Raw genomic sequence first — 57,671 nt, 5'->3', positions numbered from 1 at the left:
GCTGGCCAGGATGGGCATCCGCGCGATCCGCCAGAGCGCCCCGGCCCCCGCCATCCCGGCCCCCAGCACGGCAATCGCCAGCCCGGACAACCACCACACCGGGCGCAGTTGCAGACCACCGGACACCTGCGCGCCATAAAGTCCCTCCAGCGTCGCGGCCACGTCCGGCAACAACAGGGCGGCAACAAAATACCCAAGCACGACGCCGATCGCGCCGGCCAGCAGTGACAGCAACAGCAGCTCGACCGTCATCAGCACGATCAGGCGCCGCAAGGGCACGCCCAGGGTGCGCAGGGTGCGCACCATGCCCCGGCGCTGTTCAAAGACCAGGCCGATGGTGCCATGCACGATAAAGATGCCGACGGCAAAACTCAGCAGGCCGAAGGCCGTCAGGTTGAGATGGAAACTGCCGGTCAGTTGCCCCACGTCACTGCCCGATTGCGCCGCGACGCGCGTCAGTCCCGGCGCCACCTCGTCAAGCGGCGGCAGGCCCAGCGGCTGATCTGGTGCGACGATCAACCGGCTGAGCCTTCCCTGCCGGTCCAGCAGGCGTTGCGCCACACCCACATCCGTCAGGGCCGTGTCCGGCGCCACGGAAGGATCCCTGACAACCTCTTGCGGAAGGCCCGCCAGCCGATCCGCCGTCGCGGCATCCGCAAACAGCACCCCCACCGTCAGGAAGCTGTTCAGGTCGATATCTCTGGCACCACCGACGGGGCTGAGTGCGCCGGGCGTGGTCAAGGGATCCATCCCGACGATCCGGACCCGCCCGGTATCGGTGCGCAAGCTTCCTTCGACCACGGGCGACACCTGCCAGCCCGCCCGTCGCAGCGCGACATAGGTTTCTTGCGGAAAGCTGTCCCCGGCCCTAGGCACAAGCTGGTCAAAGCGCCCCTCGCCCAGTGTCGCGGCGGCGGCGTCATAGCTGGCCCGCGCCTCGGCATTGATCGCCTGCACGCCGGACCACAGCGCCGTCGCCAGGGCGAGACCGGCAAGAAAGGTAAAGAACTGCAAGGGATTGCGCCGCCAATGCGCGACCAGCGCCTGTAGTACCGCGCGCGTCATGCCAGTTTTCCGGCACGCAGGTGCAATTGCCGGTCCATGCGTGCCGCCACGGCAGGCGAATGGGTCACCACCATCAGCGCCGCGCTGGTATCGCCCACCAGCGCCAGCATCTGGTCCAACACCTCTGCCGCCGTCGTTTCGTCAAGGTTGCCAGTGGGTTCATCCGCCAGGATCAACCGGGGCCGGGCCGCAAGCGCGCGCGCAATCGCGACACGCTGCTGCTGTCCCCCGGACAGCTGTTCAGGATACTTGTGCCGGTGATCGCCCAGGCCAAGCGTTTCGATCAGGCGCGCCACCTGCGCCGCATCCTCTCGCCCTGCCAGCCGCGCCTGGAACCGGATGTTGTCCGACACGTCCAGCGAAGGGATCAGGTTGAACTGCTGAAAGATCACCGCCACGTCCGAACGCCGCAAGGCTGCCCGCCCGGCCTCGTCCAACGCGGCGACGTCGCGCCCGTCGAACAGGACCTGTCCGCCGTCGACCGTATCCAACCCGCCGACGATGTGCAGAAGCGTGCTCTTGCCGGAACCGGACTCGCCCTGCAGCGACATGGTCTGGCCAAGGTCCAGCGAAAGGTCGACGCCGGACAGGACGGGAACCGGCCCCTCTGCCCCGGCAAAGCTCTTGGTGACGCCTGAAACCTGCAGCAACATGACCTACCCTCCGAGAGGGCGACATAGCCCCCCGCCGGGCTTAGCAAACCCGTTCATCGCGCAACAGGCACAGACGAAAAAGGCGCCCCGGTTCCGGGGGCGCCCTGTGGTCGCAGGTCCGCGTCCGCCTGCGCGGAAGCGATGCCGGTCGGGGTCAGCCCAGAACCTCCTTGACCGCCTCTGCCGTCTTGCCGGCGACTTCTTCGGCCTCTTCGCGGGTCAGGCAGAAAGGCGGTGCAAAACCCAGGATGTCACCCTGCGGCATCGCGCGCCCGATCACGCCGCGCGACAGCAGCGCGGCGGCCACGCTTGGCCCGACCTTCTTCGACGGATCGAAGAACGTGCGGCTGTCACGGTCCGCGACGAATTCCACCGCCGCCATCATGCCTTCGCCGCGCACCTCGCCGACGTTCGGGTGCGCATCCAGCGCGTCGTGCAGCGCCTTCTGGAAATGCGCGCCCACCTCGCCCGCGTTCTGCACCAGGTTCAGCTCGTCCAGAAGTTTCAGGTTGGCGACACCCGCCGCCGCGCCGATGGGATGCGCCGAATAGGTCCAGCCGTGGCCGATGGGGCCGTTTTCATCCGTGCCCTGTTCCAGCACCTTCCACATCTTGTCGCCGACGATGGAGCCCGACAGCGGCGCATAGGCCGAGGTCAGGCCCTTGGCGATGGTGATCAGGTCTGGTTTCAGTCCGTAGTGATCGGACCCCATCATGGTGCCCAGACGGCCAAAGCCGGTCACGACCTCGTCGGCGATCAGCAGGATGTCATGCTTGTTCAGCACCGCCTGGATCGCCTCCCAGTAGCCCGGCGGCGGCGGCACGATACCGCCCGTGCCCAGCACCGGCTCGCCGATGAAGGCGGCGATGGTGTCGGCGCCTTCGCGTTCGATCAGCGCCTCCAGCTCTGCCGCGCAATGGGCGGTGAACTGTTCCGGCGTCAGGTCCAGGTTGTCGCGGCGGTAGTAATAGGGCGCCTCGGTGTGGATCACCTGGGTCAGCGGCAGGTCGAACTTCTTGTGGAACAGCTCGAGGCCCGTCAGCGAGCCGGTCATCAGGCCCGAGCCGTGATAGCCGCGCCAGCGCGAGATGATCTTCTTTTTCTCCGGGCGGCCTAGGATGTTGTTGTAGTACCAGACCAGCTTGATGTTGGTTTCGTTCGCGTCGCTGCCCGATAGGCCGAAATAGACCTTGGACATGCCCTTGGGCGCGCGGTCGAGGATCATCTTGGACAGCGTGATGCTGGCCTCGGTGCCATGCCCGACATAGGCGTGGTAATAGGCCAGTTCCCTGGCCTGATCGGCGATGGCATCGGCAATGTCCTGGCGGCCATAGCCCACGTTCACGCAATAGAGCCCGGCAAAGGCATCCAGCAACTTGTTGCCTTCGCGGTCCTCGATGTGGCAACCTTGACCGCCGGTCACGATGCGGTTGGGCACGTTGCCCCGGGCGAATTCGGCCAGGTGGGTCGACGGGTGGAAGAAGTTGTCGCGGTCCCACTGGTCCAGTTGATCGTTTCTAAGCATCTCGGTCCTTTCCTCGCCTCACGCCCAATCGCGGCAGACGTATTTGATGTCCATGAATTCTTCCATCCCCCGGCGGGCGCCTTCGCGGCCCAGGCCGGATTGTTTCGTGCCACCGAAGGGGATCGGCGCGCCCGTCACCTTGGTGCGGTTCACCGCCACCATGCCGAACTGCAGCGCGCGACTCAGCCGGTAAATGCGGCGCGGGTCGAGCGAGTGGACATAGGCGACCAACCCGTATTCGCCCGCATTGGCGCGCGTCACCACCTCGTCCTCGGTATCGAAGGGCGTGATGGGGGCGACCGGGCCAAAGGTTTCCTCGCTCATGATACGTGCGTCGTCCGGCACGTCGGTCAGCACCGTCGGATCGTAGAACAGCGGGCCCAGTGCATTGCGTTTGCCACCGCAGGCCAGCTTGGCGCCCTTGTCCAGCGCATCGGCGACATGCTCTTCCTGTTTCTTCACCGCCGCTTCGTTCATCAGCGGCCCGATGTCGGGATCGCTCATGCCCGCACCGATGCTCAGCGCCTTGGTGGCGGCCACGAATTTCTCGCAGAAGGCGTCATAGATGGGCCGTTCGACGTAGATGCGGTTGGCGCCAAGGCAGTCCTGGCCGGAGGTGGCAAATTTCGCCTTGATGGTCTCGGCCACCGCCTCGTCGAGGTCCGCGCCCTTGAAGACGATCACCGGCGCGTGGCCACCCAGTTCCATGACCAGTTTCTTGATCGTCTCGGCAGAGGCGCGGTACAGCAGCCGTCCCACCTCGGTCGAGCCGGTGAAGGACAGTGCGCGCACGCGCTTGTCATCGGTCCAGGGTGGCACCACAGTCGAGGCGCGGCCCGTCACCACGTTGAAGACACCCGGCGGAAAGCCCGCGCGCTCTGCCAGCTCGGCCAGGGCAAGCGCGCTGAAGGGGGTTTCATGGCTGGGATGGGCGACCACGGTGCAGCCCGCCGCCAGCGCCGCCGCCGCCTTGCGGGTCAGCATGGCCGAGGGGAAGTTCCACGGCGTGATCAGCGCTGCCACGCCAACCGGTTCCAGCCAAAGCTCCACCTCGGCATCAGGCAGGTGGCTGGTGACGCCCTCGATGTTCGGGCGCTTGGATTCCTCGGCGTAGTATTCGACGAAACTGGCGGCATAGTCGATCTCGCCGCGCGCCTCGGAGATCGGCTTGCCCTGTTCCAGCACCATGATCCGGGCCAGGTCTTCCTTGTGCTTGACCATCAGGTCGAACCAGCGCCGCAACAGGGCGGACCGCTCCTGCGGCAAGGTCACCGACCAAGCGCCAAAGGCGCGCTGCGCCGCGTCCACGGCGCTGGCGCTGTCTTCGGCGGTCAGGCTGGCGACCTCTCCGACCACGGCGCCGCTGGCCGGGTCCGTCACCTGCAGCACCGCGTTGTCCCGCGCCGCGATCCACTTGCCGCCGACATAGGAAAAGCTGCGGACCAGCGACTTGTCAGAGACTTCCTCACGCGCGGAAAGAACCGTCTGGGTCATGTCACACCTCCATTTTCTGAGGTGCAGAATGTCCTGAATCCGGCACGGTCTGGGACCAAATCCAGCCACCAGTTCAGAAGAATCCTCTCCAATCCGGCCATGAGACAGTCCAAATCGTTTGTTTCAGCCGCCCAGCAGCGCATCCAGCGGAGGCATGGCCGAAGATTTCACCGGCTTGGTAACGATATAGGTGAAATAGCGCGCCAGCCCGATCCGGGCCTCCAACATGGCGTCGATGAGGCGCTGGTAGGCGTCGATGTCCCGCGCGACGATCTGCAAGAGGTAGTCGAACCCGCCGCCCAGTGCCCAGCAGTTCACCACCTCATCATACCCCTGCATCGCGCGCTCGAACCCCTGCATGCTGGCGGCAGTGTGATCCGCCAGTTCGGCGGCGACGAAGACCGTGACATGGGGCGCGATCCGCTTGAGGTCGATCTCTGCCCGGTAGCCTGTGATCAGGCCGGCCTGCTCCAGTCGCTTCAGCCGTTCCCAGCAGGGCGTCGCAGACAGACCCACCTTGTCGGCAAGCGCCGCCTTCGTGATGCGGCCCTCTTTCGCGAGGACCGAGAGGATCTTGAGGTCGCGTGCGTCCAGACGGGTCATGTGGCAATCGTCGTCCCGGCAGTCCCACGGACCTGCATCACATGGGTGGCGATGGCCGTATCCTGCGCGCCGGTGCCGGTCAGGTCACAGAGGGTGATGTCCTCCGGCGCGCGGCGCCCGGGCGCCTTGCCCGCGATCACCTCGCCCAGTTCCACCGGGGACGGCCTCAGGCCCGCCGCCAGCGCGGCTTCCAATTCTCCGCCGGTCTCGCACTGGCTGATCCGGTCACAGACATAGCGATCCGCGCGCGCCAGCGCCGCCGGATCGATCTCGTTCTTGCCCGCCTGGTCCGAGCCCATCGCCGTGATGTGCAGCCCCGGATGCAGCCAGTCCGCCATCAGGACAGGTGCGCGCGCCGGTGTCGTGGTGATGACCAGCTGGCTTTGCGCCACCAGGTCGCGGGCATCGGTCATGACCTCGGCCTCGACGCCCAGCGCCTGCGCGATGTCCGCCGCACAGGCCGCAGCCTTGACCGGATCGCGCCCCCAGACCAGCGCCCGTTTGAAGGGCCGCACAAGATACGCCGCCTGCATCTGCAAACGCGCCTGCACGCCGGTGCCGATCACCCCGGCGGTTGTGACCCCGGTCGGGGCAAGATGGCGCGCGGCAACCGCCCCTGCCGCCGCCGTGCGCACATCGGTCAGGTAACCGTTGTCCAATAGCAGCGCCTCGACCAGCCCGGTCCGGGCGGAAAATAGGATCATCAGCCCGTTGAGACTGGGCAGGCCCAACTTTGGGTTATCAAAGAACCCCGGGCTGACCTTGATCGCAAAGCCGTCAAAGCCGGGGATATAGGCCGTCTTGACGTCGACCTCTCCGTTCACCTGCGGCAGGTCCATCGACAGGATCGGCGGCATCACCACGTCACCGTTGGCCAGCGCGGCAAAAGCGCGTTCGACCACGTCCACCGCGGTAAGGTCCAAGGCGACGGCAGCGCGCAAATCGGCCTCTGTAAGGATGGTCACATCATGGCTCATAGCGCGTCCCCTTGATGGTCAGCTCCCCCAGCGTCACGTCCTGCCCCGCCATGATCGCCGCGTGCAGGTGCATGTCCAGGTTGCGCCCGGTGATGATCGTGGCCGTGGGTCCGCGCAGGGCCACCTTGCCCGCCTGAACGGCCGCGATTCCGACGACACAGGCCCCTTCGCAGACGATGCGATCCTCGTAGTAGATCGTCTGCAACGCATGATAGATCTCGTCCTCGGTGACCAGCACCACGTCGTCCAGGTAGTCTCGGCACAGCGGGAAGGACAGGCGGTTCTGCAAACCGATCCCACCGCCAAGGCTGTCGGCAAGACTGGCGACCTCTGTCACCTCGACCGGGTGCCCGGCCTGCAACGAGGCATACATTGCCGCTCCCCGATCCATCGTGATACCGATCACCCGAACCTTCGGATTGATCGTCTTGGCGGCAAAGGCGACGCCCGCCGCCAGCCCGCCACCGGAAAGCGGCACCAGGATCGTGTCCAGGTCGGGCCGCGCCTCCATCAGTTCCAGCCCGATGGTCCCCTGCCCCGCGATCACCAGGGGGTCGTCGAAGGGCGAGATTTCCGTCAGCCCCTCTTCTCGCACAAGCCGCTCTGCCTCGGCCTGGGCCTCGTCCTGGCTTTGCCCCACGATCCGCGCCTCGGCACCCAGCGCGCGTACGCCCGCCACCTTGGCCTGGGGGGCGAGATGGGACATGCAGACCACCGCCCGCAGCCCCCGCGCCCGCGCCGCATAGGCCACGCCGCGCCCGTGATTTCCGGTGGAACAGCAGGTCACACCGGCCACATCCGCAACCAGCCCGAAAATCGCATTCACGGCCCCGCGCAGCTTGAAGGCCCCCACCGGCTGGACGATCTCCAGTTTCATCAGGAACTCTTGCCCAAAGCGCGCGTTGAGCGACGAAGGAACCAGCGGCGTCCGGTCTGCAATTCCTGCGATGCGGGCGCGTGCGGCGAAGACGCGGTCCAGCGCGAAGTCGGTCATTGTGCCCCCTGCCGGTCGTTTTCGAACTAAGTGGTGTCGGTCCCCCTTCTTGCACAATGACCAATCGCCACCTAGGACTTCAAGCTGTCCCATAAGGTTTTTCCTTGCAGTTCCTCCGTTTCGCCAAACCATGGCGGAACGGACAATGATAAGAGGTGCAATAGATGTCGGCCCCGAACCTTCCCTTCTCGCAGACCGAATATGACCGGCGCCTGCGCCTGGTCGAGGCGCGCATGGAAACCCTGGGGCTGGATGCGCTTTTCGTCGAGGACCCTTCGAACATGGCCTGGCTGACCGGTTATGATGGCTGGTCCTTCTACGTTCACCAGGGCGTTCTGGTCATCCCCGGAGAGGCGCCGCTGTGGTGGGGCCGCTCGATGGACGGCTACGGCGCGCTGCGCACCGTCTGGATGGACCCCGACCGCATCCTTGGCTATGCCGACGATTACGTGCAGGCCACGGACATTCACCCGATGCAGGATCTGGCCGCGCATATCCGTGCGCGCGGTCTGGACACGGGCCGGATCGGCGTCGAGATGGAGAACTACTATTACTCGGCCCGGGCACATGCGACGCTGGTCGAGGAACTGCCGGATGCGCAACTGATCGACGCCACCGCTCTGGTCAACTGGCAACGGGCCGTGAAATCCAACGAGGAAATCGCCTTTATCCGCCGTGCCGCCAAGATCTCGGAGAAGATGGTCGATGGCATTCTCGAGCGCGTCGAACCGGGCCTGCCCAAGAACGAACTGGTGGCCGAGATCTATGCTGATGCGATCCGCGGCGCCGACGGTCACTGGGGCGATTACGCCGCCATCGTGCCGCTGTTGCCTTCTGGGCTCGACGCCTCTGCCGCGCACCTGACATGGGACGGGCGCCCGTTTGCCGAGGGCGAGGCAACCTTTTTCGAACTGGCGGGATGCTATCGCCGCTACCACGCCCCCTTTTGTCGGACGGTTTTCCTGGGCAAGCCGCCGCAACACATGCTGGACGCGGAAAAGGCGCTGGTCGAGGGCCTGGAAATGGGGCTGGAGGCGGCGCGAGCGGGCAATACCGCCGGCGACATCGCCCGCGCCCTTTACGCGGCACTGGCCAAGGGCGGCATCCAGCGCACCGGGCGCTGCGGCTATCCCATCGGCCTCAGCTATCCCCCGGACTGGGGCGAGCGCACGATCTCGATCCGCACCAGCGACGAAACCGTGCTGCAACCTGGCATGACCTTCCACTTCATGCCCGGCCTCTGGATGGAAGACTGGGGCCTCGAAATCACCGAATCCATCCTGATCCGCGAGGACGGGCCGGCGGAATGCCTCTGCGACCGTCCGCGCCAGCTTTTCATCAAGGACTGATATGGACCTGCTCTACCGCACAGAGGAACTGCTGGGCGAGCTGATCGCCTTTCCCACCGTCTCGGCGGACGGCAACCTAGACCTGATCGCCTGGGCCGCGAACTATCTCAAGGATCTGGGCGCGATCTGCGACGTGACGCTGGACGAGACCGGGCACAAGGCCAATCTCTTTGCCACATTCGGCCCGGAGGGCGACGGCGGGCTGGTCCTGTCGGGCCATTCCGACGTGGTGCCGGTCGAGGACCAGGAATGGTCTTCGGACCCCTTTGTCATGGACGACCGCGAAGGGCGGCTCTACGGGCGCGGCGCCTGCGACATGAAGGGGTTCATCGCCTGTGTGCTGGCGGTGGCCCCGCGCATCGCCGAATGGCCGCTGACCCGCCCGGTCCACATCGCGCTGACCTATGATGAGGAAGTGGGCTGTTTCGGCGCCCGCGCGCTGGTCGACGACCTGCGTGCCCGCGAAATCCGCCCGGCGATGGCGATCCTGGGTGAACCGACGATGATGCGCGTCATCAATGGTCACAAGGGCTGTTACGAATACACCACCCATATCACCGGCTGCGCCGGGCATGGGTCGGCCCCCGATCACGGGGTCAATGCCGCCGTCTGCGCCGCGCGTTATGCCGGGCGGCTGATGGAACTGGAAGGCGAACTGCGGACCCGCGCGCCCGAGGGCAGCCCGTTTTCGCCGGCCTGGACCACCCTGAACATCGGCCGCATTCATTCGGGTCACGCGCATAACGTCATCCCCGACCATGCGGAAATCGACTGGGAAATGCGTCCGGTGCAGCGTTCCGACGCCGAACATGTGCTGGCCGAGATCGACCGCTTTGCCGAGGAGATGCTGCCCGCGATGCTGTCCGTGCATTCCGAGGTCGCGATCACCCGCGAGGTCATCGCAGAAACGCAAGGCCTGCATCCAGTCAAGGACAGCGAGGTCGCCACCATCGTTTCTGCCCTGACCGGCGCCAACGGACTGGACGTGGTGGCCTTTGGCACCGAGGCGGGGCTGTTTCAATCGCTGGGCATGGATTGCGTCGTCTGCGGCCCCGGGTCCATCGAACAGGCGCACAAGCCGGACGAATACGTCAGCCGCGACCAGCTCTCGGCCTGCCTGCACATGCTGCAAGGGCTGGAAAAGCACCTGACCTGAACGCCCCTCGACAAGCCCCGGCCCCGTCCCCATCATGGCCCGGAACAGGGGAGGAGCCAGCATGAAGACCATCGTTGCCCACGGCGCGCATGACCTCAGGATCGAGGACCGCGAGATGCCAGTTCCGGGATCGGGGCAGGTGCTTGTCCGGCTGGAAACCGGCGGCATCTGCGGCTCCGACCTGCATTATTACCACCAGGGCGGCTTTGGCACCGTAAGGCTGAAAGAGCCGATGATTCTGGGCCACGAGGTTGCGGGCCGGATCGAAGCCCTAGGCGCCGGGGTCAGCGGACTGGCAGAGGGGCTGCGGATCGCCGTTTCGCCCTCTCGCCCCTGCCATGCCTGCCGGTTTTGCCACGCGGGCCAGCCGAACCACTGCCTGAACATGCGGTTCTACGGCTCTGCTATGCCCTTCCCCCACATCCAGGGCGCGTTCCGAGAGTACCTGGTGGCGGATGTCGCACAATGTGCGCCCGCCGGAGACCTGAGCGCCGGCGAGGCTGCGATGGCAGAGCCGCTTTCGGTGGTGCTGCACGCGGCCCGGCGCGCAGGCGACCTGCTGGGAAAACGCGTGCTGGTGACCGGCTGCGGACCGATCGGAATGCTGGCGGTGCTGGTGGCCCGTGCAGCGGGCGCGGTCGAAATCGTGGCCACGGACCTCACCGATTTCACCCTGGACATGGCGGCGAAACTTGGCGCCGACCGGGTCGTGAACATGGGCAAACACCCCGACGGGTTGGCGCCCCTGGCCGCTGAGAAAGGCCAGATCGACGTGCTGTTCGAATGCTCGGGCGCGGCGCCTGCTCTGGTCTCGGCAATCCCGGCAATGCGGCCCGGGGGCGTGATCCTCCAGCTTGGGCTTGGGGGCGACATGACCCTGCCGGTGCAGGCGATCACCGCCAAGGAGCTGGAGTTGCGCGGGTCCTTCCGCTTTCACGAGGAATTCTTTGCCGCCGTGGAACTGATGCGCAAGGGCCGCATCGACGTGAAGCCCCTGATCACCCATGAAGTCGCGCTGGATGAGGCCGAGGAAGGATTCAAGCTGGCCTCGGACCGTAGCCGGGCGATGAAGGCACAGATCCGGTTTTCGTGACCGGCAACAAACCGGTCAACCGCTTGCTGCCGCGCACCCTCCAAAGGTGTCGGCAGTGAGCTTGGTCAGCCGCCGAACCGCGTGCGGTCTCCTGCCGTCTTGCCAAACCCGCCACGGGAGATCGCGGTGGCGCGGGACATGGGCTTGGCGCCGATGGTCGAGGCCGGGCGCGCAAACTGCGAGGTGCCCAGCTTGGTCGCACCCCGGTTGCCCGAAAAGACGCTGGTGCCCGCCGCATTGGTAAAGCGTCCGTCCTGCGTCTTGTAAAGCGGCTGCGCGGCGGACATGCCGGATCGTCCGCCCATCATGTTCCCGATCAGGTAGCCGGCCAGCAGCGGCATGAAGATGCTGCCGGAACCACCTTCCGTCACCGCAGCCTCGGTGCCGCAGGCGCCCGGGCCGTGCAACTCCTCGCAGACCTCGCGGCTATCATAGCGCGGCGCGGCCTCGACGTGCAGCTTCTGCGCTTCGGCAAACTGGATCTCGCAGTCCTGCGCCGAGAACATGCCGCCACGCAGCGCCTCATCCTTGCAGGTCTGGAGGTCGGGAAAGGCGGCGGCGTCCACCTGTTCTTCCTTGCAGCCCGCAAGTGTAAAGGCGGCGGCGCCGACGATCGCGATGGCAACCCGTTTCGAACGTTTGGACATGACACTCTTTCCTTCTGCCCGGAGGGCGGTCAGTTGGTTGCGCGGCTTATGCCTGAATATAGTGAGGTTTGAACCGCGACAAATCCTGCGTGATGCGAGAGCGGTCTTCGCGGATGCCGATCCCGGCGCAGGACTGCCCGACGATCCATGTGCCGACAACGGGCCGGAAACCGTCGAACTGCGGCAAGGGGGCGTAGGCCTGTACGATCCGGGGGTGTTCGGAATACTCGGTGTTCTGGGCCTCTTCGAGGATCTTGCCCGCCTTCAGGATCGACACCGATGCGCCTTCGCGCGACAGGATCGGCTTGCGCACATGGCCTGCGGCAAGGTCGGCTTCGGCCCGGGCGAAAATCTGTGCAACCCCTGCAGAGGGACTGCCCGTGCCCTCCAGTGCATCGGCGATGTCCGCCTCGAAGAAGGCGGGCAACAGGTTGGGGTGGCCTTCGAACATCTGCCAGAGAACCGGCAACAACCCCTTGTTAGACAGGAGCGCCTTCCACGCGGGTTCAAGGAATAGACAGCCCGACCCGTCGATGTGATCGGCATAGTCGTCAAGGAAGAGGTCTTCCCAGGGGTAGAGCTTAAACAGGACGGCAATGCGGCGATCCTCGTCATCGAGGAACTGGCCGTCCTCGCTCAACCCGATCTTGTCGAGGTCGCAGTAATGCGCACCCAGGCCCGCTTCGCGCGCGGCCCATCCCATCGCTTCGACCGTGCCGTAGTCTTCGGGGTTGCCCGCGACCGCCGTGAAATGCAGATCGCTGTTGGCCTCGAAAACCTCATCGAAGCGCGCGACCAGCGCCTCGTGGATACCGTTGAACTGGTCGGTGCCCTCGGGCAACACACCGGCGGCAAGCTGATCCTCCAGCCACTGCCACTGGAACGCCGCGCTTTCGTAAAGAGAGGTCGGCGTGTCGGCATTGTATTCCAACAGCTTCGCCGGCCCCTTGCCGTCATAGGCAAAATCGAACCGGCCATAGATTTCCGGATCGCCCTGCTTCCAGCTGTTGGCGACAAGGTCGCGGCGGTTTTCCGGGATCCCAAGCTGTGTCATCAGGCGCTCGGAGGTGATGATCTCCGCAACAGCCTCGCGGCACATGGAATGCAGCTCTGTCGCCGGGTCCTCAAGATCGTTTTCGATCTGGTCGAGCGTGAAGGCATAGGCCGAGCTTTCGTCCCAGTAGGGCTCGCCATGCATGTCGGCGAAGGTAAAGCCGACCTCCTTGGCATGATCACGCCAATGCGGCCGCTCGGGCAAATGGGTCTTCTGCACGTCCCTGCTCTCCTGTTGCCTTGCGGCGGGTCTTTGATGGTGATTTCGGGTGCCGGGCGCGGCCCTGCAAGGGCGGGCCTTCGCAAGCTTGCGGGGAAAATACCGTCACCGGACACAAGACCGGCGTATCTGCCGTCAGATCTTGAGTTTCTTGAAGACCGGTTCGGGGATGTTGCGGATGATCGCCATGACCAGCCACCAGATACCGCGCACATAGATCACGTTGCGCCCCTTCTGCACCGCCTTCAGCACGGCGCCGCCCACCTCCTGCGGTTCGGCGGTCAGTTTTTCGGGCAGGTCCATGCCCTCGGTCATCGCGGTGTTGACGAAACCCGGCAGCACGGTGACCACATGCACGCCCTTCTTTGCCAGCCGGTTGCGCAGGCCCGACAGGAAGGCAGTGAACCCGGCCTTGGCGGAACCGTAGACATAGTTGGTGGCCCGCCCCCGGTCGCCCGCGACAGAGCTGACGCCGACCAGCGTACCGCTCCCGCGTGCCTCGAACCGGTTGGCAAGGAGTGCCAGGATGCCTGCGGGGCCTTCAAAGTTGCTGCGCAGGACCAGCGATGCCTTGTCGAGATCCCGCTCATTCTCTGCCTGTTCCCCCATGTAGCCCACGACGCTGACCGCGACCTGCGGCAGCGCGGGCAGGCCTTCGAGGAACCGGGTAAAACCGTCGCTGTCCAGCACGTCGAAGTCGTGCAATGTCACCTCGACTCCGTGGCGCAGGGCCAGGTCGGCGCGCACCGCGTCAAGGCTGGCGGCGTTGCGCGCGGCCAGCTGGATCGGGTGGCCCTGGGCGGCAAAGGCGTGTGCGATGGCCTGCCCCATGTCGGAGCGGGCGCCAAGGATCAGGACGGGCAGATCGGTCACAGGGAAAGCCTTTCGGATTGGGCAGAGGCGAAATGCGCCTTGAGACCAAGGGTTTCGCGCATCTCCTGGAACTCGGACACGCGGTCATCGGCCTGGCGCAGGGTGTCGGCGCGCATCCGGCTGTCCTTGGCCAGGTAGAAGCGCCCGCCATGGGCGACGGCGATGGCGTCGAGCCGTTCCAGCAGGTCGAGCGTGTGCGCTTTCATCGGGAAGTCTAGCGCCAGGGTGTAGCCCTCCATCGGGAAGGAAAAAGCGCTGTCCTGCGGACCAAACCGTTTCAGCACCGCCAGGAACGACCCCGCGCCGGCATCGGCAATCGCCTTGAGCAGCTCTGTCAGGCCCTCGCGGGCCGAGGCCAGCGGGATCACGCATTGGAACTGGGCAAAGCCGCGGCGGCCATAGATGCGATTCCATTTCAGCACCGAGTCGAGCGGGTAGAAATAGCTGTCCCAGTCGACCAGCGACGTGCCCGCTTTCCATGCGCCCATGCGGTAGTAAAGCTCGTTGAAGGCGCGCACCGTCCAGCGGTTCAGGGCAAAGCCCGGAAAATCCAGCGGCACGGACAGCTTGCCCTTGTGGCCCGCGTCCAGCGGGTTGGCGGCCTTCTTCGGGTCCAGTTCGGCCCGCGTCGCATGTTCCCCCAGCATGACCAGTGAACGGCCAAGATGCCGCCCCTGCCCCATGCAGTCGATCCAGGCGACGGAATAGGTGTCATGGCCATGCGCCTCGAAGAGGTCCATCGCCGTGGCGAGGTCGGGCGCGGGGTGGATCGTCTGCCTGATCCAGGCCGTTTCCACGGGCCGCAGGCGGATGGCGGCGCGCAGGATCACGCCGGTCAGACCCATGCCGCCGATGGTCCACCAGAACAGGTCATCCTCGTCCTTGCGGGTGGCGCGGCGCACCTCTCCATCCGGGCCCATGATCTCGACCCAGTCGACGCAGGCGCCAAAGCTGCTCTCGACATGGTGGTTCTTGCCGTGCACATCCGCCGCGATGGCGCCACCCAGGGTGATGAGTTTCGTCCCCGGCGTCACCAGGGGGAACCAGCCGCGCGGCAGGAAGGCGTCGATCACATCTCCCAGCAGGACACCCGCCTCGGCCACCAGTCGCCCGGTTTCCGCGTCGAATTCCAGCATGTGGTTGAAGTGGCGCATGTCCAGCGTCAGGCCCGCGCCCACCGCGCTGTCGCCGTAGGACCGCCCGTTGCCGCGCGCGATGACCGGCCTGTCGCCGGTGACAAGCGCCCTTAGCGCCGCCTCGTCACGCGGGGCGTGCACCTCTGTTTCGACCTGCGGAAAACGGCCCCATCCGGAAAGTTTCATGACATTGCTCCCAGCCGCGCATCGGTAAAGACAAAGCGCCGGTCGAGATTGTACTTGATGACGTAGCCGATGGTGAGGCCGAGGACTGCGCCCAATTCGCGCATCACATCGGTTTTCCAGAATATCCAGAAGGCGGTTTCGGTTCCCCAGAAGACCGCCGTGGTGACGATCCCCATCACCGTATACAGCGTGAACTTGCGCCCATGTGCGCGCAGGCCGGTGGCGTCGTCGTAGAAGATCCAGCGCTTGTCGAGCAGGTACTTCACCACCAAGCCCACCAGCGTACCCGCCCCCACCGCAAGGGCAAAGGCGGTCCCACCGTCCCCCGCCAGCAGGACCAGCCGCTGGGTGGCAAGATTGGCGAGCGTGGCCAGAACCGCAAAGCCCGCGTAGCGCAGCAGGAGCATCCGGCGCGTCATCTCACAAGGCACCGATCACGGCGAACCCGAGGCACAGCAGCACGCAGAGCTGGCTGACGCGGTCACGGGCGGCAAAGACCAGCGGGTCGTCGTGCATCTGGCCCCGATGGGCGATCATGATGGTCCGCGTGATCCAGAACAGCAGAACCGCGCCGATCCCCCAAAGCATGTAGGGCGCATTGTAGAGATCGCTGACATCCGGCGAATCCACATAGAGCACAAGCACCAGCACCGAGACATAGCCCGCCGCGATGGCTATCATGGTGATGATCGGCAGGTCTCCGACGTTGTAGCCGCGCCCGCGCGCATGCAGCGTCCCACGCCGGGCGCTGTCGACCAGTTCCGCCTGCCGTTTGACCGCGGCAAGGGCGAGGAAAAAGAAGATCGCGAAGGCCAGCAGCCAGACCGACAGGGGAATGCCCGTGGCCACCGCGCCCGCCACGATGCGCATGCTGTAAAGCCCCGCCAGTGTGCAGATGTCGATCACCATCTTGCGCTTGAGGTTCAGCGAATAGGCCGTTGTCAGCACGAAATAGCCGCAAACCACCGCCAGAAAGACCGGGCTCACCGCCAATGACACTGCCGCGCCGGCCAGGAACAGCGCGGGCGCCATGATCATCCCGTGCGAAAGCGGCACCGCGCCCGAGGCGAAGGGGCGCCGTTTCTTGCGCGGATGGGCGCGGTCGGCGTTCAGGTCGGTCATGTCGTTGACGACATAGACGCTGGAGGCCACCAGGCTATAGGCGACGAAGGCCGACATGGCCAAGAACACCGTCGCCGGATCGAACTGGTGCCCGGCCAGCATCGGCAGGAAGACGAGGATGTTCTTCAGCCATTGGTGCGGACGCAGCGCCTTGACGTAGGGCCGCAGTGTCACGGGCTTGGTTGTCAGGTGCTCGACCTCGGGCGCGATGGCCTCTGCCTCGGACCGCAGCCGTTGCGAGGCGTTCACGGTCACCGCCCGGGCGGCCTGTTCCCAGACCGGCAGGTCGGCGGAGCTGTCGCCCATGTAGACATACTGCGCCGCCCCGAAACGATCCGCGAGAAAGGCAGCCTTGGCCTTTCCCTTGAGGTTTCGCGTTCCGTCAGAGCCATGCACCTCGTCGAAGACGCCCAGGTGGCCGGCAATGGCGTCGGCCAAGCTCTGGTCCGAGGCCGTCACAAGCGCGGTGCGCCCGCCCTTTTCGCGCCACGCCCGAATATAGGCCAGCACCTCTCGGTCGAAAGGCAGGGTCGCTGTTTCCAGCCGGGCGGTTTCGGCCAGCCGCTGTTTCAGCGCCGCGCGCCCCTGGGTCAGCGCCCGCATGGCCGTCAGCACCACGGTCCAGTCACGGCCGAACGCGGTCCAGAAGCTTTCGTACAGCATGTCGCTGCGCAACAGCGTCCCGTCGAGATCGACGACCAGCGTCAGCCCGGTCCGGTCACGCTGCGGATCCTCCGCTGCACCGCCGGACTGTCCATCCTGACCGCGTGCTGGCTCTGCGTACATTATCCTGTCCATTCAGGTGTTTGGATCAGCCGTTACCCTAGGCGGGCCGGCCTGTCACGTCGAGCGCGGAAAACCTGTAGCGCGGATTGTGTCCGGCGGGCCACAGGCCCGACCTTGCGAGACCGCCAATCCGTATTCACCCTGTGCCCGTCGAGCAGGCTTGACCTTGCGGCACCCTCTCCGCGGGCGGCGTTCACCTTGACGCCGCAGCCACCTGCCCGCCAAACTCCGCCCAAAGCCAGACAGCCGAGACGCGGGAGGAATGCGGCATGATCAGCCAGGAGCTCAATGATCGATTGACAAGGGTGGGCCGGGACCAGCCTGCGGGCCAGGTCCTGCGCCGGTACTGGCAGCCTGCCGCCCTCAGCGACGAGCTGAAAGGCCCCCGCCCCGTCGTGCCGGTCACACTGCTGGGCGAAAAGCTGGTTCTGTTCAGGGACAACGAAGGGGAACTGGGCCTGATCGGGCGGCATTGCCCGCACCGGGGGGCCGACCTGTGTTACGGGCGTCGCGAGGACAACGGGCTGCGCTGCCCCTTCCACGGCTGGCACTTCGACCGGACCGGGCAATGCGTCGAACAACCCGGAGAGCCCGAGGGCTCGAAGATGCATGAACAGATCCGCACGCCGGCCTACCCGGTGGTGGAACGCAACGGCATCGTCTTTGCCTACCTCGGGCCCGGAGCCCCCCCGCCCCTGCCGAATTTCGACTGTTTCCGGGCCCCGGACACCCATGTCTTTGCCTTCAAGGGGTTGTGGGAATGCAACTGGCTGCAGGCGCTGGAGGTCGGCATCGATCCGGCGCACGCCTCGTTCCTGCACCGTTTTCTGGAAGACGAGGACCCCAAGGACAGCTACGGCAAGCAGTTCCGCGACAGCGCGGCGGATACCAACATCCCCATGACCAAGCTGTTGCGCGACTACCCGCGCCCCGAGATCCGTGTCGAGGAAACCGACTTCGGGCTGAAACTGACGGCGCTGCGGCACATGGAAAACGGGCTGACCCATGTGCGTGTGACCAACCAGATCTTCCCCGAGGCGATCTGCATCCCGATGAGCCGCGAGATGACGATCACCCAGTGGCACGTCCCCATCGATGATAAGAATTGCTATTGGTATTCGATGTTTACCAGCTTCGACAAGCCGGTAAACAAGGAGCTGATGCGCGAGCAACGGCTGAAGGAACACCGCCTGCCGGATTACGCGCCGCTCAAGAACAAGCGCAACGACTACGGCTATGACCCCGAGGAACAGGCACGCGAGACCTATACCGGCATGGGGCTGGACATCAACGTGCATGACCAGTGGGCGGTCGAGAGCATGGGTCCGATCCAGGACCGCACTGACGAACACCTGGGCAAGACCGACGTCGGCATCATCCGCTATCGCCGCATGCTGCGCGCCGCGATGGATGCGCTGGAAAAAGGCGAGGAAGAGGCCCTGCCGATGCGGGGCGCGGTTGATCCGTCGACCCTCAAGGGACCGCTGTCAAACGATGCCATTGCCGACAGCGCCGATTGGGACGCGGCCAGCCTGCGGGCCGATGCCGAACGGCGCGACGCCTGTCCGTGGGACGCGGGCCTCTGATGCGGGACCACCTGGCGCAGGGCCGCCTGTGTCGCGACGGGCTGTTGCAGCCCGAAGCTGCGGCAGACCTGATGGCGCGGGTCGAGGCCGAGGGGATCGAAACCCTGCGCATGCTGTTTGCCGATGCCCACGGCATCCTGCGCGGCAAGACCGTCACGCGGCGCGGGCTGGAGGGCGCGTTGAAATCCGGCTTGCGGGTGCCCTCCACGCTCCTGCTCAAGGACCTGTCGCACCGGACGGTTTTTCCGATCTGGTCCGAAGCGGGTGATACGCCTATGGCGGGCGCCAGTGACGTGCTGCTGGTGCCCCGGGTCGAGACCTTCTGTCCCCTGCCCCATGCGCCGCATTCGGCCATGATCCTCTGCCGTGTGTTGCGCACCGACGGCAGCGCGATCCCCTTCGTGCCAGAGACGCTGTTGCAAGGGGCCATCGACAGGCTGGTGACGCGCGGCATGCGGGCTGTCATGGGACTGGAAGTGGAGTTCCAGGTCTTCGAACCGGTTGAGGCCGCGCTGGACCATGCCGACGCCACCATGCCACCGCGCCCGCCGCTGACGCGCGGCGTGAACCAGGGCTGGCAGTACCTGACAGAGACCCGCTACGACGCCGCCGAACCGCTCCTCGACATCCTGCGACGCAGCGCCGAGGCGATGGGCCTGCCGGTCCTCTCTGTCGAGGTCGAGATGGGGCCGAGCCAGTTCGAGTTCACCTTTGCCGCCGATGACCCGCTGACGATTGCCGACCGAGCGGCGCTGTTTCGCACGATGGTCAAGGAAGTCTGCGCGCGCGAGGGCTATCTGGCATCTTTCATGGCCAAGCCCCGGCTGGAAAACGCCGCGGCCAATGGTTGGCACATCCACCAGAGCGTGACCGACATGGACGGGCGCAACCTGCTGATCCCGGATGAGGGCGGTGTGCTGACGGATGTCGCCTCGGGCTGGATCGGCGGCCTGCTGGCCCATGCGCGCGCCTCCTGTATCGCGACGACGCCCACGGTGAACGGGTATAAACGCTACGCGCCCTACCAGCTTGCGCCGAACCGGATCGGCTGGGGCGCAGACAACCGGGGCGCCATGCTGCGCGCCTTGATGGCCCCCGGGGACGGGGCCAGCCGGGTCGAGAACCGCGTGGCCGACAGCGCCGCGAATCCCTATTTCGCGCTGGCCTTCCAGATCCTGTCGGGGCTCGACGGGATCGAGGCCGGAGACCCTGCCCCCGCCCCGCTTGAGAACCCCTACGACGACGCGGCAGAGCAACTGCCCGCCACCCTGGGCGAGGCGATCGCCGCCTTTGAGGCATCACCGATGTACCGCGAGGCACTGGGGGAAGAGACCGTGTCCTACCTCGCCCGGCTGAAGCGGGCCGAATGGGAGCGTTACCTGTCAGCGATCTCGGAATGGGAGCAGGCGGAGTATTTCACCGCCTTCTGACTCACATACCCAGTTCTGCGGCCAGCGCCTCCGGCGTCATGGCGCCCGCCGCCGCGCCACCACGCGCAAGTCGGGCGGCAAGCGAGGTTATGGCCGCATTGAGGGGCGCGTGCCCACCGTTGCGCCGGGCGATCAGTGCCACCTCGCCGTTGAGGTAATCCGTCTCGACCGACCCCGCCCCCCGCAGAAAGCTCTGCGTGGTGGAATTGCCGGCCCGGTCGATCCCCTCGATGGGCGCAATCTCCAACAGCGTGCCACGACGCGGGTCGCCATCCCCCATGTCCTGCCAGGACACGCCCGCAGCCCGGAATACGGTTTCAGCCTCCTGGCGCAGGGCGGATGTGATCTCGGGCGCCTTCACGCCACGTCCCAGGGCCGCCTCGACGATATTGCCGAGGTTGACGATCAGCTTGCCGAACTTGTTTTCCATCACGGCGTCCGTCACGAATGACCGGATGCCGGCCCCCGTCAGCGCCTCTGCCAACGCCTGATCCGCCGCGTCGGAACCTCCGGGATAGCGTCCGATGTCGAAAACACCGTAATTGGGGCGCCCGAAACAGATCGCCTCATCCGACGCGATGTATTCGGCGGGCAGCATCACGTTGATCCCATGCACGTTGTCGAAGAACCGAAGCGCGAGGTCCTCGTTGGCGACACCGTTCTGCATGCAGAAGACAGGTTGCGAGACATAGCCAGCGGAGCGCAGGTCGCCCAGCGCTGCCGCGCTGTCCTGGCTCTTGGTCGCAAGCAAGATCATGTCGTCGTCGCGCGGTGTCAGCTCTGCCGCCCGTTCAACCAGGTCAAGCGGGACGCGCTTTTCGCCCTGGTGGCCGCGCAGCAAAAGACCCTTGTCGCGCACCGCTGCCAGCCGCCGCCCGCGCGCGACGCCGATCACCTCGTGCCCGGCCAGGGCGAGCGCTGCCCCGACGACCCCGCCAACGGCACCAACGCCGAAAATCACCACCCTCATGTCCGTCTCTCCCATCCGCATTTTGGGCGCGAGCATGGGGGGCCGACAGGGGCGGTGCAAGCCTGGTCCTGGGTGACAGCCTCCACGCCGGTCAATTGTTTCCAATCCGGCAATGCAGAGTTTCCACCTGGAGCAATACCCGTTGCACAACCCATGCGAGAAACTGCTAACATGGACCTGTTTTTCAGTCCGATTGACGGCCCCCGGCCGAAGTATTCCAGAAATCCATAACCTCCGAACGGTGGACTTCCGTGCGGGCCAAGGGAGAAAGGCCATGCCACCTCTGGGAATTTCAGGGCCGCTTGACGACTTCGAGGATGTGACCGGCGCCTTCGAGATCGAAGTGGTCGCGCGTTTCGACGACCTCGACGCTGGCTATTGGCAGCGTGTCTTCGACTTTGGCGACGGGCCGGACAGCAACAACCTGCTGCTGACACAATACGAGAACACCAACACCCTGATGTTCGTCCTCTACCAGGATGGACAGGCCTACCGCGTCACCGCACCAGAGGCGATCGTCGAAGGCGAAACCGCCACCTGGAACGTTGGCATCGCGGCTGATGGCACCATGTGGATCAACAAGAACGGTGTCCGACTGGCCGAAGCGGCCGGCGTGGTCCCCACCGACACGGTGCGGCTCAACGAACTGCTGGGAGAGTCGAACTGGGCGGATGACACGCCGCTGGACGGTGCCGTCCTGGGATTAGACGTGACCAACATCGGCGACACCGTTGATGGTGGACGCCTGAATATGCCCGAACAGATCGGCGGCGCCTTTCAACAGGACCTTGTCGCCCGGTTCGACGATCTTGACGCCGCGCAGGACCAGACCCTCTTCGACTTTGGCGGGGACGGCCCCGAGGGCGCGATCCGGTTGCAACAAGTGGGGACCTCGGATGCCCTGCGTTTTTCCATTCAGCAGGACGGGACCACCCACGAGATCATCGCCGAAGGAGCCCTGGTCGAAGGGGAATACGCGGTCTGGTCCGTCGGCATAGACCCGGACGGGCGCATGTGGCTGGAAAAGGACGGCACCTTGCTGGCAGAGGGCGCCGGGGTGGTGCCTGCGGACGTGGACCGGGGTCCGCTGTCGGTCGGGAGCCCCGCAGGGCCCGACGGAGAACCACTTGATGGCGTCGTGCTGGACCTGACGGTGACACAGGGGCCGAGCGATCCTGTGGACCCAGTTGACCCGGTGGACCCAACGGACCCGGTTGATCCGGTAGATCCGACCGACCCGGTTGATCCCGTTGATCCGGTGGAGCCTGTCGATGGCCCGCAACAGATCGACGGGGCCTTCCGGATCGACGCGACCGTGCGTTTCGATGACATCGAGGGCGGATACTGGCAGCGGGTCATCGACTTTGGCGACGGCCCGGCCACGAACAACATCCTTTTCACCCAGATCGAGAACACCTCTGGCATCATGCTGGAACTCTGGCAGGACGGCGAGGTCTATCGCGTCGTGGCCGAGGCCGCCATCGTGGAGGGAGAGACCGCTGACTGGAGTTTCGGCATCGACGAAACCGGCCTGATGTGGATCGACAAGGATGGCGTGCGGCTGGCAGAGGAACAAGGCGTGGTTCCGGCTGACGTGGATCGTGCCAACTTGCTGATAGGCAGCTCCAACTGGGACGGGGACTCACCGCTGATCGGCGAAGTCGCGGTCCTGACCGTCACCAATGGCACAGATCCTGCAGACCCGGGCGATCCGACCGACCCCACGGACCCAACGGACCCCACCGATCCGGTGGACCCGACCGATCCCGTCGATCCCGAACCGCCCATCGCCGGCAGCGGCGACATGGTGATCGTGGCTCACCAGGACGACGACCTGCTGTTCATGAACCCGACGCTGGACACGCTGATCGACGGCGACACGCCCGTGACCACCATCTACCTGACCGCCGGTGATGCAGGGCGCGGCGAAGACTACTGGGCCGGACGCGAGGCCGGGGAAAAGGCGGCCTATGGCTACATGGCTGGGTCCGATGAGTGGGTGGATGAAACCGTCAGCGTGACGGTCGGTGACACGACCTACGAAGTGGCCAGTTCCTACCTGGCCGATGATCCCGACGTGCGCCTGTATTTCCTGCGCCTGCCGGACGGGTTCGGGGATGGCAGCGGCTCTCCCACCTACGGCTACCAGAGCCTCGAGCAACTGGCCGAGGGAGAGATCGACAGCGTGACGGCAGTGGATGGCAGCGCCACCTATACTTCCGATGAGCTGACCGGCCTGCTGACCGCGCTGATGGAACGGCACGCGCCGGACCATATCCATATCCAAGACCACACCAGCGACCTGGCCGACATCGAGCATTCCGACCACCTGACCACGGCGGCCTTTGCGACCGATGCCGTGGCCGGTTACAACGCGGATCTCACGGTCACGAGCTATGTCGGTTATGCCTCCTGGGGGCTGGAAGAAAACCTGACGCCCGAAGAACTGACCGTGGTGGAAACCACCTTTGACACCTATGCCGCCCATGATCCGCTGGTCTTTGGCAGCGATGGCGCGCTTATCGGCTCTTACGTGGACTGGGTTCAGCGGGAATACGTCGCCGACGAATACCAGCTGACCGCGACCGATCCGGCTACCCTGTACGAAGCACTGATGCAGCCGTCAGAGGCCGCCGAGCCGCCCCCGGAAGACCCCGCGCCGGAAGAAATCGACCTGGTGATCTGAACCGCGCCGCGACTCCGCAAAGGGATGACCCCGCAGGCGGAATCGGCGTAGCCTCGGGCCGAAGACCGGAGGCCCCATGTCCTACACATTGCTCTACTGGCCAATCCCCTTCCGGGGCCATGTGCCTCGGTTCATCCTGGCCCAGGCGGGTGCAGAGTGGGACGAACCGGGCTTTGACGCCGTCCTGGCCGCCAAGACCGCCCGCCCCGAAGAGCAGCCGACGCCCTTCATCGGCCCGCCCGTGCTGATCGACCATGACACCGGGCGGGCCCTGTCGCAGATGCCCGCCATCTGCATGTACCTGGGGCGCAAACACGGCCTGTCGCACGATCCGGACCTGGAATTGCGCCTGCTCTGCGATGCCTCGGACATCCTGCTCGAGATCACCTGCCATCATGGTGCCACCATGTGGACGCGGGACAGCTGGACCGCCTTCCGGGAGGATCGCCTGCCACGCTGGATGCGGGGCCACGAACGTTTGGTGATGGAGACGAGGGGCACGGCATCGGATGGGTTCGTCTCCGGCGCAGAGGCGCCGGGCCTCGCCGACCTCACGCTGGCCGCGCTGTGGCACACGATGGTCGATCGCCTGCCGCCACTTCGGCCCCTGCTGCATGAGCACGCGCCGGTGCTGACCGCATTGGTGGACCGCGTGGCCGCCTTGCCCGCCTTGGTGCGTCTGCGCAACGACTGGGCCGATCGCGCGGATGTCTATTGCGCGGGGCAGATAGAGGCCTCGCTGCTGGAGATGCTGAACGAGGATATGGGCAGATGAGCACATTCGACGAAGACCTGTTCCTGAAAGGGCTGGATCAACGCCGGGCAACGCTGGGCGCAGACTATGTTGACCGGAACCTGGCCGCGGCCGATGACTTCACCCGCCCGTTTCAGGAGGCTATGACCGCCTGGTGCTGGGGGTTCGGCTGGGGCGACGACGTGATCGACGCCAAGACACGCAGCATGATGAACCTTGCCATGATCGGCGCGCTGGGAAAGATGCAGGAATGGGAAACCCACTGCCGCGGCGCCCGGACAAACGGCGTCTCCTCGGAGGAAATCCGCGCCATCATTCACGTCGTCGGGATCTATTGCGGCGTGCCGCAAGTACTGGAATGCGTTCGCGTGGCGCGCTGAGTGAAGGAGGCCGAGTGACCCTCAGGGCTCGCAGGTCTGGGCGGTGGTGACCGTCACCCCTTCCGAAGCCAGATAGTCCGCAAGGTCCGCCGATGGCAGGGCGAAATCGGTTTTCACCTTGGGCGATGCCCCCTCGCCCGATGGGTTGGCCCAGATGATGAAGGTGTTCATGCCGATGACCTGCCCGCAGGCGTTGATCAGCGGGCCACCACTGTTGCCCTGCAGAACCTCGGCGGAATGGGCAAAGACCTCGCGCCCGTCCGCCTGTGGCAGGGCGTCGATGAATTCGCCCGCGCGAAAGATCATGCGCGGCAGGCCAGTCTGCTGGAAGGATTGGAACAGGCCCGGAAATCCGACAGAAACCACCGGGTCCAGTTCGGTCACTCTGTTCATGAACTGCAATGGTTGCACACCCTGGGCGCCCTCCACCACGACGATAGCATAGTCGCGTTCGGCCAGGCCTTCGCCCCGTTTGACGGTGCGGGCGGTGACACGACCCCGGACCGGGGTCGGGAACAGCGTTTCGGAATAGACCAGCACATCGACCTCCGCCCCCACGACATGGGCATTGGTGGCGACATGCCGTGGCGTGACGAAGAACCCCGTGCCTGATCCCTCGCCCGCCTGGATGAAGACCACGGCCCCATCCGCCACCGCACGCAGGCGCGACATGTCGGGGCGACCGGCAAAGACGGTCGGCGCAGGGCCCGTGTTCGGGCTGACCTGGTCGATGGTGCACTGGAACCCGGAGAGGCGCTGCTCCGCCTCGGCCACCCGGGATTGCAGGCGCTGGCCCACACCCTGTTCAAAGGCCAGGAGCGACGACAGCACCGAGGGGTCCGAGCTTTGCCGGGGCAGGTCGGGCGGCTGTGACAGAAAGCGGGGCGCGATCATCACGGCGATCAGCAACCCGCTGGCAAAGATCACCGCCGCACGCAGCATGGTCCACCAGGCGGGGGCTTGGGGGTTGGGTTTCGCGGTCATTGGAGGCGCCTCAACTCTGTCTTGACGCTGGCATCATCCCCGGCATCGCGGGGCGTCAGCGTACAGTCCGCGGTCCGGTCCTGGGCGATTTCACAGGTCACGGCATAGGGCACGACAAACAGCCCCTCGCCGCAATCGGCGCGTTCTCCCTCTACCATCTGCAGGCGGTTCTCAGCATCGAAAGAGGCGGTCACGGTGCCCGTGCAGACTGTCCCGTCCTCCAGCAGAACCCGGCGCGTGCCCTCGCCGGAGGCATCGATGTCATATTCGACAACGATCTTCAGGTCCGGGCGTTCGCTGTCCGAGAAGGTCAGGAAAAGCTGTTCGGCGACGGAGCGCCAGGTGCCTTCGAGGAAGGACAGGTCGTCGACATCCTCGGCCCCGTCCGGCACCACAAGCGGATCGCCCTCGGGGTCAGGGTCCGCAGGTGGGTCGTCAGCGGGCGGATCATCTGCCGGAGGCTCGTCGGCCGGAGGTTCGTCCACGGGCGGGTCATCAACCGGCGGCTCATCGGCCGGAGGCTCGTCAGCCGGGGGAGCATCGGCCGGAGGCTCGTCCAGCGGCGGATCACCGGCGGGCGGCTCGTCAGCAGGCGGATCGCCTGGGGCCGGGTCCACGATCGGCGGCTCATCCGCCGGTGGATCATCGACGGGCGGTTCGTCTGCCGGGGGTAACGCGGGCGGATCAACCGGCGTACCCTGAGGCGGGCTTTCCGGGTTCGGGCCGGGGGGCGGTGTCGGGTCCACCGGCACAGACGGCGCGGTGCATTGCCCAAGACAGGCCAGGGCACGATCCAGCAGATCCTCCTGCAGCCCGTCCACGTCCCGGCGCAACGCCTCGTTCGCGGCCTGCAGGCGCCGCAATTCGGCCAGATCGGCGGGATCGCTTCCGTCAGGCTCTGCCGCGGCAACCAGAGGCGCATCGAAAAGCCCCGCCGACTTTCCGAAAAGGGTCAATGCCGCAAGACAAAGCGCCCCAATCATACACAGCGTCAGGACGCTGACCCCCAGCAGGCGACGCTCTGTCCCGGCTGTTTCCGGGTCCTTGGGCGGTTCCGACTGCGGTGGCGCGCGGCGCTCTGTCCCGGGATAGGTCAGCGGCACGAAATCGCGCGGCGGCTCGAACCCCCAGTTCACCACCACCGGTCTGCCGCCCGTGACAAAGACGTCATCCTCGGATGGGTCGGTCAGAGCCAGCGACAGGATCTTGTGGATCTGTCCCGCGTTTTCCGCCGGGGCCGCTTCGGCGAAGGCGCGCATTTCGCGGCGCCACTCGGCCAGCTGAGCCAGGGCCTCGCGCCGTTCCGGCCCGCGCAGGGCAGACAGCGGTTGCGGGTCGCCCGCCGCATCGGTGAACCAATCGGTAAAGCCGCTTTCGGCCTCACGGACGGGTTCGGCGAAATAGCTGGCCGTTTCCCCGCCCAGGTACTCGGCGACATAGGCGCGCAGCTGCGGGAAATAGGCGGTTATGGGGCGGCCAAAGGCCCCCTGCGGCGCCTGCTGACTTTCATCCGTCCGGATCAGGAAGCTGGAGGCCATCAGGGCGTTCCGCACTCTTCGCGCACCACCATGCGGGCCGCTTGCAGGATCTCGGAGGGCAACCGCGATTGAGCTGGGGCATCCAGCAACTCTCGGTAGTTGCGGGTTTCATCCGGAGGCCAGACCATGCGCTGATACAGGTCCGCCCACTGCGGCTTGGGCTCTGTCAGGGTGATCAGCGTGTGTTCGATCGGCACGCGGGACGTCTGGAAGGCTGCCTCGAACTGAGCAAGGAAATCCTCGGGGTTGTCCTGGGCATCGGTGATCGTGACCACGGTGATCAACGAGAAATCGGTTCCCGCCTTCTGGATCTCCTGGCGCAGCCACTCGATGTAGGCGGCAAACCGGGGCGTCGGGCGCCCGTTGGCCGTGGGATCGGACAAAAAGGCCGCGCCGTCAGTGCGCAGGTCGACCGGGAACTCCCCCCGCATGAGCTCGAGCGTGGCGAAGGTTTCTGCCGGGAGGCGTGTACGCAGCTCTTCCAGCGCGTCCAGCATACGGCTGAAGTTGTGCGGCGGCTGCTGGCGGTTCTGGTCCATGCTGGACGACCAGTCGGCCCCGATCAGCAGGCGGACCGGCAGGTTGGTGGTGAAGGGCGTGCAACGGTTGGCCTCGCGCGCGACCTCGACGGGCACGGTCAGGGTCAACCCGTCATCGCTCTGGACGCGGCAGTCGAATGTCTCGCTCTGGACGGTGTCATCGGGGTTGCGCGGATAGGTGACACGGCCATTTTCCACCACGCCAGGCGCATCACAGCCGACCACCTGCCAGACCCGGTTGCCGCCGTTCACAACGCCCGACAGGACATCCACCGCGACGCTTGGCTCGCCGGGGGGCAGGATGGCCGACACCGTGCGCGCCGACGGCGCCGTGCCCGATACGCCCCTGCCCGTTCCGGCCCCGGCGCCGCCCTGTCCGCCAATGGCAATCACGACATCCGCCGCATCGGTCAGGCCAGACGGATCCTGCACCGTGCAGCTGAACCGCACCTCGCCCGAGGATTGCGCCGGATCGCGGGCAAAGCGCACGGTCTGGTCGTCCCGCACGATGCCCGGCGCATCGCAACTGGCGATGGTGATCGGGTCGCCATCGGGATCGCTGTCATTGGCGACGACGTTCACATCGACAAAATCCGCCCCATCCGGCAGCACGCCCCGGTCTTCCTGTGCAATCGGCGCGTTGCAGGCACGCAGGCCGAAGTCGCACAAGAGCGCAGGACCGAAAAGAAAGGCCAGAAGGCCAAGCAAGAGCAGCAACAGCGCGAGCCCCCCGAACAACAGCCGCTTGCGGTTGCGGCCCGCGTCATCCGCCGCCCCCGCGACGGGCTTGTCCTTTTTCGGGATCTTGATGCTGCGCAGATCCAGAGACGCGCCATCGGACTGGAACCCCCACAACGTGACCACAGGCGCGCCATCGACAATCCAGATCGCATCCCGGCTGGGCACGCGAAAGGCCTTTTCCAACGCCAGCGCGATGTTGCGATTGTTGCTGTCGCCACTGTCGGCAAGCCCCTGGCGAAAAGCCTCGATCTCGTTGACGATGGCTTCGATCCGGCCGTCGATCTCCTTGCGGGTGTCGGGCCGCTGGTCGGCGTATTTCACCGCCGTCTTGTAATCCTCGGTGTAGAAATCGATCCGGTCGTCGCCGACGGCCTCGGGCATGGCGAAAAAGGTCTGCGCATCCTTGGACAGGCGCATCTTGAAGGCGGTCTCGAACTGCTGGAACAGCTGCATGACATTGCGTTCGGACCACCCGATCCCTGAAACGCGCGACCTTGGCTCGGATGTCAGCAGTTTCATCGGGTCTAATCCTTACTTGTCCAAATCCGGGGTCGGCGCCGGAGGGGCACCGGAAATGCGGCCGTCTGTGGTGATCCGGGCAGTCCCACCGCCCGGCGCCCTGTCCGGTGCACTGTCGTCCAGCGCCGCGTCTCCGGGCACCAGGATCACCGAGACCGGCGCCTGCGCGGTCAGCCCGTCGCCGTCGCTGATGACACAACTGAGGCGCAGGCCAAAGGTAGACGTGCGAGGCACCTGTGCGTCGGTCAGAACGATCCGTGTGCCATCCCCGGACACCGTAACCGTCAGATCGCCGCGCTGCGCCGGTTCGCAAGAGGCGATCCGCAGCCCGGCACGTCCCGCATCGTCGAGATCGTTGCGCAAGGGCGCCAGCCCATGTTGACCGCTGGGGTCGCCACGCAGCAGGAACCGGTCGGCGCAGGCGATGGGCGGGTTGGTCCCATCCGCAAGCGGCGTCTCGGGGTAGCGCCCGGACTGGCAGGCCTCGGCGTCCGTCAGGCGTGGTCCTGAGGGTGGCGTATCGGGATCCGGGTCGGCCAACGTGCCCGGCACCTCCGGTTCCTCACGCGGCGTCAGATCTACGGGCGGCTCCTGAGCCTTCGGCGGTTGATCCACCTCGGGCGGCTCAACGGGAACTTGAGGCTCCGGCTCTTCCTTGGGCGTTTCAGGATCGGCACTGACGGTCAGCAGGCTGGTCTGGACGCCGCGCCCATCCCCCGGGTCGATCCGGCAGGTCCAGACGGTCGGGGCACCATCGGGCAGCGCGCTGCGCAGGACCGTCACCCTGCCATCCGTCGCGCCGGGCAGCGCCGACACGCCGTCGCACCCCGCAAGGCGGGCGCTGGCGGGCAGGTCGTCATTGGCGAAAAGTGCAACCTCGCCCTGAGTTTCGCCCGCCGCCAGGTGCAATCGGTCGTCGCGCAGCACGATCGGCTCTGGCCCTTCGTCACGAAAGAAAAGGAAAAAGACCAGAACGGCCAGCAAGAGGAGCAACAGCAACGCCAGCCACCAGGGCCAGCGACGGCGCGCTGGATCGGTCTCCGGGTCGCCGACGCGCTCTGTCTCCGGTCCCGGCACTCCTGCAGGCTCTGCCGGGTCCTCGTCCTCGGGTGCCTTGGCCCCGGCACCGTCCAGCCGCAGTTCGGACTCCACGACATCGGTACTGGCCGGATCCGGCGCCAGCCCGGCGGCCTCTGCCCCGCCCCACATTGCGTGGCTGGTAGAGACCGGCAGGCTGAATGAAACCTCTCCCCCCTGCGCCGTCCGCAGGTTCAGAGTGACCGGGACCCCCGGTTCCAGGTTCATCGCCATTTCCGGCGGGATCAGGACACCGACAGATCCCTTTTCCAGCTGCTCCGCCGGGCGGAACACCTCTTCGTGGCGTTCCGAGGTCCAGTCATCGTCCTTGGCATAGAGCCGGGTGTCCTGAGAGCCGGTGCGGGTGATCGACCACGCCGCCACCTCGCCCTCGGGAGCCTCGACCACCGCGAAGAGGCCCAGGCCATCATCCGTCTCTATGTCGAAAAGCCTGGTCACGCGGTCAGGCCTTGCTGTCCGTCATGGCCTGTATCAGCCCCCCCAGTTCCGCGTTGGCCGCCAGATCCACTCCGGACAGGCCATCATCGGTCCGCGCATTGCTCTCGGACAGGTTCTTGAAGGCCCAGGCCCAGTGCTGCGCCATCTTGACGGCGCGCGGTTCGGCCGTCTTGGGCAGGTCGGGAACACCGCCGTCGGGCGTGACGGGGCGGTCGAAAAGCGGGGTCCGCGCCTTGTCCTTGAGCGTCAGTTCGCCCGCCTCGTAGCCCAGCTGGTTGACGAAATGGTTGACCGTCAGCGAGGCCATGCGCGCCTTGTGCGGGATCAACCGTTCGGAGGAGCGCGGGAACTGCGAGGCATCGCGCGAGGTCTGGGCCACCTTGTCGGCCAGCCCGGCACGCTGCGCGCCCTCGCGCATCTCGTTGAACATGGTTTCCAGGTTCTCGGGCGAGATGTTCAGGTAGCGCGACACGCGCGGGTTCTCCAGCACGGCCTGCAACTGATCGGACCATGTGCTGAGGACGCGATCGGCAAAGACATCGTGCCGTTCCTTGGGCATCTCGGGCGCCTCGTCCTCGGCAATGTCCTCGTCGTCGTCGTCAAAGATGGCGTCCCAACCATCGTCTTCCTTGCGCACGACGGCGGGGCCGGTATCAGGATCCTCGCGTTCCAACTGGCGCAGGATGCCTTTCAGGCTGCGCTCCGACATGTAGCACATCAGGAGGAATTCGCCGAATTTCTGTTGCAGGGCACAGGCGCGCACGTCCTGCAGTGCTGCGCGCACCGCCCTGGAGCGTTCCTTGAACACCCGTTCCGCATCGCCGTCGGCATGGAACTCTCTCAACAGCCGCTCCAGCCGCTGCTGGAACTCCGCGAACTCGCGTTGGAGCTGATCGCGTTTGAAACCTTCGTGGCAGACGCTTTGGAGGTTCGAGATCAGGTAGGTGCGGCCGCCGTCGTTCAGCTCCAGCATCTCGTTCCAGGCCCTGTCGGGTTCGCGGAAATGCTGGCTGACCTTGGCCGATGTCGTGACCGCCTCGCGCAGGGCCTTGAAGACCTCTGTGTGATGCGTGTCAAAGCCGGTCTCTTCGAACTCTGGCGTGTTCTTTTCGCCCCGGCTGAGGATGCCCGTGGAAGGCTGGCTGGTGTTTCGCAGCCAATACATGTTGCGGAACTGGCTGCCCGGTTGCCATTCGCGTACCCAGGACATCGACGCCGCACCGGATTCCGCCTCGTCGCCGCTGCGCGCGCCGCCGAACCGTTCCAGCATGGAATGCATCCGGTCCTCGAGCATGTTGACCGCATCGCGCGAAGCGATGTTGAAGGTCAGGTCAGCCTTGGTGGCAACGAAAAACAGTGCGCAGGGCTGATCCGCGCGGGCCTTTGGGGTCTTGCCGTGGGTCACGGTGATCCAGCGTTCGATCATCCCGGCCAGCGGGCCGACCTCTTGCGGACCGTCCCCGACACAGAGCAGCATCGCCGTCAGCTCTCGGTTATCCAGGTAGCGGTCGAAGAGATAGGCCACCTTGCCCCGCACCAGCGCCTTGCCGACCACGGTTTCGTCGATGGCCTTTTCCTCGCTCCGTGTACGGGCGCCGGGGAAATCCAGCAGGTCGGTAGTGCCGAAGAAATCCGCCGGCGGTTCCTTGATGACCACCTTCAGCTCGGTCACCAGGGCCGACAGCGTGGCGTGATCCACCTTGCGGATTTCGCCGCTGTTCGTCCGGATGTTCGCCTCCAGCCCGCTGCCGTTCCAGATCTGCTGCAGAGCCGACACCAGGATCACGTTGGCCTGCGGGTCAAAAACCTCTGGCGTGGCCCAGCAACGATCCGCATGGCCCAGGTCCTCAAGCGCCGAGATCATCTTTTCGAAGACTTCGGTGAAATAGCTGTTGCGCCCCCAGAACAGGCTGTAGGCGCGCACCCGGTCCGCCACTGCCCCGTGTTCGAGGATTTCCGAGATACGGCCCCAGTGCGGTTTGAACTGCGCGAAATTCGCCCGGTAGACATCTGGGTGCAGCTGGCGTTCCAGGTAGGCCGAAAGATCATAGGCCCTGTCGCTGCGCGCCGCATCCACCGCCAGGGCGACCTCGCCCAGTGTCGCCTCGATCTCGTCGCCAGAAACCCGTTTCAGGGCATCGCTCTCGAAGTCCGAGAAATAGGAGTTGCTGAGGATCTTGGCGATGTCCATTTCCGACAGCAGCGACAGCTCGATCGGGTAGTTCGGATCTTCCAGCGTTTCGGTGCTGGTGAACCGTGTCACCACGCCCGTGGTTTCCTTGCCGCTGACTGCCGGGTTGATGTCCCCGATGAATTTCAGCGTCCGATCGCCCGCCTTGGCCAGCAGCTGTTCACCAGGTTTGCTCGCCAATGAGGAGATCAGGTAGGACTTGCCCGCCTGGCTGGCACCGAACACTCCGACGCACATGCGCCGCTGGGCCGCCCGTTCCAGGCGGCCCAGTTCGGTTTCCATCAGCACGCATTCACGTTCGACCGGGTCGTGGCGCAGGCCGACGATATCCGCATGTTTGCGCACCCAGGACTTGTACTTGCCGGCGATGGCGCGATGCGCCGAGATCGCGCCAACCAATGCCTCCTGAGCCCCCGACATCACATCATCCCCCCAAGGTTGAAGCTGCCCGACTCGGCCCAGTGCACATCCGTCGTCACCATCGTCTGAAGGTTCATCCGCACCAGGCCACGCGGCAGGTCTTCCTTGTTGCCATCGACGATAGCCTCGATCTCGAACAGTTTTTCCAACGGGTCATCCTCTGGCCGCAGCCGCGTCAGAGTCACGTCCATCACAGAGGGCGGGTCTCGTTCCAGGTTCGACTTGGACAGGGTCACGTTGTACAGCATCGTTGCCGGCCAGCGATCCAGGTCCAGCTGACGAAAGCCCAGCGCGACCGGCGGGTGACAGCGGAACACCGCGTCCTCGATCGACTGGTCGTCCTGCTCCATGTCCACGTTGCGGAACAACAGCTGCTCCTCGCGGATGCGGCCCTGGTTCATCTGGCCGATGTAACGCGCGGTCGACCGCATGGTCAGCTCGCTGGTGCGCATGTGGAAATCGTTCAGCTGCCCCTCGGACAGGGCGCAGATCATCGCGCCGACGGCGGCACAGGTCTTGGGGTCGCCGATCTCGTCGTTGAAGTTGCGGAACGGATACCAGGCGCCGACTTCGTAGTCATGCATGGTCACGATACGTTCGGGCATGACCGGCATCCGCTGGGCGATCATCGCCCGCAGGGCCGGGAACCGCGAAGGCCGCCCGGCCAGCAGCATGAAATCGCAGTCGAAATAATAGGTCGCCTCGGCCAGGCAGTCGATGAAGGGCTCCATGACCTTGTAGACCGTGTGTGTCAGTTGCGCCGAGGTGACGGAGAAGGAAAAGCCCGAAAGGTCGACCGGCTCTGCCAGCCCGTCGATCTCGCAGATGTGGTCCAGCACTTCGCGCGTGGGCTGGGTCTCGCCAAATACTCGGTCCCAGGATGCGCTCAGCTGCAGGTCCTCGCCGAACCTGTCACTGCCCTCGTGCGCCTCCAGCAGCCAGTAGGCGAAGGGCGTCAACACCTGTTGCGAGAACTGCTGGCGCCGGATCAGGCGTTTCGCGCTTTCCCCTGCCCTGACCGCGCCCAGGCGTGAGACGACAAAGTTCTTGGCCCCCGGAACATCCTGTTTCGCCAGGTATTCCGTCAGCGCCGGAATCACGTGGTTCTCGATCACCGCCTTGACGATGTCGTCCCCGGCACATTGAAAGCCTTCGCGGAATTCCTGCCTGGGTGTGAGGGAGCGTTCATCGTTCCGGTAGGAGCTGATGATCAGGTCCGAGGTCCCGCCACCGATGTCCAGACTGACGATCCGCAAGGGACGGTCGCGGGCCTCGGGGCGCGACGAGGCATACATGAACGACGCCGTGTCCCCAAAGAACCGCTCCACCACCTCGTTGTAGACAAAGACCGCCTGCGTGGCAGAGGCCTCGTCCCACTGCATCTGCAGCTTGGGTTGCGTGTCGGGCGCAAAGTTCAGCCCCTGCCAGACTTCCTTGATCGCGGTTTCGACGCGGCGACGCAGGATGGAGCGTTCCGGACGCGTCATCGCCGTCGGCATGGTCAGCACGATGCGGCGCAGGCGCCGGGCCTGCAGCTGCTGGCCCTGCTTTTCACGGCGTGACGGGCTGTTGATCTCGCGCAGGACCTGCAACAGCAGTTCCATCAGGAAGAAGGTCATGACCGAAGAGCGCGAAAAACTCGCCGTCACCGCCGGCAGCGCGTCTGGCACATCGGCCAGGTATTCGCCGTCGGCAGCGAAGTTGCGGAAATAGCCGCCGGTGTCCAGGGCGCTGTCCTCGGATTCGCGCCCGCCGGAATTGAACCGCCATTCGACGGAAACCGGCGTGCGGCTCCAGAGATAGCGTTTCGGGCTGGACATGCCGGTAACGCCGTTGACGCTGCTGTATTCATGCGACAGGCGCACGGCCTCGTCGCCGATCCGCACCGCCGAGGGCCACTGGAACGCCGACCGACGCCCGGTCAGCCGCGACAGGTTGGCAGGCCCGAAGAAGGGTTTGCAGAATTCCACCCGGCTTTCGAAGGGACGATTGTGCACCTGGTCGGGTTGCGAGATGTCGCGGAATTCCAGCGGATAGCTGCGGGTCAGGTCGACATGCGGTTCGCGCTCGTCATCCTCGATCAGCAGGCCGAAGGTCCGCGAGTTGCCGATGTCCAGCACCAGGTCCACGTCGATCGGGCGGTGGGTGGAGTCGGCTGTATTGTCGATGAAGCGGCAGCGCGGGAAATCGACCGTCTCGGATGAGCCGAAGGAATAGAGCAGCGCCAGGTAGTTGGCCAGCGCCTTGCGATTGCGGATCTCTTCCGCCTCGGGGTTGATCCGTTCGGGGCGCACCCAGCTTTTCTTGATCCAGTCCCCGACCCAGCGTTGTTCAAAGAAGGTACGGATGCCCTCGTGGTCCTTCGGCACGCCAAAGGTCGTCTCGCCCGCCACCACGTCGCTTTCGACCGGCATGAGAGAGGCGATACGGTTGAGCTCGTCCCCTTCCAGCGCGCGTCCGGATTCGTGCTCGCCCAGTGTGGTATCGAAAACCAGCACGATCTTGACGTCCGCGGACCGCTGCTTGCGCGGGAAATAGGCCCGCGCCCAGTTCAATGGTCCTGTCCTGTCATTGCGAAAGAACGGCAAGGGCAGCCATTGCCCGGCAAAGTCCCGCAGCGCGGCCTCGACGCTGCCGGACACCTGGTCATCGTCTGCGACGGGACGCCCGGACTCGTCGATGTAGCTTTCCCCGTCCTCGTGCAATTGCAGGCGGGAAAACCGCAGGGTCCGTTCCTCGCGCACGACGGAAAACCGGATGCTGCGAAAGTCTTTTACATTAAACTCAAAATCGAAAAACTGAATTCCGGAATTTGGCACAAGCCTAAACATGCAAACCGAATCTCCTGTTTTCGCAACACGCTCACGATCCTAGGTGACACCCTTGTAGGTCACAAGGGCGCTTGCCCAGGACAGCAGCCGCAGCCCCTGCCCCTGATTTGCCTCGAAAAAGGGCAGCGGGAAGAAGCCGGAGAGTGCGGCGAACGCCCCAGATACGGCCTTTGGGCGACGACGATTTCCAAGCGCGCACCAATCGCCCAACACAGGCAGGAATTGTTTACCGATCAGGGACCCGGAACCCTGGGTCCGTTAACCATGATCCACTTTCACCTTTTCCTGACTTGCTGGCGACAAATGGACCGGCTTGGCCCTCAAGAACCGCGACCCGGGCGCGACATACCCTGCGCAAGCGACTGCTCCACGGCATATTTTCTTGCCACGCCTCCAACAAGCTTCACCCCGAAGACCTGCCGCAAAGCAGCGCAAGGCGGTCAGGAATCCCGTTGCTCTTTGGATTGGCCAGACCTAATTTGCCTACTGTTTGATGTAATACATAAACGCATGGCGACCGGAGGCGATTTTGACAGCGGGTGACGATTGGGTCCTGAAAGCCGAGCGGCTTGGCTGTGTCTATGCCGACAATGGCTCTGGAAACCAACCGTCCAGCGGTGTCTATGCCGACAAATTCACCCTGCCCCGCGGCCAGGTGACCGCCATCATCGGTGAGTCCGGGTCCGGCAAGTCGACCCTGCTCAGCATCCTGGCCGGGCTGCGCAAGCCCAACCGCCTCAACGACCAGAGCCGCCTGCTGTACCGGGGCAAGGACGGGCGCGTCTGGGACCAGCTGCGCGAAAACCGGCCGCCCCCGGGCGAGATCGCCTTCGTTTTCCAGGAAGCGCAGCTGATCAAGGCGATCCCCGCCCGCGCCAATGCCAAGATGGCGGGCCATATCTCGAACAAGGGCAATGCCGGGGAACTGGCCCGCGACCTGGCCCAGGACTTCGAATTGGGACCGCAGTGGGACAAGCTGTCCGAAACGCTTTCTGGCGGTCAGGCCCAGCGCATCGCCATCATCCGCGCGCTCTGTGTCGAGCCGAACCTGATCGTCTGCGACGAGCCGACCAGCAGCCTCGACAAGACCATGAGCCAGAACGTCATCGAGGCGCTGCGCTGGTGGACCCATGAAACCGGCTGCGCGGTGCTCTGGGTGACGCATGAGCTGGACCTGGCAGCACATTACGCGGACCGGGTGGCACTGGTCTCGTCTGGCCGGGTCTATTGTGATGCGGAAACCGGCCAGCCCTGGACGCTGGACGCGCCCTACGAGGAACGCCTGGACATCCTGCATGACCTGATCGAACAGGGCCGCAAGCAGCCCGCCCTGACGGTCGAGGCGCTCGACCGGATGATCGACCGTCCGGGCGATGCGGCACCGGACGAGATGGAGCTGGCGCGGGCGCCCCGCTGGCGCCCCGGCTCTCTGCGGTCCTACGGCTTTGTCGTGAACTGCGCTGTCGACGAGGTGTCGCTGGGGATGCGCCGGGCCGTCGCCGCCGGGTCAAACCGGATCTGGGCGCATCTGCGCGGTCTCTACCAGGCGATGACGCGCTCCTTGACCCTGATCCTCTTTCTGGGGCTGACGGTCTTTTACTTCGTGGCGCTTGGCCGCAACGTGACAGAGGCCGCGTTGAACGCGCAACTGTCGCAACCCAGCATGTCGCATTTCACCATGCGCACGGTCTACAACGGCGGGCAAACGCTGGACATCGCCTCTCTGGGGGTGCTGGACAAGACGTTGTTCGATGCCGCCCCCATCGCCACCGAGGCCAGCGACAAAGCGCGCCGCGTCTTTGGCCGCCGCGTCCACGAACAGCAGTACCTCTGGTTCCCCGATGAATCCAAGGACGGCACCTGCAACACGCGCCCCCTGGACGGGATCGAACCCTATATCCGCACCATGCAGGTCTTTGACGCGCGCGAACCGCTGTTCGAGGATCTTTCCTTTCCGGCCTGGAACGGGGTGGAGGCCGACCCCGAATGGCGCACCAGGCCCGGCATCCTTGCGACGCAGGGGTTCATGGAAACATTCCGGATCGAAGCCGGTCAGGAGATCTGCCTGGAACTGTTCAATCGCACCATCGGCCTGCCGGTTCTGGGCGTGGCCGAGGAATTCCCCGGCGGCGGGGAACGCAAGTACCCGTTGGCGGTGACCGAACTGGTCTATCATGACCTTTTCCTGGAGGCCCCGCCGGACAATTTCGTGCAGAACGGCAAGATCACCCTGCCCACCTACCGCGAGGCGGCGGTCTATTTCGACAAGACCAGCTTTGAAAACGTGGTCTGCAAGTTTCCCGACATGCCCGAGTGTACGCCGGATGAAACGCCAGTCCTGTTCGGGTTCAAGCTGGACCAGGACATCCTGAACCAGGTGCGGGGGATGCTGCGGGCAATGGACGGGGCCAGTGTGTCCTTCGCTGTGCTGTCCTGGACCTTTGCCGCCACCATCGTGATCTCGACCGCGCTGGCCACCGCCGCCTTTGTCCAGCGCAACGAAAAGTCGATCGCGGTGATGAAGGCCTTTGGCTACACCGTTGCCCACATGGCGATGATGATCCAGACGCAGATTGCCGTGTTGCTGTGCCTTGCGATCTTCTGGTTCCTGGGGCTGCACTGGATCTTTCAGACCTACGCGGCGCCCTATGCCGCCAATGCCTTTGACCTGCCGGTGGAATGGCTGGCGATGAAACAGGGGCTTTTCTGGCGCGCATTCATCGCGGTTTTCCTGCTATCACTCTTGGTAACCGTCGTCGTTATCGGGACATGGTGGCGAAAGAACCGCTACTTGAGTGAAACGCTACAAACGATCTGAGGGAAAGCATTGGGTAGAATATCCACCGTCCTGGCCGCCACGGCGTCCGTCCTTTGCCTGACGGCCACCGCCGGATACCCGGAGTCCCATGAAGCCGCCGGGCCGGATGTCTCGGAAGAGGTACAGGGCCGCCTAGTCACGCCGGACGGAACACCGGACGCCGATGATCCCGCCGCCGCCCCGGCAACCGAGGACGCCGATCCGCCCGCCGCGCCAGACGAAGGCGCGGGGCCGGCGGATGCCCCTCCCGATCCGGCACCGGTTCCCGATCCGGCCCCCGAGGCGCCGGAGCCGCCGGCGGCAGACAGTGGTATCGATGTCGACCTGCTGATGGACACGCTGCTGTCCGCGCTGGAGGACATGCAGGAGCTTCGCCCAAGGATCGACGCGCTGGAAGGACAGGTCGCGGCGCATGAAAAGCTGCTCCGCCAGGTCTGCACCAACGAAGGCTACGAGGCCGATCCGCCCGATTGCCTGCACCTGCATCCGGATCCGCCGGATCTTGACCCGCTGCAGGCCCAGATCGACGAGCTGAACCGCACCATCCTCACCTTGCAGGGCGAGCTTGCCGAGCTGCGCGCGCGTCCTGCCGCGCCGACGGCGGTACCTCCGGTGATTGCCGAAGATCCGGACCCCGCGCCGACGCCACGCGAAGACACCGGCCCGGTTGTGGCCGAAGGTGATCCCTTTGTCCTGCGCCAGACGCCGGATGGCCTGCCCCTGTTCCCGGCCCAACGGGAATTCGGGCTGGACCAGGGGCCGCTGGCCGCCATGATCCCCGACCTGCCGGATGCCGCCTTGTGCCAGGAGGCCGGGCAATGGCTGGTCGACAGCGCGGCCAACCGGATTGCCGATGCATTCTACGTCATCAGGGAGGGCGAAATCGCCATGTGCAAGCTGGTCGGTGACCAATGGTCGGTGGTCTCTGCCGGCCGCCTGGACAAAGCCCACATCGTCGTTGAGGGAGGAAAGCAATGAGACGTCACAGGCTTTTCACGGGCCTCCTGCTGGCCACCATATCCGCCGCCGCCCCTGCCCTTGCCGAAACCTGCCTTGAGGACCTGCGCATCATGCGCGATCAGCCCGACCGCCTGCTGGGCGGTCCGGCAGGGCTGGCCTCCAAGGTGCGTGACCAGATGATTGCGCGGAACGCGATCCCTCTGGCGCGGTCCAACGAGGCACTGGGAAAGGTCACATGGGCGGGAGGTGAAAGACGCACCGTCGCCAAGGACGACCCGCATTGCCTGGTCACCGAGGGGCTCGTGCTGGACTACCCGCTGCCCGGCCGCGACGCCAATTCAGAGGGTTTCCTACGCTTTCCCTTGCGCCTTATCGCCTACAACGACGTCCCCATGCCCGAGGACGCGGGCGATCTGCCGGGCGTCGGACTGCAATTCTACAAGCCGGTCACTGACACGACAGAACCGAATTTCGGCCTGGCCATTCGCCAGTTCTGGCCCAACCTTGACGGCAAGGAGTCTAACCCCGCCGGGTCCGGCGAGTTTACGAGCGAAAGGCTTGCCAAGTATTATCGCATCATCGCCCGTGACGCCGACGACCTGTCACAGGGGGTCATCATGCTGCTGTGCATCAACGATTGCGCAGCGGACCTTGCGGACCTGCCGGAAGCGGCGGACGCGCCGCTGCCCGTCACGCCGCCAAAACCGGTCGAACCGGACGCACCTGTGACGGTTCAGACCGCGAAACCGGACAAAGACCCGGCGACCGATCCCGCGCCCGTCGACCGCCCCGAGGTGACGGCCACGCCCCTTCCCCCGGCGGAACCGGGCATCCCCTATTCCAAGCTCTGGGCGAGCAGCCTCCTGGATCTGGTCGAGCCGGTCTTCCTGTTCGAGGGGCAGGAAGTCACTGTCCCGCCCTACCAGATCGCCTGCCGGGACGCGGCGCCGGCCTGGGACGCCAACCTGGCGCGGCTGGCCACGCAGCTTTATGGCCCCGAATGCCTGCAGTTCGACGAGAAATACGAAGCGGCGTCCGCCCGCCTGGTCGAGGCCAGCGTCGCCACCGAACGCCTGGTCGTGAACGTCGCGCTGGCCCGCAAGCGGTCGGCCTTCCTCAAGCGCCTGGTCGTCGGGTTCGAGATCCCCGAGACGCTCTACCTCGACTGCACGCTCAGCGTTCGTTTCGCCGAAACCCCGGGAACGGATGCCGATCCGGTCTTTGCCGGCAAATCGACCCGGCTCTTTACCGGGCGTGACATTTCGGCCGGCTGGTTCCTGCGAGAGCAGGAAGTTCAGGCACTGTTCCCCGACAAGGCCCGGCTGGACGAAATCGCGATCGAGATCACCGCGCCGCAGGATGCCGACAACCAGGCCTGCCGCCTGGCCGAACCCGTGATCCTGTCGCTGCGCGAAGCGGACAGCGATCCGCGTGTCTCGATCGACCTGGATGGGGTAGTGACGATTTCCGAGGTCCGGCTGCTGCCCAATGCCGCCACCGAGTATTTCTTTCTGAACACCTACCTGGGTGCCTCGCTGGTGGGCACCGCCGAACAGGGCGAAGGCGTCTATGCCTTCACCAACCAAAGGAGCGACCTGCTGCATTACCTGGCAGCATATGTCGATTTCGCCGTCGAGGATGCGCTGGAAGAGAGCCGTTCGGCCGAGTTCGTCTTTTTCGCGCCCGACGAAAACGGCCTGCACCGCGAGGTCGCCCGCCTGACACCGCTGGAGATGCGGCAGAAACCCGACTGGCTGCGCGAGCTACTGGGGCGTTTTGCCCGGGTCGAACCGAACGCGGATTATGCCGATGTTCGCGTCACCGCCGTTCTGGACGAGTTGCGCGCGGCGGGCGCCCTGTCCGCGGATGTCCCGACGGGCGTTCACGTCGTGGGCCGCACCGGCTTTTCCGACCGCAACGACTATTGCGACCCCTCCGCCTTTCTGGGCTACGAGGGGTCCACGGTCAGCATCGTCGAGTTCGCCTCCGGCAACTATTTCCCCGACCTTGCCAGCAGCCTCGGCGAGGAAAACACCGTTCGGGACGCCGACGTGCGCACCCTGCGGTGCCGTGACCAGCTGAACAGGCATATCATCATCTTCCCCGACAGCGTGTTCATCAGACCGACACCGGATGAGCTCTCCGTCAGCTTCCAGGGCCTCAAAGGAGGAAACGCGACCCATGCGGACTAAGACCGACCAATGGCGCCGGGTGATCGGTGTCGCCGGTTTCACGGCCACACTGACGCTTGCGTCCCTGGCCCATGCACAGGGGACGCCGCCGCAGGATTTCTACATCGAAGAGGGTCTTTGCAGCATCCAGCAGCTGGATTCGCTGCCCGACCCGCAGGGCACGGGTGGCGCGGTGCTGACCGTGGCCGACACCCAGATCTTCCAGACGCGCGGCGGCAACCCGATCCCGACGCCGACCAAGGTGCCGCCTCTGACGCGGCTGACCTGCCATTTCGAAGCCGGCGACAAGGTGCTGGTGTCCAGCACCGGCGAAACCCCCTACTGCGGCTGGATCGACGGTGACGACGTGCTGGCCGGCAAGATGTCCGCGACCCTGCGCACCATCGTCGGGGGCGAATACTGCGGTGACATCCTGCCGATGCGGGTGTCGGAATTCTGTTCGCGGCTCAAGGACATGGGCGAGGAAACCGCCGAGTGCAAGGACGCCTCGATCGCGCGGTCGGTCTTTGACGCCAAGTTCATCGTCGACAACACCGGCCTGTCCGGGGATGCCAGCGTCCGCGATCTCAGCCCGGTGGAAATCCCCGTCTACGCCCTGCCAGATGACCGCGAACGCTCGGGCACGATCAACATCTTCAACGTGCTGCTGATCCGCGAGATCGCGCGGGGCCCGGATGGCCAGCTGCGCTATCTGCTGCTTTCGGGCGAACAGCCCATCGGCTGGGTGGACGCGCAGGCGGGACAGGTCTGGTATTCGCGCCTGACCACCTTCTTCAAGACCGGCGGCGACGGACAGGTGCTGTCGGACTTTCCGCACAGCCCCTACGCCAAGCCCATCGCCGGCGTCCCGGGCAATCTGGACCGCGTCGCCACCGAGGGACCGGAGTTCCAGCGATACCCGGTCTTGCAGGACAACCGGCAGGCCAGCTCGGACAACAACAACTTCCTGCCCAACCTGCGCGTCGCCTTCATCGGGGCCTATTGCGACAGCGGCGGTGCGGGCGTCTGTTCCCGGATCGACGACACGCCCCCGCCCGAGGTCTTTGACGCGCTGAACAAGACCGACGTGCTGTTCCTGATCGACGGCACCAAGTCCATGCGCAGCTATTTCGACATCGTGTCGCGCGCGGTGCGCGGGCTGGCGCGTGACTATGTGGGCAATGCCTCGTTCCGCTTTGGCGTGGCGATGTACGGTGACTACCTGTCGCCCTCGGCCACCCGGCTGCGCGATCCGATGCAGTTCCGCTATCCCATCGCCCTGCAACCCATCCTGCGCGGCGACGAGTTCGCGGAGCTCAGCGGCGTCGATCTCTACATCGAAGATGCGCTCAAGGACAAACCCGAGGCTTCGAACGCGGCATTGCTGCGCGCTGCCGAGGAAACAGACTGGCGCAGCGATGCGCCCAAGTGGATCATCCACATCGCCGACCACGGCGACCGCCAGCCCCCCAGCCCCGAGTTGATCGAGGCCCTGCAAGAGGCCAATATCTTCTACGCGCCGATCCCGGTGCGCGGCGAGGCCGTTCTGGCGGCCAGCCAAGCCTTCCTGCAGCATTCCAACGCGATCCGGAACCAACACGTCTCGCCCTCGGGCAAGGCGCTGTCGGTCGAGGTGAAAAAGACCTATACCACCGGGGCCAAGGACGAGATCGCCGAGTTCGAGGCCATCGGCCTGGCCATTCGCGGCGCCCTGCTCTACGGCGAACAGCTGCGGCAGGAAGCCATCCGGCGCGCCTACAACCAGACACCAAGCACTGGAACCGCGGACCGCAGCGCGGCCTTTCCGGCCGGCTACTCCGAGGTGCTGGAAGCCGGTTACGAGATCTTCCTGAAGGATTTCGAACGGTCCATCGGCACCAATGACATCACCCAGCGCACCATCGCCGCGGTCGGATATGTCGAGACGGCGCCGGTGGAAGAGGAGGAAGAGGACTGGAGCTACTACGCCTCGCTGCCTCTGGGAGTCGCGGTCAAGCTGTCGGGCGCGCTCAACACCGCTTGCCGGGGCTTCGGCGACGGCGGATCGGGCGAATTGGTCTCGCAGGCCGCGGTCGAGATGCTGTCCGTCCTGACCGGTGACCCGATCCAGGAGGGCCAGGACTTCGAGGACTATTTCCGAAACCGGGGCAGCCTGCCACTGGCGACGCGCACTCTGTTCCGCGCCGACGATCTGCGGCAGATGAACCTGGACATCCTGAACCAGAGCAAGCCGCGCCAGATCGACGCCCACCGGCGCGAGCTGTGCCGCAGCGCGGTCCTCGTCAGCCGCATGGTCAATGGCGGCCGACTCGACCAGCCTTACGAGTTCGACGAGAACGGCAACCGGGGCGATCTTGTCTGGCGGCGCGACCAGGGGTCCTATACCTTCCGCAACCTGCGGGAATATGACTGGATCTACACCGACAAGTTCGGGCGCAAAGTCTATTTCATGCCGCTGGAATTCCTGCCCCAGTACCGCAAGGTCGCGGACTGACGATGCCTTGACGGCGGCCCCTCCATCACCGGGAGGGCCGCCGTACGATTGCAGATCGGCATGGGGTCAGGCCTATTGCCCGGCCGCGAACTCTGCGAAGCGATCGAACAGATCGGGCTGCCCCATCTGCCCCCCCTTCAACATGATCCGCATTCCGTCACGGCGCGCGTCCTGGTGGCTGGCAACGCAGATGCAGACACCGGCGCCCATCGCCCGGTCATAGGCCAGGGCGTCCAGACCGAGGCGTGCGCAGATACGGCTGGATGTATCGCCCCCCGCAAGACCAAGGCAGGCCACCGGGCAGCGATCCAGCAATTGCGCGACGAAACCCGCCGAGGCATCGGCCAGCCCGCCCGGCGAGAGCCCGTAGTCGGCCCCCTGTTCCAGGTGCACCAGCAAAGGCGCCCCGGCCTCAAGTAGGCCGGCGGCCTGCACCAGGGCAGAGCCATCGCTCAGGGCACCGGGGGTCAAGGCCAGGCGTGTTCCGGAAAACTGTTCGACCTGGGCACGGGTGTTGGCGGATCGGCTGCCTGCGAACATCAAAACGCCCCCCGACGGCGCGGCCGGCAGTGCCGATGGCGGAGAGGATCGCTCACTGGACCCGGCAAGGATCTCGGCCACGGAACTGGCGCCGATCAGCAGTTGGCGCCCCCCGGCCTGCCGCAGCGCCCGCGCGATGGCAAGCCCGTCCGCTTCGCTGGCCATGTCAAAGAGCACGGGACCAGCCTTCAGGGTTTCGACCACCGCTTCCGTCTCATCCAGTTGCGTGAAGGGCACCAGGGTCAGCCCCTCCAAACCCTGCGCCGCCAGGTGACGGCGCAGGTCGGCTTCTTCCATCGGCGTCACCGGGTGGCAAGCCATGACCGGGTGGCGGTCGATCCGGTGCACATTGCCGTCGGGACCGCGCGCAAATAGATGCCCAAAGAGGCAATAGCGCCCAAGGCTGGGCTGACCGCCGATCACCGCAACTACATCGGGCTGGAACCGGTCGATCAAGGCGCCCGTGACCGCCCCGATGGACCCTACGGAAGGCGCGGAATCGAAGGTCGAGCAGACCTTGAAATGCAGGACTTGCGGGGAGGCCGCGGCAATCGCGGGCCAGAGGCGGTCAAGCTCTGCGAGCGCGCGCTCCGGCGCCAGCGAGCGCAGGTCGGTCGGCAGGCCAAGCGCGTCCAGATCCCCCGGCGCTGCCTCGGGGTGCAGCACCAAACGCGATGTCAACCCGAGGCGAGCATATGTGGCCAGGCTGTCCGACGCGCCGGTGAAATCGTCCCCCAGGAAGACGAGGCCCGCCATCAGCGCGCCCCGAAGAACCGGAAGGCGGCAGCCAGTGCCGGGCGGCTCTGCGCCGCCTGTTCCAGGTCCTCACCGGCAGACAAGGCCTCCCACGCCTCGCGCAGCGAGGCGATGCCCTGGGCCGGTCCATCCGGGTGGGCCAAGATGCCGCCGCCACACATGAACATGAAATCCGGGCCCTGCGCCGCCTCATAGGCCGAGGGCATGGTTCCCGCCCATTGGCCCGAGGAAAAGGCCGGCATGACCCGGTCATCGGCGCCGTCGGTCAGCGGGGCAAGACAGGCACGCGCGGCCTCTGTCACCTCGTCGGCATGGTCTACGAACTTGCCACCGATGCCGTGGACATGCATGTGATCGACCCCCGCCAGCCGATAAAGTGACTGGTAGGCGGGGAACCCCATGCCCAACAGCGGGTGGCGGCTCATCGCGCCGAACCCGTTGCGGTGGCCGTGGATCGCCAGCGGCGTCGCCGCGCGCAGCGTCTCCATCCCCGACAGGCCGCACCAGTTGAGGCTGGCCATGACGCAGGTGCCGCCTTCTGCCGCCACAAGATCGGCGTGGCGGCGCATGGCATCGGTTTCGTCGGTGATGTTGAAGGCCATCATGACGTTGCGGCCCTTGTCCTGCCACTTGCGCAGCACGGCCATCACCGCCGGAACGCGTGTCGCCAGCGGCGCCACGTCGGGATTGGCGCAGACCTCGTCATCCTTGATGAAATCGACGCCCGCCGCGCACAGACGGTCGACCAGCGCGGCGATGTCCTCGGAGGTCATGCCGACATTGGGCTTGATGATCGTGCCGAAGAGGGGCCGGTCGGTCACACCCAGTGTTGCGCGCGTTCCGGCGATACCCTGCGCGGGCATCGGATAGCGGGCACGGTAATCCGCGGGCAGCTCCACCGACAGCAGTTTCAGGCCGGTGATCTCGCCGATGTCGTAGAGATTGCCAGAGACCGTGGCCGCCAGTGTTGGCAGGTTGCGCCCGATATTGCCGGGCGGAAATGCGATGCGAACGCGGGCGCGGGTGAAAGGCCCCGCCTTTCCCTTGCGCTCGACATAGGCCGAGGTCAGCGACGGGCTGTCCACCTGCCCCAGCACCTCGACCGAAAGCACCTGCGCGGCAGCGCGCGCGCGCAATTCGTCGGTTTCGCCCGCGACGCGCACGAAAGTGCCGGAAGACTGCTCGCCCGCCATCATGGCGGCGACCTCTTCAACCGGAAAGGGCGTTTCCAGCAGGTATTCCGCGACGATCAGGTCCATCACAGCACCGACAGGTCCGGGAAGGGTCGCACGGGATCAGATCCGTCCCAATCGACCGAGGCCGCGCGGATCATATCGAACATCTTGCCCTTGGGTCCCTGCACTTCGGAGAGTTCAATGCAGGTGCCGGGGTGATGTTCCTCGGCGAAATAGCAGAAGCGCCCGTTCTGGCCGACGCAGCCGGACATCTTGACGGTAAAGCCACGGTCCAGCATCCGGACCAGATCGGCATCATAGTCGGTCGTCCAGAAGGCAACGTGTTGCAAACCGCGCAGCCCCTTTTCACGAAAGTCGCGATACATCGAGGGCACGTCGTTGCGGCACTGGATCAGTTCAACCTGCATCGGGCCGGAGTTGGCCAGGGCAACGGAGTTTTCCGGCTGATAGCTTTGCCCGTCGTAGCGATAGTCCTCGATCGGGACGCGCGGGTTGTAGAACCAGGGGCCCACGCCCATGACCTCTGACCAGTGCTTCATGCCGGCCTCGATATCGTCGACGACATAGCCAAGCTGTCGGATCGGGCCCAAAAGGGTGCTCATGTCGAACCTCAGTTCATCAGTGTTTCGGGGAGCCAGGTGGACAGCGCCGGCACGGCAGAGACCACCAGGAGAGAGAGAAGAAGGGGGATGAAGAAGGGCAGCACCCCGGCAATGACGCGGTTGATCGGCATCTTGGTGATGATGGTGATCATGTAGAGGCTCATGCCCACCGGCGGCGTCAGCAGCCCGATCATCAGGTTCAGGACAAAGACGATCCCCAGTTGCAGCGGATCCACTCCGGCAGCGGTCAGCGCGGGCGCCACGATGGGCGCGATGATCAGGATGGCAGCGATGCTTTCCAGCACCATGCCGACGATCAGCAGAAAGACGTTGACGATCAGCAGCAGCACCAGCGGGTTTTCCGACAGGCCCAGAAGGAAACCGGAGACCTTCATCGGCACCTGGTCCAGTGTCAGCACCCAGGCGAACAATGCCGCCGTGGCCACGACAAACAGGATGTTGGCCGTGGATTCGACGGTCTCGCGCAGGGCCGCGCCCATCTTGCGCAGGGTGAGCGAGCGATAGACGACGATCCCGATCAGCGTGGCATAGGCGACGGTGACGCCCGCGACCTCTGTCGGGCCGAACCATCCGCTCATCAGCCCGCCGATCAGCAGGACCGGTGCCAGCAGCGCGGGAATGGAGATCACCGCCTTGCGCGCAATCGCCTTGGGCTCGGCCCGGACGGTGTCGCGCGGCAGGCCTTTGACCCGGGCGATGATCGCGATCTGCGCCATCAAGAGGCCCGTCAGCAGCAGCGCCGGGATGATCCCCGCCAACAGCAGCTTGACCGCCGAGACATTGGCGACCGAGGCATAGATGATGATCGGGATCGAGGGCGGAAAGATCGGGCCGATGGTGGCGGCGGCGACGGTGACACCGGCGGCAAATTCCTCGCGGTAGCCCTGCGCCTTCATCTGGTTGATCTGGATTGCGCCAAGCGCGCCGATGTCGGCTAGGGCCGCGCCCGAGATGCCCGAGAAGATCAGCGAGACAAAGACGCTGACCTGCGCGACGGCGCCCCGGATACGGCCAAAGATCATCCGCACGAGGTCAAAGAGATGCGTCGTCACCCCGGTCGCGTTCAGCAGGTTGGCGGCAAGGATGAAGAGCGGCACCGCCAGCAGGGGCGAGCTGTCCAGAGCATTCAGGCTGCGCTGCGACAGGACCGCAACTGGCAGCCCCTGCATCACGATCACGACGGCCGAGGACAGGCCCAGGCAAACCGCGATCGGCACGCCGACGGCCAGCAGCGCGAGAAAGAGGGCGACAAGAATGAGGCTCATGTGGGTAGTCCGCTATCGTCCCTGGGATCATGGTAGGGCTCGGTGGGGGCGTGGCCGGTCAGGGTGCGGGCAACACGGTGCAGCGCGACGGCAAAGAGGAACAGGCTGCCGGTCAGCGCGAGGCTGTAGTAGACCCAGTTGGGCACGCGCATCGCGGGCGTCAGGAACTTGCCAGCGCGTGGCAGGAACTCGGCAAAGCTCCAGAGCATCAACGCGGCGAAAGCCAGCGTGGCGATGTCTCCGATCAGGTGCATGATCTTGCGCGCCGCCGGGGGCGAGGCATCGGGCAGCATCGAGACCGAGACCAGCACATGCCGTCCGGCGAGGCAGGGCACGGACAGAAACACCAGCCCGATTCCGGAAAACCGCGCCAGTTCGTCCGCCCAAGGCAGGCCCAGGTCGTAGAAATTGCGGGCAGCCACCTGCGTCACGACCAGAGCGGCCATCAACACCAGCAGGCCCATGCCCAGGACAACACCGAAACGGGCGAGCCGCGCGAGGATCGCGCGGCCCGGTTCGCTATGCGGCATCAGGCGACCGCCGCAATCTTGGAGTAGAGGTCGCCGTATTCGGCACCAAAGCGTTCGTCGACCAGCTTGCTGACCGAGGCGCGGAAGGCGTCCAGCTGCAGACCGTCCTCGGCGCCGATCACGGTCATGCCCAGGTCGCGCAGCTTTTGCGTCTCGGCTTCCTCGTTGTCGAGGATGGCCTTGGTCGCCTTCTGGCGGGTTTGCTCCGAGGCTTCGCGCACCGCATCCTTCTGCTTGGCGTCGAGGCCCTGCCAGGCATCCTCGTTCATCACGACAACCTCGGCGTTGGACATGTGGCCGGTCAGCATCAGGTGCGACTGCACCTCGTAGAGCTTGACGTTCAGCACCACGTTGACCGGGTTTTCCTGCCCCTGCACGACGCCGGTGGCCAGCGCGGTCGGCACCTCGGACCAGTCGACCGGCACCGCGACGGCGCCCATGCCCTCGACCGCGGTGGTGTAGATCGGGAAGGGCACGGCGCGGATCTTGGTCCCGGCCAGGTCTTCGGGCGACATGACCGCCTTGTTGCAGGTCAGGTTCCGGCGGCCGAAGTAATGGGCATAGATCACGCGCACGTTGGCGGCGACGATCAGGCCCTCGTTCAGCTCCTGCATGACCGGGCTTTCGACATCCGTCACCTTCATCAGGTGATCGACGTCACGGTACAGGTACGGCGTGTCCAGCGCCGCGAAGGGCTGGTAAAGCGAGCCCAGCGCGCCGGCGGTGTTGTGCGAAAAGGCGATGGTGCCCAGCGACACGGCCTCGGCCAGTTCCTGCAGCTTGCCCAGCTGGCTGTTGGGGAAAACCTGCACGTTGATGTCGCCACCCGAGGTCTGGCCCAGCGCCTCGGCGAACCAGTCAGCCTGGGCGCCCGCGACAGAGGCGACCTCGTTGTTGTGACCATAGCGCAGGGTCGTGGCGGCAAGGCCGGGACGCGCCAGGAAGGGTGCGGCCAGGGCGCCGGCGCCGGTGGCCAGCAGGGTACGGCGGGTCAATCCTTGAGACTTCAGCATCGGGTCTCCTCCCAGATTATGATGCGTTTTGATGTTTCATCATGCCTTGGCTTGGCCCCAATTCATGATTTCAACAGGCTTGACCAAGGTTATGGTTTTGAGCCACGCTTCGTCAAAGGAAATGAAATGACGGTTTTTGAGGTCCGTCAAAAGAGCGCAGAATGACGGACAGCACGAAACCACAACTTTCCGATATTGCCGCACGCGCAGGCGTTTCGCTGGCCACGGTCGACCGGGTCATCAACCGACGCAAGGGCGTCAAGGAACGCACGCGCGGGCGGGTCCTGGAAATAGCCCGCGAGATCGGGTTCCTCTCGACCGAGGACGCCGAACGCTATGGCACGGAACGCCCCCTGAACATGGTCATGCTGCTGCCTGCGGGGTCGAATCCCTACCTGCGCCTGCTGGGCGAACGGGTAAAGGCGCGGATCGGACGATCGGGTATAAACGACCCGTTCCTGCGCTGTTTCTTTATTGAAAGTTTCGATGCTACCGCACTGGCCGAGGCGCTGCGCAAGAACGCGGCCTGGGCCGATGCCATCGCCTTTTTCGCCATCGAGCATCCCGAGGTGCGCGAAGCCGCGCTGGAAGTGGCCGCAGGCGGCACCCGGCTGGTCACCATCGTTTCGGACCTGGGAACCCTGCCGGATGTCGCCCACGTCGGGTTGGACAATCGTGCCGTCGGGCGGACGGCAGGGTTGTTGATCGGGCGGCTGGCGCATTCGGATACCGGGGCCGTGGCGCTGGTTGCCGGATCGCGCCACTACCGCGCCCATTCGGAACGCGAGGCCGGCTTTCTCAGCATCCAGGAAGAGATGTTCCCGCACCTGCGCGTGATCGGTATGCGCGAGGGGCATGATGACGCGGGCGAGAACTATCGTCACACGCTGGCCCTGCTGGATCAGGCGCCGGATCTTGTCGGCATCTACAACGTGGGCGGATCATCCAACGGGATCAGCCGCGCCCTGCGCGAGCGCGACAGGACGACTGTCACCTTCATCGGTCACGGCCTCACCCCGGACACGCGCCGTGCCCTGCTGGAGGGCAGCATGGACGCCGTCTTCGACCAGGACCCGGACCTGTTGATCGAGGCCGCGATCCGGGCGCTGTCGCACCCCGAACCGCGCCCACGCCCCCTGCGGCTTGAAATCTACTTCCGCGAGAACCTGCCCTGACACCACCTACCCTGCCAGGTCGGCACCGCCATGCCGCGCCTCGAAACGCGCCAACTCGCGCGCATCGGGGGCCTGCCCGGTAAAGGTCTTCACGTAGTTGGGGATCCGCGCCAGGCGCAGGCCGACATCTTCCTGCGCCTGCATCGAGATATAGCCGATCTGCACCAGGTACATAGTGCGCGCCCGCACGTCGGCTTCATCCGGATCAAAGCCGAACCGCTCGAACATCGCCCGGATGGCCGAAAGGCGCAGCTCGTCCGTGGAATTCACCTTGGCGGCGATGGCGTCGGACTGGTGCGCCCAGCCCCGCACCGCCAGGTCCAGCCGGGGTTCGAACCCGCCCCCGGGCAGGAACACCCCGATCACCGAAAGCACAGCCTCGGTGATGGTCTCGGCAAAGCCCTCGGTCGCCTGGACAAGGCATCGGGTGTTGATCTCTTCCCAATCGTCCAGCAGCGCCTGCAGCAGGGCCTCCCGGTCGTCGAAGAACCAGTAGAAACTGGTTCGCGACAGGCCAAGCCTGCTGGCCAGCGGCTGGATCTTCACCGCGTCGATGCCCGAAGCGATGAAGGCCTCGCGCGCCGCGTCGAGCCAAAGCTCTCGCGATCCCCGCCACCCTTTCGGTTTTTCGTCCGTATCCTGCGTCATGACGGATCTTCTAGCAGCAGGACCGAGCTGCCACAAGAAAACTCGACACATATGAACACAAACTTGACATAGATGAACATTCAGTGCATCGCTGGCCCGTCAACACGCGGAGGCCCCATGTCCAACGATCCTCTTCTGCAGCCCTACCAGCTCAAGCACCTGACGCTGCGCAACCGCATCATGACCACCAGCCACGAACCGGCCTACCCCGAGGACGGGATGCCCAAGGAGCGCTACGCCGCCTATCACGCGGAACGGGCGAAAGCGGGCGTGGCGCTGACGATGACGGCCGGTTCGGCCGCCGTGTCCAAGGACAGCCCCCCTGTCTTCAACAATATCCTCGCCTACAAGGACGAGGTCGTGCCGTGGATCCGCAACCTGACCGATGCCTGCCACGAACACGGCAGCGCGGTGATGATCCAGCTGACGCACCTAGGCCGCCGCACCGCCTGGAACAAGGGCGACTGGCTGCCCTCGGTTTCGTCTTCGAAACACCGCGAGCCGGCACACCGGGCGTTCCCGAAACTGGCCGAGGACTGGGACATCGAGCGCATCATCACGGATTTCGCCGATGCCACCGAACGGATGCAGGCCGGCGGCATGGACGGGGTCGAGCTGCAGGTCTATGGCCACCTGCTCGACCAGTTCTGGTCTCCGCTCACGAATGATCTTGATGGCCCCTATGGCGGCCGGACACTCGAGTCCCGGATGCAATTGCTGAACGACGTTCTGGACGGCATTCGCAAACGGGTGGGCACCGAGTTCATCGTTGGCCTGCGCTATACCGCAGACGAGGCCGAAACAGGCGGCATCACCCCCGAAGAGGGGATCGAGATTTCGAAACGCCTCGCTGCCGGGGGAAAGGTCGATTTCCTGAACGTCATTCGCGGCCGGATCCATACCGATCCCGCCATGACGGACGTGATCCCGGTGCAGGGCATGAAGAACGCGCCGCACCTGGATTTTGCCGGCGCGGTCAAGAAGGCGACGGGCATGCCCACCTTCCACGCCGCCAAGATCCCCGACGTGGCCACGGCGCGCCACGCCGTCGCGGCGGGCCTGCTGGACATGGTCGGCATGACCCGCGCCCACATGGCCGACCCGCATGTGGTGAAAAAGATCATCGAGGGGCGCGAGGATGACATTCGTCCCTGCGTCGGCGCCACCTATTGCCTCGACAGGATCTACGCCGCGGGCGAGGCACTGTGCATCCACAACGCCGCCACCGGGCGCGAGCTGACCATGCCTCACACGATCGCGCCTGCCGCCGACCGCAGGAAGGTGGTGATCGTCGGCGCAGGCCCCGCCGGTCTTGAGGCCGCCCGCGTCGCCGCCGAACGCGGCCATGACGTGACGGTGTTCGAGGCGCAGCCCGACCCCGGCGGCCAAGTCCGCCTGACCGCGCAGAACCCGCGCCGGCGCGAGATGATCTCGATCATCGACTGGCGCATGGCGCAATGTGCCGCGCGCGATGTCGAGTTCCGTTTCAACATCTGGGCCGAGGTCGAGGACGTGACCGCGCTGAATCCCGACGTGGTGATCGTCGCCACCGGCGGCATGCCCAACACCGAACTCTTCGAGAGCGGCAAGGAGCAGGACCTGGTCGTCACCGCATGGGACATCATCGCTGGCGACGTGAAACCCGGCCAGAACGTGCTGATCTACGACGAAAGCGGCGATCACCCCGGCCTCATGGCCGCCGAGGTCGCGGCCAACGCCGGCGCCACGGTCGAGGTGATGACCCCGGACCGGACCTTTGCGCCGGACATCATGGCGATGAACCTGGTGCCCTACATGCGTGCGTTGCAGGACAAGGACGTGACCTTTACCGTCACCCGCCGCCTGCTGGACGTGGCCCGTGACGGCAACGAGTTGAAGGCCGTGATCGGTACGGATTACAGCGATCTCAAGACCGAGAAACGCTATGATCAGGTGGTGGTGAACTATGGCACGCTGCCGATGGATGACCTGTACTTCGACCTGAAACCGCTGTCGTCGAACGGCGGGGCCGTCGACTACGACGCGCTGATCGGCGGCCAGCCGCAGACCCTGTCACGCGGCCCGGCGGAGGGGTTCCAACTGTTCCGCATCGGAGATGCTGTCAGCGCCCGCAATACGCATGCGGCGATCTACGACGCGCTGCGACTGGTCAAGGACATCTGAAACCGGCGAGGATCACGCGGGTATCCCATAAAAAGAAGGGCGGCCCCGGGGCCGCCCTTTCCTGTTTCCTCGCACGCTGGTTGGCGCGGCTCAGGCTGCTTCGGCGGCCAGTTCTGCCACGCCGGTCTCCAGCAAGTGCAGCAGGTGTGGCGCAAAGCTGTGCCAGACGTCCATGCGAAACGCGGTTTCGCCATCGCGCCACAGCAGGACCGTCACGCCATCGAAGTTGATCCGGCGCCCCTCGCCCACGGCGATGCTATCGGGGTTGCGCGGCATGCCCAGCGTCAGAAGATCCACGGCGCGCGGCCCGTTGATCTCGAAGGTGACCTCGCGCCCCGACACGTCGACCAGGCTGTGGGGCAGCGTGCCATAGACCTCGTCACAGGCCGCCTGCATACCCGCCGCCAGCGTCTCTGGCGCCTGCAGCATCCATTCGTCGGGACCAAGGCACAGCGCCTGGGACTCACCCGACTGCGCGCGCTGGCCGATCCGCGTGGGCAGCGTCAAGCCCAGCGCCGCGTTGAGCGGCGCAAGATCACCGCGCGCCCGCAGGGACAGCCGTGCACATGGTGCGGCAAGGCTGACTCGCGCCACCGCGCTTTCCGCGAGGACCGAGGGGGTGAAAGAGGAAATCGGTGCGTTCATGACAGGCTCCTCAGATCTTCAGACGGGCGTTTTCGGGATCGACGAAGATCGTCGAGGTGATCTTTGCCGCGATGGTGCGGTCGGGCATCGGGATATGGACGGTCTCGCCCATCTTGTCGTGTCCGCCCTCGACCAGCGCCAACGCGATGGGCCGGCCCGCCGCGTCCGAGTGATAGGAGGAGGTGACATGCCCCACCATCTTCATCGGCACCGGCTGGTTCGGGTCAAAGACGATCTGCGCGCCTTCTTCCAGCCTGGACTGATCATCGGTCAGCAGGCCGACAAGCTGCTTGCGCCCGGGCGCGACAAGGTCAGGCCGTGCCAGCCCGCGCATGCCGACGAAGTCGGGCTTGTTCTTGCCCACGGCCCAACCCATGCCCGCGTCATAGGGCGTGACGGTGCCATCGGTATCCTGGCCGACGATGATATAGCCCTTTTCGGCCCGCAGGACGTGCATGGTTTCCGTGCCATAGGCGCAGATGTCGTATTGCTGGCCGGCCTCCCAGAGGGTCTCCCACAGCTTGCGGCCCATCGGTGCAGGCACGTTGACCTCGAACCCGATTTCGCCGGTAAAGCTGATGCGGAACAGCCGCGCGGGCATCCCCGCAACGGTGCATTCCACGCAGGACATGTGCGGGAAGGTCTCATCGGTCAGGTCCACGCCCTCGACAAGCCCGCCAAGCAACTTGGCGGCGTTGGGGCCGTTCAGCGCGACGGTCGACCATTGCTCGGTCGTGGAGGTCAGCCAGACGTTCAGGTCGGGCCATTCCGTCTGGAGATAGTCCTCCATCATGTTCAGCACCCGCGCGGCACCGCCGGTGGTGGTGGTGACGTGAAAGCAGTCATCGGACAGGCGACCGATGACACCGTCATCGCGGATGAAGCCATCATCGCCGCAGAGCAGGCCATAGCGGCAGCGGCCCGGCGCCAGCTTGGTCCAAGGGTTGGTGTACATGCGGTTCATGAACTCGACCGCATCCGGTCCCTTGACCTCGATCTTGCCCAGCGTGGAGGCGTCGAAGATCCCCAAAGACTTGCGCGTGGCGACGCATTCGCGGCGCACGGCAGCGTCCATGTCCTCGCCCGCTTTGGGGAAGTACCAGGCGCGACGCCACTGGCCGACCGGCTCAAAGACCGCGCCGTTTTCCTCGGCCCAGCCGTCGATCTGCGTCTTGCGAGTCACCTCGAAGTGTTCGCCCCGGTGGTAACCCGCGAAGGCGCCGAAGGAGGTCGGCGTATAGGGCGGACGGAAGGTGGTCAGGCCCACCTGCGGCTGCTTCTTGCCCAGCGCGTCGGCGGCGATGTTCAACCCGTTGATGTTGGACATCTTGCCCTGGTCGGTCGCCATGCCGTTGGTGGTGTAACGCTTGACGTGCTCGATCGAACGCATGCCTTCGCGCACGGCCAAACGCAGGTCCTTGGCGGTCACGTCGTTCTGGTAGTCGACAAAGGCCTTGGCCTTGCCCGGGCTGCGGTCGGTCGGCAGTTCCTTGTGCGTGGTGCCGGTGCCGGGGCGGTCCGCCTCGACAGCATAGGCCATCGTCGCAGGCGCCTTGCCCAGCGCCGCGGCCACCTCACGCCCCTTCTCGGCACCGTCGTTCAAAACTGCCTCGATCCCCCAGAGCCCCCGGCTTGCGCCTGCGATGACGCAATCCTCGGGCGTGTCCTTGGGCAGGAAAGTGGTCAGGTCGTCGTCCCAGGTGAGCGAGCCCTTGGTGTGCGAGAACAGGTGCAGCGAGGGGGTCCAGCCGCCGGACATAAGCACCGCGTCGCAGGCGATGGTATAACCATCACCGACGGTGCCGCCCTTGACCGGGTTCACCCGCAGGGAATTGACCCGCAGGCGCCCTGTGGTGCCGGTGGCCGTATGCGCCAGCTTGACCTTGATGCCACGGTCCTGTGCGGCGGCCAGCAGATCCTCGCGGACGGTGTCGCGCGTATCGACTATGGCCTGAACACGGGCGCCGGCATCGGCGAGATCAAAAGCCGCGTACCAGGCAGAATCATGCGCAGTCAGGACAACCGGCTTCTTGCCCACCAGGACGCCGTAGCGGTTCAGGTAGGTCTGTGCCGATCCAGCCAGCATGACGCCGGGACGGTCGTTGCCGTGGAAGACCAGCGGCTTTTCCAGCGCGCCCTGCGCCAGCACGACCTGACCGGCCCGCACCCGCCACATGCGTTCGCGCGGCGTGTCGGCGGGCAGCTCCGGCAAGTGGTCGGTCAGCTTCTCGACCATACCGATCATGTTCTGGTGGTAATAGCCGATGGCGGTGGTGCGGGTCATGATCCGGACGCCAAGACCCTTCAGTGCCTCGACTTCCGCCGCCAGCCAGTCCCAGGCCGGTTTGCCGTCGATCTGTGCCTGCGGCTCGGACAGTAGCGTGCCGCCTGCCTCCGGGTTCTCATCGACCAGGACGACTTTCAGCCCGTCCACGGCTGCCGCGCGGGCGGCGGCAAGCCCAGAGGGACCGGCGCCGACGATCAGCACGTCGCAATGCAGGTAGCGCGAGGCGTAGTGGTCCGGGTCTTCCTCGGTCGGGGAGACGCCCAGGCCAGCAGCGGCGCGGATGAAGGGTTCATAGACCTTGTGCCAGAAATTCTTGGGCCACATGAAGGTCTTGTAGTAGAAACCCGCCG

At 65.4% G+C, this 57,671-nt stretch carries 43 protein-coding genes (1 of these 43 running past the window's edge); 14 read left to right on the top strand and 29 right to left on the bottom strand.

The window, feature by feature from the left end:
* The 7 genes from PVW46_RS20450 to eutB all read right to left on the bottom strand — a co-directional run.
* Positions 1-1,065 carry the 5' portion of an FtsX-like permease family protein gene (locus PVW46_RS20450; protein WP_069208974.1) on the bottom strand. The gene continues 1,332 nt to the left of window position 1, outside the view, so the window shows 1,065 of its 2,397 coding nt (coding positions 1-1,065); the start codon lies at positions 1,063-1,065; its stop codon lies off the left edge, out of view.
* Complete coding sequence (locus PVW46_RS20445; protein ID WP_043138367.1) at positions 1,062-1,718, bottom strand: ABC transporter ATP-binding protein; 657 nt, start codon at positions 1,716-1,718, stop codon at positions 1,062-1,064. Before PVW46_RS20445 ends, PVW46_RS20450 begins: the two co-directional genes overlap by 4 nt.
* 154 nt (positions 1,719-1,872) lie before the next feature.
* Positions 1,873-3,243: an aspartate aminotransferase family protein gene (locus PVW46_RS20440; RefSeq protein ID WP_069208973.1), complete on the bottom strand. Its 1,371-nt coding sequence runs from the start codon at positions 3,241-3,243 to the stop codon at positions 1,873-1,875.
* Positions 3,244-3,261: 18 nt separating this feature from the next.
* The gene (locus tag PVW46_RS20435; protein WP_069208972.1) at positions 3,262-4,737 is read right to left on the bottom strand and encodes an NAD-dependent succinate-semialdehyde dehydrogenase; all 1,476 of its coding nucleotides are present in this window, start codon (positions 4,735-4,737) and stop codon (positions 3,262-3,264) included.
* Positions 4,738-4,860: 123 nt separating this feature from the next.
* Positions 4,861-5,340, bottom strand: a complete 480-nt coding sequence (locus tag PVW46_RS20430) for an Lrp/AsnC family transcriptional regulator (protein ID WP_043138373.1) — start codon at positions 5,338-5,340, stop codon at positions 4,861-4,863.
* Entirely contained in the window at positions 5,337-6,317 is a 981-nt protein-coding gene (locus PVW46_RS20425; RefSeq protein WP_069208971.1) for a cyclodeaminase, read from the bottom strand. Before PVW46_RS20425 ends, PVW46_RS20430 begins: the two co-directional genes overlap by 4 nt.
* Positions 6,307-7,311 (bottom strand): hydroxyectoine utilization dehydratase EutB, encoded by a 1,005-nt coding sequence (gene eutB, locus PVW46_RS20420; RefSeq protein WP_069208970.1) that lies wholly within the window; start codon positions 7,309-7,311, stop codon positions 6,307-6,309. The genes PVW46_RS20425 and eutB overlap by 11 nt, the downstream gene beginning before the upstream one ends.
* Positions 7,312-7,475: 164 nt before the next feature.
* On the opposite strand from eutB, the gene PVW46_RS20415 reads away from it, so the two are divergent.
* The 3 genes from PVW46_RS20415 (at position 7,476) to PVW46_RS20405 (ending at position 10,909) form a co-directional block, all read left to right on the top strand.
* Entirely contained in the window at positions 7,476-8,660 is a 1,185-nt protein-coding gene (locus tag PVW46_RS20415; protein WP_069208969.1) for a M24 family metallopeptidase, read from the top strand.
* Position 8,661: 1 nt separating this feature from the next.
* Positions 8,662-9,816 (top strand): acetylornithine deacetylase, encoded by a 1,155-nt coding sequence (gene argE, locus PVW46_RS20410; protein ID WP_274577348.1) that lies wholly within the window; start codon positions 8,662-8,664, stop codon positions 9,814-9,816.
* Positions 9,817-9,877: 61 nt separating this feature from the next.
* Positions 9,878-10,909: an L-idonate 5-dehydrogenase gene (locus PVW46_RS20405; RefSeq protein ID WP_069208968.1), complete on the top strand. Its 1,032-nt coding sequence runs from the start codon at positions 9,878-9,880 to the stop codon at positions 10,907-10,909.
* Between the two features lie 65 nt (positions 10,910-10,974).
* Here the strand turns inward: PVW46_RS20405 and PVW46_RS20400 are convergent, their stop codons facing one another.
* From PVW46_RS20400 to PVW46_RS20375, 6 genes are all read right to left on the bottom strand, one after another.
* Entirely contained in the window at positions 10,975-11,556 is a 582-nt protein-coding gene (locus PVW46_RS20400; protein WP_043138384.1) for a DUF1190 domain-containing protein, read from the bottom strand.
* A 46-nt stretch (positions 11,557-11,602) separates the two neighbouring features.
* Complete coding sequence (locus tag PVW46_RS20395) at positions 11,603-12,829, bottom strand: glutathionylspermidine synthase family protein (protein WP_069208967.1); 1,227 nt, start codon at positions 12,827-12,829, stop codon at positions 11,603-11,605.
* Positions 12,830-12,964: 135 nt separating this feature from the next.
* Positions 12,965-13,702 (bottom strand): SDR family oxidoreductase, encoded by a 738-nt coding sequence (locus PVW46_RS20390; protein ID WP_083242238.1) that lies wholly within the window; start codon positions 13,700-13,702, stop codon positions 12,965-12,967.
* Positions 13,699-15,024 carry an FAD-binding oxidoreductase gene (locus PVW46_RS20385; RefSeq protein ID WP_069208966.1) on the bottom strand — a complete coding sequence of 442 codons (1,326 nt, stop codon included), beginning with the start codon at positions 15,022-15,024 and terminating at the stop codon, positions 13,699-13,701. The genes PVW46_RS20390 and PVW46_RS20385 overlap by 4 nt, the downstream gene beginning before the upstream one ends.
* Positions 15,021-15,443 carry a GtrA family protein gene (locus PVW46_RS20380; RefSeq protein ID WP_043138393.1) on the bottom strand — a complete coding sequence of 141 codons (423 nt, stop codon included), beginning with the start codon at positions 15,441-15,443 and terminating at the stop codon, positions 15,021-15,023. Before PVW46_RS20380 ends, PVW46_RS20385 begins: the two co-directional genes overlap by 4 nt.
* Position 15,444: 1 nt before the next feature.
* Positions 15,445-16,932, bottom strand: a complete 1,488-nt coding sequence (locus PVW46_RS20375; protein ID WP_082024552.1) for a UbiA family prenyltransferase — start codon at positions 16,930-16,932, stop codon at positions 15,445-15,447.
* Positions 16,933-17,201: 269 nt separating this feature from the next.
* Here PVW46_RS20375 and PVW46_RS20370 point away from each other — a divergent pair, with 269 nt between their 5' ends.
* Both PVW46_RS20370 and PVW46_RS20365 read left to right on the top strand, forming a co-directional pair.
* On the top strand, positions 17,202-18,518 hold the full coding sequence (locus PVW46_RS20370) for an aromatic ring-hydroxylating dioxygenase subunit alpha (RefSeq protein WP_069208964.1): 1,317 nt from the start codon (positions 17,202-17,204) through the stop codon (positions 18,516-18,518).
* Positions 18,518-19,948 (top strand): glutamine synthetase family protein, encoded by a 1,431-nt coding sequence (locus PVW46_RS20365; protein ID WP_274577341.1) that lies wholly within the window; start codon positions 18,518-18,520, stop codon positions 19,946-19,948. The genes PVW46_RS20370 and PVW46_RS20365 overlap by 1 nt, the downstream gene beginning before the upstream one ends.
* A gap of 1 nt (position 19,949) precedes the next feature.
* Here PVW46_RS20365 and PVW46_RS20360 read toward each other — a convergent pair whose 3' ends face one another.
* Positions 19,950-20,918, bottom strand: coding sequence for a ketopantoate reductase family protein (locus PVW46_RS20360; RefSeq protein WP_069209030.1), 969 nt, complete (start codon positions 20,916-20,918; stop codon positions 19,950-19,952).
* 274 nt (positions 20,919-21,192) lie between these two features.
* On the opposite strand from PVW46_RS20360, the gene PVW46_RS20355 reads away from it, so the two are divergent.
* The 3 genes from PVW46_RS20355 (at position 21,193) to PVW46_RS20345 (ending at position 24,738) form a co-directional block, all read left to right on the top strand.
* A complete protein-coding gene (locus tag PVW46_RS20355) occupies positions 21,193-23,604 on the top strand; it encodes a PIG-L family deacetylase (protein WP_069208962.1) in 2,412 nt (803 codons plus the stop codon).
* 76 nt (positions 23,605-23,680) lie between these two features.
* On the top strand, positions 23,681-24,379 hold the full coding sequence (gene gst, locus PVW46_RS20350) for a glutathione transferase, Atu5508 family (protein ID WP_069208961.1): 699 nt from the start codon (positions 23,681-23,683) through the stop codon (positions 24,377-24,379).
* Positions 24,376-24,738, top strand: coding sequence for a carboxymuconolactone decarboxylase family protein (locus PVW46_RS20345; protein WP_069208960.1), 363 nt, complete (start codon positions 24,376-24,378; stop codon positions 24,736-24,738). Before gst ends, PVW46_RS20345 begins: the two co-directional genes overlap by 4 nt.
* 21 nt (positions 24,739-24,759) lie before the next feature.
* On the opposite strand, the gene PVW46_RS20340 is transcribed toward PVW46_RS20345, so the two are convergent.
* The 6 genes from PVW46_RS20340 to PVW46_RS20315 are packed head-to-tail and all read right to left on the bottom strand — an operon-like array spanning position 24,760 to position 36,037.
* Entirely contained in the window at positions 24,760-25,722 is a 963-nt protein-coding gene (locus PVW46_RS20340) for a S1 family peptidase (protein ID WP_069208959.1), read from the bottom strand.
* Positions 25,719-27,260 carry a hypothetical protein gene (locus PVW46_RS20335; RefSeq protein WP_069208958.1) on the bottom strand — a complete coding sequence of 514 codons (1,542 nt, stop codon included), beginning with the start codon at positions 27,258-27,260 and terminating at the stop codon, positions 25,719-25,721. The genes PVW46_RS20340 and PVW46_RS20335 overlap by 4 nt, the downstream gene beginning before the upstream one ends.
* Positions 27,260-29,059 carry an Ig-like domain-containing protein gene (locus PVW46_RS20330; RefSeq protein WP_069208957.1) on the bottom strand — a complete coding sequence of 600 codons (1,800 nt, stop codon included), beginning with the start codon at positions 29,057-29,059 and terminating at the stop codon, positions 27,260-27,262. Before PVW46_RS20330 ends, PVW46_RS20335 begins: the two co-directional genes overlap by 1 nt.
* 12 nt (positions 29,060-29,071) lie before the next feature.
* Entirely contained in the window at positions 29,072-30,595 is a 1,524-nt protein-coding gene (locus PVW46_RS20325; RefSeq protein ID WP_274577337.1) for a hypothetical protein, read from the bottom strand.
* Between the two features lie 4 nt (positions 30,596-30,599).
* On the bottom strand, positions 30,600-33,206 hold the full coding sequence (locus PVW46_RS20320; RefSeq protein ID WP_069208955.1) for a virulence factor SrfC family protein: 2,607 nt from the start codon (positions 33,204-33,206) through the stop codon (positions 30,600-30,602).
* Positions 33,206-36,037, bottom strand: a complete 2,832-nt coding sequence (locus PVW46_RS20315; protein ID WP_069208954.1) for a virulence factor SrfB — start codon at positions 36,035-36,037, stop codon at positions 33,206-33,208. The genes PVW46_RS20320 and PVW46_RS20315 overlap by 1 nt, the downstream gene beginning before the upstream one ends.
* Before the next feature lie 529 nt (positions 36,038-36,566).
* On the opposite strand from PVW46_RS20315, the gene PVW46_RS20310 reads away from it, so the two are divergent.
* Genes PVW46_RS20310 through PVW46_RS20295 form a run of 4 tightly spaced genes read left to right on the top strand, consistent with a single transcriptional unit; the run spans position 36,567 to position 44,480 of the window.
* Positions 36,567-38,855 carry an ABC transporter ATP-binding protein/permease gene (locus tag PVW46_RS20310; protein ID WP_069208953.1) on the top strand — a complete coding sequence of 763 codons (2,289 nt, stop codon included), beginning with the start codon at positions 36,567-36,569 and terminating at the stop codon, positions 38,853-38,855.
* A gap of 9 nt (positions 38,856-38,864) precedes the next feature.
* The gene (locus tag PVW46_RS20305) at positions 38,865-39,833 is read left to right on the top strand and encodes a hypothetical protein (protein WP_069208952.1); all 969 of its coding nucleotides are present in this window, start codon (positions 38,865-38,867) and stop codon (positions 39,831-39,833) included.
* Positions 39,830-42,007 carry a hypothetical protein gene (locus tag PVW46_RS20300; RefSeq protein ID WP_069208951.1) on the top strand — a complete coding sequence of 726 codons (2,178 nt, stop codon included), beginning with the start codon at positions 39,830-39,832 and terminating at the stop codon, positions 42,005-42,007. The genes PVW46_RS20305 and PVW46_RS20300 overlap by 4 nt, the downstream gene beginning before the upstream one ends.
* On the top strand, positions 41,997-44,480 hold the full coding sequence (locus PVW46_RS20295; RefSeq protein WP_069208950.1) for a vWA domain-containing protein: 2,484 nt from the start codon (positions 41,997-41,999) through the stop codon (positions 44,478-44,480). The genes PVW46_RS20300 and PVW46_RS20295 overlap by 11 nt, the downstream gene beginning before the upstream one ends.
* 72 nt (positions 44,481-44,552) lie before the next feature.
* Here PVW46_RS20295 and PVW46_RS20290 read toward each other — a convergent pair whose 3' ends face one another.
* Genes PVW46_RS20290 through PVW46_RS20265 form a run of 6 tightly spaced genes read right to left on the bottom strand, consistent with a single transcriptional unit; the run spans position 44,553 to position 50,403 of the window.
* A complete protein-coding gene (locus PVW46_RS20290) occupies positions 44,553-45,776 on the bottom strand; it encodes a four-carbon acid sugar kinase family protein (RefSeq protein WP_069208949.1) in 1,224 nt (407 codons plus the stop codon).
* Positions 45,776-47,035: a ribulose-bisphosphate carboxylase large subunit family protein gene (locus PVW46_RS20285; protein ID WP_069208948.1), complete on the bottom strand. Its 1,260-nt coding sequence runs from the start codon at positions 47,033-47,035 to the stop codon at positions 45,776-45,778. Before PVW46_RS20285 ends, PVW46_RS20290 begins: the two co-directional genes overlap by 1 nt.
* Positions 47,035-47,574 carry a VOC family protein gene (locus PVW46_RS20280; RefSeq protein ID WP_069208947.1) on the bottom strand — a complete coding sequence of 180 codons (540 nt, stop codon included), beginning with the start codon at positions 47,572-47,574 and terminating at the stop codon, positions 47,035-47,037. Before PVW46_RS20280 ends, PVW46_RS20285 begins: the two co-directional genes overlap by 1 nt.
* An 8-nt stretch (positions 47,575-47,582) precedes the next feature.
* Positions 47,583-48,860 (bottom strand): TRAP transporter large permease, encoded by a 1,278-nt coding sequence (locus PVW46_RS20275; RefSeq protein WP_069208946.1) that lies wholly within the window; start codon positions 48,858-48,860, stop codon positions 47,583-47,585.
* Positions 48,857-49,390, bottom strand: coding sequence for a TRAP transporter small permease (locus PVW46_RS20270; RefSeq protein WP_069208945.1), 534 nt, complete (start codon positions 49,388-49,390; stop codon positions 48,857-48,859). The genes PVW46_RS20275 and PVW46_RS20270 overlap by 4 nt, the downstream gene beginning before the upstream one ends.
* The gene (locus tag PVW46_RS20265; protein ID WP_274577331.1) at positions 49,390-50,403 is read right to left on the bottom strand and encodes a TRAP transporter substrate-binding protein; all 1,014 of its coding nucleotides are present in this window, start codon (positions 50,401-50,403) and stop codon (positions 49,390-49,392) included. Before PVW46_RS20265 ends, PVW46_RS20270 begins: the two co-directional genes overlap by 1 nt.
* 161 nt (positions 50,404-50,564) lie before the next feature.
* On the opposite strand from PVW46_RS20265, the gene PVW46_RS20260 reads away from it, so the two are divergent.
* Positions 50,565-51,578 (top strand): LacI family DNA-binding transcriptional regulator, encoded by a 1,014-nt coding sequence (locus PVW46_RS20260; protein ID WP_069208943.1) that lies wholly within the window; start codon positions 50,565-50,567, stop codon positions 51,576-51,578.
* A 6-nt stretch (positions 51,579-51,584) separates the two neighbouring features.
* Here PVW46_RS20260 and PVW46_RS20255 read toward each other — a convergent pair whose 3' ends face one another.
* Complete coding sequence (locus PVW46_RS20255; protein ID WP_069208942.1) at positions 51,585-52,226, bottom strand: TetR/AcrR family transcriptional regulator; 642 nt, start codon at positions 52,224-52,226, stop codon at positions 51,585-51,587.
* A gap of 117 nt (positions 52,227-52,343) precedes the next feature.
* Between PVW46_RS20255 and PVW46_RS20250 the strand changes: the two genes are divergently transcribed.
* Positions 52,344-54,389 carry an NADH:flavin oxidoreductase gene (locus PVW46_RS20250; protein ID WP_069208941.1) on the top strand — a complete coding sequence of 682 codons (2,046 nt, stop codon included), beginning with the start codon at positions 52,344-52,346 and terminating at the stop codon, positions 54,387-54,389.
* Between the two features lie 90 nt (positions 54,390-54,479).
* Here PVW46_RS20250 and PVW46_RS20245 read toward each other — a convergent pair whose 3' ends face one another.
* Both PVW46_RS20245 and PVW46_RS20240 read right to left on the bottom strand, forming a co-directional pair.
* Positions 54,480-55,034 carry a sarcosine oxidase subunit gamma gene (locus PVW46_RS20245; RefSeq protein WP_069208940.1) on the bottom strand — a complete coding sequence of 185 codons (555 nt, stop codon included), beginning with the start codon at positions 55,032-55,034 and terminating at the stop codon, positions 54,480-54,482.
* A 10-nt stretch (positions 55,035-55,044) separates the two neighbouring features.
* A partial coding sequence (locus PVW46_RS20240; RefSeq protein ID WP_274577322.1) for a sarcosine oxidase subunit alpha family protein occupies positions 55,045-57,671 on the bottom strand: 2,627 nt, incomplete at its 5' end.

It is taken from the genome of Mameliella sp. AT18 (assembly GCF_028807275.1).
In the GTDB taxonomy this organism is placed as follows: Bacteria; Pseudomonadota; Alphaproteobacteria; order Rhodobacterales; family Rhodobacteraceae; genus Antarctobacter; species Antarctobacter albus.
Note: the sequence above shows the minus strand (reverse complement) of the source record. Positions and strands in the feature narration are given on the sequence as shown.

Excerpts from the sequence above, each read along its gene's own strand:
- PVW46_RS20445 (WP_043138367.1), bottom strand. The coding sequence starts at position 1,718 with ATGTTGCTGCAGGTTTCAGGCGTCACCAAGAGCTTTGCCGGGGCAGAG.
- PVW46_RS20440 (WP_069208973.1), bottom strand. The coding sequence starts at position 3,243 with ATGCTTAGAAACGATCAACTGGACCAGTGGGACCGCGACAACTTCTTC.
- PVW46_RS20435 (WP_069208972.1), bottom strand. The coding sequence starts at position 4,737 with ATGACCCAGACGGTTCTTTCCGCGCGTGAGGAAGTCTCTGACAAGTCG.
- PVW46_RS20430 (WP_043138373.1), bottom strand. The coding sequence starts at position 5,340 with ATGACCCGTCTGGACGCACGCGACCTCAAGATCCTCTCGGTCCTCGCG.
- PVW46_RS20425 (WP_069208971.1), bottom strand. The coding sequence starts at position 6,317 with ATGAGCCATGATGTGACCATCCTTACAGAGGCCGATTTGCGCGCTGCC.
- eutB (WP_069208970.1), bottom strand. The coding sequence starts at position 7,311 with ATGACCGACTTCGCGCTGGACCGCGTCTTCGCCGCACGCGCCCGCATC.
- PVW46_RS20415 (WP_069208969.1), top strand. The coding sequence starts at position 7,476 with ATGTCGGCCCCGAACCTTCCCTTCTCGCAGACCGAATATGACCGGCGC.
- argE (WP_274577348.1), top strand. The coding sequence starts at position 8,662 with ATGGACCTGCTCTACCGCACAGAGGAACTGCTGGGCGAGCTGATCGCC.
- PVW46_RS20405 (WP_069208968.1), top strand. The coding sequence starts at position 9,878 with ATGAAGACCATCGTTGCCCACGGCGCGCATGACCTCAGGATCGAGGAC.
- PVW46_RS20400 (WP_043138384.1), bottom strand. The coding sequence starts at position 11,556 with ATGTCCAAACGTTCGAAACGGGTTGCCATCGCGATCGTCGGCGCCGCC.
- PVW46_RS20385 (WP_069208966.1), bottom strand. The coding sequence starts at position 15,024 with ATGAAACTTTCCGGATGGGGCCGTTTTCCGCAGGTCGAAACAGAGGTG.
- PVW46_RS20380 (WP_043138393.1), bottom strand. The coding sequence starts at position 15,443 with ATGACGCGCCGGATGCTCCTGCTGCGCTACGCGGGCTTTGCGGTTCTG.
- PVW46_RS20375 (WP_082024552.1), bottom strand. The coding sequence starts at position 16,932 with ATGTACGCAGAGCCAGCACGCGGTCAGGATGGACAGTCCGGCGGTGCA.
- PVW46_RS20370 (WP_069208964.1), top strand. The coding sequence starts at position 17,202 with ATGATCAGCCAGGAGCTCAATGATCGATTGACAAGGGTGGGCCGGGAC.
- PVW46_RS20365 (WP_274577341.1), top strand. The coding sequence starts at position 18,518 with ATGCGGGACCACCTGGCGCAGGGCCGCCTGTGTCGCGACGGGCTGTTG.
- PVW46_RS20360 (WP_069209030.1), bottom strand. The coding sequence starts at position 20,918 with ATGAGGGTGGTGATTTTCGGCGTTGGTGCCGTTGGCGGGGTCGTCGGG.
- PVW46_RS20355 (WP_069208962.1), top strand. The coding sequence starts at position 21,193 with ATGCCACCTCTGGGAATTTCAGGGCCGCTTGACGACTTCGAGGATGTG.
- gst (WP_069208961.1), top strand. The coding sequence starts at position 23,681 with ATGTCCTACACATTGCTCTACTGGCCAATCCCCTTCCGGGGCCATGTG.
- PVW46_RS20345 (WP_069208960.1), top strand. The coding sequence starts at position 24,376 with ATGAGCACATTCGACGAAGACCTGTTCCTGAAAGGGCTGGATCAACGC.
- PVW46_RS20340 (WP_069208959.1), bottom strand. The coding sequence starts at position 25,722 with ATGACCGCGAAACCCAACCCCCAAGCCCCCGCCTGGTGGACCATGCTG.
- PVW46_RS20335 (WP_069208958.1), bottom strand. The coding sequence starts at position 27,260 with ATGGCCTCCAGCTTCCTGATCCGGACGGATGAAAGTCAGCAGGCGCCG.
- PVW46_RS20330 (WP_069208957.1), bottom strand. The coding sequence starts at position 29,059 with ATGAAACTGCTGACATCCGAGCCAAGGTCGCGCGTTTCAGGGATCGGG.
- PVW46_RS20320 (WP_069208955.1), bottom strand. The coding sequence starts at position 33,206 with ATGTCGGGGGCTCAGGAGGCATTGGTTGGCGCGATCTCGGCGCATCGC.
- PVW46_RS20315 (WP_069208954.1), bottom strand. The coding sequence starts at position 36,037 with ATGTTTAGGCTTGTGCCAAATTCCGGAATTCAGTTTTTCGATTTTGAG.
- PVW46_RS20300 (WP_069208951.1), top strand. The coding sequence starts at position 39,830 with ATGAGACGTCACAGGCTTTTCACGGGCCTCCTGCTGGCCACCATATCC.
- PVW46_RS20295 (WP_069208950.1), top strand. The coding sequence starts at position 41,997 with ATGCGGACTAAGACCGACCAATGGCGCCGGGTGATCGGTGTCGCCGGT.
- PVW46_RS20290 (WP_069208949.1), bottom strand. The coding sequence starts at position 45,776 with ATGGCGGGCCTCGTCTTCCTGGGGGACGATTTCACCGGCGCGTCGGAC.
- PVW46_RS20285 (WP_069208948.1), bottom strand. The coding sequence starts at position 47,035 with ATGGACCTGATCGTCGCGGAATACCTGCTGGAAACGCCCTTTCCGGTT.
- PVW46_RS20280 (WP_069208947.1), bottom strand. The coding sequence starts at position 47,574 with ATGAGCACCCTTTTGGGCCCGATCCGACAGCTTGGCTATGTCGTCGAC.
- PVW46_RS20275 (WP_069208946.1), bottom strand. The coding sequence starts at position 48,860 with ATGAGCCTCATTCTTGTCGCCCTCTTTCTCGCGCTGCTGGCCGTCGGC.
- PVW46_RS20270 (WP_069208945.1), bottom strand. The coding sequence starts at position 49,390 with ATGCCGCATAGCGAACCGGGCCGCGCGATCCTCGCGCGGCTCGCCCGT.
- PVW46_RS20265 (WP_274577331.1), bottom strand. The coding sequence starts at position 50,403 with ATGCTGAAGTCTCAAGGATTGACCCGCCGTACCCTGCTGGCCACCGGC.
- PVW46_RS20260 (WP_069208943.1), top strand. The coding sequence starts at position 50,565 with ATGACGGACAGCACGAAACCACAACTTTCCGATATTGCCGCACGCGCA.
- PVW46_RS20255 (WP_069208942.1), bottom strand. The coding sequence starts at position 52,226 with ATGACGCAGGATACGGACGAAAAACCGAAAGGGTGGCGGGGATCGCGA.
- PVW46_RS20250 (WP_069208941.1), top strand. The coding sequence starts at position 52,344 with ATGTCCAACGATCCTCTTCTGCAGCCCTACCAGCTCAAGCACCTGACG.
- PVW46_RS20245 (WP_069208940.1), bottom strand. The coding sequence starts at position 55,034 with ATGAACGCACCGATTTCCTCTTTCACCCCCTCGGTCCTCGCGGAAAGC.